54 protein-coding genes (2 of these 54 running past the window's edge) are annotated in these 57,084 nt (G+C 71.4%); 34 read left to right on the forward strand and 20 right to left on the reverse strand.

The features are described from left to right. Together IW245_RS39290 and IW245_RS39295 are read left to right on the forward strand one after the other, a co-directional pair. Positions 1–955, forward strand: the 3' portion of a protein-coding gene (locus IW245_RS39290; RefSeq protein WP_197008116.1) for a hypothetical protein. 794 nt of this gene lie to the left of the window's left edge; only the last 955 of its 1,749 coding nucleotides appear in the window; the start codon falls outside the window, past its left edge; the stop codon is at positions 953–955. Further along, a complete protein-coding gene (locus IW245_RS39295; RefSeq protein WP_197008117.1) occupies positions 952–1,125 on the forward strand; it encodes a hypothetical protein in 174 nt (57 codons plus the stop codon). Before IW245_RS39290 ends, IW245_RS39295 begins: the two co-directional genes overlap by 4 nt. A 127-nt stretch (positions 1,126–1,252) precedes the next feature. Here the strand turns inward: IW245_RS39295 and IW245_RS39300 are convergent, their stop codons facing one another. Beyond that, positions 1,253–1,864, reverse strand: coding sequence for a PadR family transcriptional regulator (locus tag IW245_RS39300; protein ID WP_197008118.1), 612 nt, complete (start codon positions 1,862–1,864; stop codon positions 1,253–1,255). Positions 1,865–1,963: 99 nt separating this feature from the next. On the opposite strand from IW245_RS39300, the gene IW245_RS39305 reads away from it, so the two are divergent. Further along, on the forward strand, positions 1,964–2,623 hold the full coding sequence (locus tag IW245_RS39305; RefSeq protein WP_267920031.1) for an NUDIX domain-containing protein: 660 nt from the start codon (positions 1,964–1,966) through the stop codon (positions 2,621–2,623). Here IW245_RS39305 and IW245_RS39310 read toward each other — a convergent pair. Further along, positions 2,608–4,140: an aldehyde dehydrogenase family protein gene (locus tag IW245_RS39310; RefSeq protein WP_197008120.1), complete on the reverse strand. Its 1,533-nt coding sequence runs from the start codon at positions 4,138–4,140 to the stop codon at positions 2,608–2,610. The genes IW245_RS39305 and IW245_RS39310 overlap by 16 nt on opposite strands. Positions 4,141–4,580: 440 nt before the next feature. Here IW245_RS39310 and IW245_RS39315 point away from each other — a divergent pair, with 440 nt between their 5' ends. Next, complete coding sequence (locus IW245_RS39315) at positions 4,581–5,138, forward strand: hypothetical protein (RefSeq protein ID WP_197008121.1); 558 nt, start codon at positions 4,581–4,583, stop codon at positions 5,136–5,138. Positions 5,139–5,217: 79 nt separating this feature from the next. Continuing rightward, complete coding sequence (locus IW245_RS39320; RefSeq protein WP_197008122.1) at positions 5,218–6,621, forward strand: FG-GAP repeat domain-containing protein; 1,404 nt, start codon at positions 5,218–5,220, stop codon at positions 6,619–6,621. A gap of 184 nt (positions 6,622–6,805) precedes the next feature. Here IW245_RS39320 and nfi read toward each other — a convergent pair whose 3' ends face one another. Genes nfi through IW245_RS39335 form a run of 3 tightly spaced genes read right to left on the reverse strand, consistent with a single transcriptional unit; the run spans position 6,806 to position 8,503 of the window. Continuing rightward, positions 6,806–7,465, reverse strand: a complete 660-nt coding sequence (gene nfi / locus IW245_RS39325) for a deoxyribonuclease V (protein WP_197008123.1) — start codon at positions 7,463–7,465, stop codon at positions 6,806–6,808. Then, positions 7,465–7,659, reverse strand: a complete 195-nt coding sequence (locus tag IW245_RS39330; RefSeq protein WP_233472959.1) for a DUF397 domain-containing protein — start codon at positions 7,657–7,659, stop codon at positions 7,465–7,467. Before IW245_RS39330 ends, nfi begins: the two co-directional genes overlap by 1 nt. Next, positions 7,619–8,503, reverse strand: a complete 885-nt coding sequence (locus tag IW245_RS39335; protein WP_197008124.1) for a helix-turn-helix domain-containing protein — start codon at positions 8,501–8,503, stop codon at positions 7,619–7,621. The genes IW245_RS39330 and IW245_RS39335 overlap by 41 nt, the downstream gene beginning before the upstream one ends. A gap of 310 nt (positions 8,504–8,813) precedes the next feature. Here IW245_RS39335 and IW245_RS39340 point away from each other — a divergent pair, with 310 nt between their 5' ends. Together IW245_RS39340 and IW245_RS39345 are read left to right on the forward strand one after the other, a co-directional pair. Further along, complete coding sequence (locus tag IW245_RS39340) at positions 8,814–9,008, forward strand: hypothetical protein (RefSeq protein ID WP_197008125.1); 195 nt, start codon at positions 8,814–8,816, stop codon at positions 9,006–9,008. Next, a complete protein-coding gene (locus IW245_RS39345) occupies positions 9,002–9,193 on the forward strand; it encodes a hypothetical protein (RefSeq protein WP_197008126.1) in 192 nt (63 codons plus the stop codon). Before IW245_RS39340 ends, IW245_RS39345 begins: the two co-directional genes overlap by 7 nt. 23 nt (positions 9,194–9,216) lie before the next feature. On the opposite strand, the gene IW245_RS39350 is transcribed toward IW245_RS39345, so the two are convergent. After that, entirely contained in the window at positions 9,217–9,939 is a 723-nt protein-coding gene (locus IW245_RS39350) for a DUF4352 domain-containing protein (protein WP_197008127.1), read from the reverse strand. Positions 9,940–10,434: 495 nt separating this feature from the next. On the opposite strand from IW245_RS39350, the gene IW245_RS39355 reads away from it, so the two are divergent. Beyond that, a complete protein-coding gene (locus tag IW245_RS39355; RefSeq protein ID WP_197008128.1) occupies positions 10,435–10,719 on the forward strand; it encodes a type II toxin-antitoxin system Phd/YefM family antitoxin in 285 nt (94 codons plus the stop codon). Then, entirely contained in the window at positions 10,716–11,009 is a 294-nt protein-coding gene (locus IW245_RS39360) for a type II toxin-antitoxin system RelE family toxin (protein WP_307788950.1), read from the forward strand. The genes IW245_RS39355 and IW245_RS39360 overlap by 4 nt, the downstream gene beginning before the upstream one ends. Before the next feature lie 56 nt (positions 11,010–11,065). Here the strand turns inward: IW245_RS39360 and IW245_RS39365 are convergent, their stop codons facing one another. The 6 genes from IW245_RS39365 to IW245_RS39390 all read right to left on the reverse strand — a co-directional run bounded on the left by IW245_RS39365 (position 11,066) and on the right by IW245_RS39390 (position 18,947). Continuing rightward, positions 11,066–11,734, reverse strand: coding sequence for a GntR family transcriptional regulator (locus IW245_RS39365; protein ID WP_233472958.1), 669 nt, complete (start codon positions 11,732–11,734; stop codon positions 11,066–11,068). A gap of 136 nt (positions 11,735–11,870) precedes the next feature. Next, on the reverse strand, positions 11,871–13,082 hold the full coding sequence (locus IW245_RS39370; protein ID WP_197008130.1) for a PA0049 family protein: 1,212 nt from the start codon (positions 13,080–13,082) through the stop codon (positions 11,871–11,873). 181 nt (positions 13,083–13,263) lie between these two features. After that, positions 13,264–16,389 (reverse strand): discoidin domain-containing protein, encoded by a 3,126-nt coding sequence (locus IW245_RS39375; protein WP_197008131.1) that lies wholly within the window; start codon positions 16,387–16,389, stop codon positions 13,264–13,266. Positions 16,390–16,544: 155 nt separating this feature from the next. Continuing rightward, on the reverse strand, positions 16,545–17,432 hold the full coding sequence (locus IW245_RS39380; RefSeq protein ID WP_233472957.1) for an alpha/beta fold hydrolase: 888 nt from the start codon (positions 17,430–17,432) through the stop codon (positions 16,545–16,547). A 68-nt stretch (positions 17,433–17,500) separates the two neighbouring features. Next, the gene (locus IW245_RS39385) at positions 17,501–18,085 is read right to left on the reverse strand and encodes a TetR/AcrR family transcriptional regulator (protein ID WP_197008133.1); all 585 of its coding nucleotides are present in this window, start codon (positions 18,083–18,085) and stop codon (positions 17,501–17,503) included. A 1-nt stretch (position 18,086) separates the two neighbouring features. Then, entirely contained in the window at positions 18,087–18,947 is an 861-nt protein-coding gene (locus IW245_RS39390) for a winged helix-turn-helix transcriptional regulator (RefSeq protein WP_197008134.1), read from the reverse strand. A 52-nt stretch (positions 18,948–18,999) separates the two neighbouring features. Here IW245_RS39390 and IW245_RS39395 point away from each other — a divergent pair, with 52 nt between their 5' ends. The 3 genes from IW245_RS39395 (at position 19,000) to IW245_RS39405 (ending at position 25,363) form a co-directional block, all read left to right on the forward strand. Further along, the gene (locus IW245_RS39395) at positions 19,000–20,238 is read left to right on the forward strand and encodes an MFS transporter (protein WP_197008135.1); all 1,239 of its coding nucleotides are present in this window, start codon (positions 19,000–19,002) and stop codon (positions 20,236–20,238) included. A gap of 135 nt (positions 20,239–20,373) precedes the next feature. Then, complete coding sequence (locus IW245_RS39400) at positions 20,374–22,530, forward strand: M4 family metallopeptidase (RefSeq protein ID WP_197008136.1); 2,157 nt, start codon at positions 20,374–20,376, stop codon at positions 22,528–22,530. Positions 22,531–22,609: 79 nt separating this feature from the next. Then, a complete protein-coding gene (locus IW245_RS39405; RefSeq protein ID WP_197008137.1) occupies positions 22,610–25,363 on the forward strand; it encodes a helix-turn-helix transcriptional regulator in 2,754 nt (917 codons plus the stop codon). A 41-nt stretch (positions 25,364–25,404) separates the two neighbouring features. Here IW245_RS39405 and IW245_RS39410 read toward each other — a convergent pair whose 3' ends face one another. The 3 genes from IW245_RS39410 to IW245_RS39420 are packed head-to-tail and all read right to left on the reverse strand — an operon-like array spanning position 25,405 to position 29,821. Then, positions 25,405–28,161 (reverse strand): acyltransferase family protein, encoded by a 2,757-nt coding sequence (locus tag IW245_RS39410; protein ID WP_231399091.1) that lies wholly within the window; start codon positions 28,159–28,161, stop codon positions 25,405–25,407. Then, positions 28,158–28,295 carry a hypothetical protein gene (locus tag IW245_RS39415; protein ID WP_197008138.1) on the reverse strand — a complete coding sequence of 46 codons (138 nt, stop codon included), beginning with the start codon at positions 28,293–28,295 and terminating at the stop codon, positions 28,158–28,160. Before IW245_RS39415 ends, IW245_RS39410 begins: the two co-directional genes overlap by 4 nt. Further along, positions 28,292–29,821, reverse strand: coding sequence for a glycosyltransferase family 2 protein (locus IW245_RS39420; protein ID WP_197008139.1), 1,530 nt, complete (start codon positions 29,819–29,821; stop codon positions 28,292–28,294). The genes IW245_RS39415 and IW245_RS39420 overlap by 4 nt, the downstream gene beginning before the upstream one ends. Before the next feature lie 227 nt (positions 29,822–30,048). On the opposite strand from IW245_RS39420, the gene IW245_RS39425 reads away from it, so the two are divergent. From IW245_RS39425 to IW245_RS39455, 7 genes are all read left to right on the forward strand, one after another. Continuing rightward, a complete protein-coding gene (locus tag IW245_RS39425) occupies positions 30,049–30,684 on the forward strand; it encodes a class I SAM-dependent methyltransferase (protein WP_197008140.1) in 636 nt (211 codons plus the stop codon). 10 nt (positions 30,685–30,694) lie between these two features. Further along, positions 30,695–31,624, forward strand: coding sequence for an NAD-dependent epimerase/dehydratase family protein (locus IW245_RS39430; RefSeq protein WP_197008141.1), 930 nt, complete (start codon positions 30,695–30,697; stop codon positions 31,622–31,624). Between the two features lie 72 nt (positions 31,625–31,696). Beyond that, entirely contained in the window at positions 31,697–32,602 is a 906-nt protein-coding gene (locus IW245_RS39435; protein ID WP_231399092.1) for an SGNH/GDSL hydrolase family protein, read from the forward strand. Positions 32,603–32,788: 186 nt separating this feature from the next. Continuing rightward, a complete protein-coding gene (thrS, locus tag IW245_RS39440) occupies positions 32,789–34,816 on the forward strand; it encodes a threonine--tRNA ligase (RefSeq protein ID WP_197008143.1) in 2,028 nt (675 codons plus the stop codon). Between the two features lie 80 nt (positions 34,817–34,896). Continuing rightward, complete coding sequence (locus IW245_RS39445) at positions 34,897–35,415, forward strand: HIT family protein (protein WP_197008144.1); 519 nt, start codon at positions 34,897–34,899, stop codon at positions 35,413–35,415. 61 nt (positions 35,416–35,476) lie between these two features. Beyond that, complete coding sequence (locus tag IW245_RS39450) at positions 35,477–36,286, forward strand: polysaccharide deacetylase family protein (RefSeq protein WP_233472956.1); 810 nt, start codon at positions 35,477–35,479, stop codon at positions 36,284–36,286. A 31-nt stretch (positions 36,287–36,317) separates the two neighbouring features. After that, positions 36,318–37,520 (forward strand): L,D-transpeptidase, encoded by a 1,203-nt coding sequence (locus tag IW245_RS39455; protein ID WP_197008145.1) that lies wholly within the window; start codon positions 36,318–36,320, stop codon positions 37,518–37,520. Between the two features lie 213 nt (positions 37,521–37,733). Here IW245_RS39455 and IW245_RS39460 read toward each other — a convergent pair whose 3' ends face one another. Beyond that, positions 37,734–39,884 carry an elongation factor G-like protein EF-G2 gene (locus IW245_RS39460; RefSeq protein WP_197008146.1) on the reverse strand — a complete coding sequence of 717 codons (2,151 nt, stop codon included), beginning with the start codon at positions 39,882–39,884 and terminating at the stop codon, positions 37,734–37,736. 173 nt (positions 39,885–40,057) lie between these two features. Here IW245_RS39460 and pgsA point away from each other — a divergent pair, with 173 nt between their 5' ends. From pgsA to pdxS, 5 genes are all read left to right on the forward strand, one after another. After that, positions 40,058–40,663, forward strand: coding sequence for a phosphatidylinositol phosphate synthase (pgsA, locus tag IW245_RS39465; RefSeq protein ID WP_197008147.1), 606 nt, complete (start codon positions 40,058–40,060; stop codon positions 40,661–40,663). Next, a complete protein-coding gene (locus IW245_RS39470) occupies positions 40,660–41,529 on the forward strand; it encodes a phosphatidylinositol mannoside acyltransferase (protein ID WP_197008148.1) in 870 nt (289 codons plus the stop codon). The genes pgsA and IW245_RS39470 overlap by 4 nt, the downstream gene beginning before the upstream one ends. After that, the gene (locus IW245_RS39475; protein ID WP_197008149.1) at positions 41,526–42,683 is read left to right on the forward strand and encodes a glycosyltransferase family 4 protein; all 1,158 of its coding nucleotides are present in this window, start codon (positions 41,526–41,528) and stop codon (positions 42,681–42,683) included. The genes IW245_RS39470 and IW245_RS39475 overlap by 4 nt, the downstream gene beginning before the upstream one ends. Positions 42,684–42,777: 94 nt before the next feature. Further along, a complete protein-coding gene (locus tag IW245_RS39480; RefSeq protein ID WP_197008150.1) occupies positions 42,778–43,242 on the forward strand; it encodes a LemA family protein in 465 nt (154 codons plus the stop codon). Between the two features lie 87 nt (positions 43,243–43,329). Beyond that, positions 43,330–44,223, forward strand: a complete 894-nt coding sequence (pdxS, locus tag IW245_RS39485; RefSeq protein ID WP_197008151.1) for a pyridoxal 5'-phosphate synthase lyase subunit PdxS — start codon at positions 43,330–43,332, stop codon at positions 44,221–44,223. Positions 44,224–44,377: 154 nt separating this feature from the next. Here pdxS and IW245_RS39490 read toward each other — a convergent pair whose 3' ends face one another. Together IW245_RS39490 and IW245_RS39495 are read right to left on the reverse strand one after the other, a co-directional pair. Then, on the reverse strand, positions 44,378–44,746 hold the full coding sequence (locus IW245_RS39490; protein ID WP_197008152.1) for a hypothetical protein: 369 nt from the start codon (positions 44,744–44,746) through the stop codon (positions 44,378–44,380). Between the two features lie 147 nt (positions 44,747–44,893). Then, positions 44,894–45,460 carry a metal-dependent hydrolase gene (locus tag IW245_RS39495; protein WP_197008153.1) on the reverse strand — a complete coding sequence of 189 codons (567 nt, stop codon included), beginning with the start codon at positions 45,458–45,460 and terminating at the stop codon, positions 44,894–44,896. Between the two features lie 256 nt (positions 45,461–45,716). Between IW245_RS39495 and pdxT the strand changes: the two genes are divergently transcribed. Further along, complete coding sequence (pdxT, locus tag IW245_RS39500; protein ID WP_233472955.1) at positions 45,717–46,328, forward strand: pyridoxal 5'-phosphate synthase glutaminase subunit PdxT; 612 nt, start codon at positions 45,717–45,719, stop codon at positions 46,326–46,328. 25 nt (positions 46,329–46,353) lie between these two features. Further along, complete coding sequence (locus IW245_RS39505) at positions 46,354–47,106, forward strand: YebC/PmpR family DNA-binding transcriptional regulator (RefSeq protein ID WP_197008154.1); 753 nt, start codon at positions 46,354–46,356, stop codon at positions 47,104–47,106. Between the two features lie 19 nt (positions 47,107–47,125). Here the strand turns inward: IW245_RS39505 and IW245_RS39510 are convergent, their stop codons facing one another. Then, positions 47,126–48,016 (reverse strand): LLM class flavin-dependent oxidoreductase, encoded by an 891-nt coding sequence (locus IW245_RS39510; protein WP_197008155.1) that lies wholly within the window; start codon positions 48,014–48,016, stop codon positions 47,126–47,128. Then, positions 48,013–48,336 carry a cupin domain-containing protein gene (locus IW245_RS39515; RefSeq protein WP_231399093.1) on the reverse strand — a complete coding sequence of 108 codons (324 nt, stop codon included), beginning with the start codon at positions 48,334–48,336 and terminating at the stop codon, positions 48,013–48,015. The genes IW245_RS39510 and IW245_RS39515 overlap by 4 nt, the downstream gene beginning before the upstream one ends. Before the next feature lie 55 nt (positions 48,337–48,391). On the opposite strand from IW245_RS39515, the gene ruvC reads away from it, so the two are divergent. From ruvC to IW245_RS39555, 8 genes are all read left to right on the forward strand, one after another. After that, positions 48,392–48,949 carry a crossover junction endodeoxyribonuclease RuvC gene (gene ruvC / locus IW245_RS39520; RefSeq protein ID WP_197008156.1) on the forward strand — a complete coding sequence of 186 codons (558 nt, stop codon included), beginning with the start codon at positions 48,392–48,394 and terminating at the stop codon, positions 48,947–48,949. Beyond that, positions 48,946–49,560, forward strand: a complete 615-nt coding sequence (gene ruvA, locus IW245_RS39525) for a Holliday junction branch migration protein RuvA (RefSeq protein WP_197008157.1) — start codon at positions 48,946–48,948, stop codon at positions 49,558–49,560. Before ruvC ends, ruvA begins: the two co-directional genes overlap by 4 nt. A gap of 31 nt (positions 49,561–49,591) precedes the next feature. After that, positions 49,592–50,671 (forward strand): Holliday junction branch migration DNA helicase RuvB, encoded by a 1,080-nt coding sequence (ruvB, locus tag IW245_RS39530; RefSeq protein WP_197008158.1) that lies wholly within the window; start codon positions 49,592–49,594, stop codon positions 50,669–50,671. 96 nt (positions 50,672–50,767) lie between these two features. After that, positions 50,768–51,112: a preprotein translocase subunit YajC gene (yajC, locus tag IW245_RS39535; protein WP_372445324.1), complete on the forward strand. Its 345-nt coding sequence runs from the start codon at positions 50,768–50,770 to the stop codon at positions 51,110–51,112. Between the two features lie 138 nt (positions 51,113–51,250). Continuing rightward, entirely contained in the window at positions 51,251–53,185 is a 1,935-nt protein-coding gene (gene secD, locus IW245_RS39540; RefSeq protein WP_372445294.1) for a protein translocase subunit SecD, read from the forward strand. A 1-nt stretch (position 53,186) separates the two neighbouring features. Further along, on the forward strand, positions 53,187–54,287 hold the full coding sequence (gene secF / locus IW245_RS39545; protein ID WP_197008159.1) for a protein translocase subunit SecF: 1,101 nt from the start codon (positions 53,187–53,189) through the stop codon (positions 54,285–54,287). A 3-nt stretch (positions 54,288–54,290) separates the two neighbouring features. Then, the gene (locus IW245_RS39550) at positions 54,291–54,839 is read left to right on the forward strand and encodes an adenine phosphoribosyltransferase (protein WP_233472953.1); all 549 of its coding nucleotides are present in this window, start codon (positions 54,291–54,293) and stop codon (positions 54,837–54,839) included. Between the two features lie 71 nt (positions 54,840–54,910). After that, positions 54,911–57,084: the 5' portion of a RelA/SpoT family protein gene (locus IW245_RS39555; protein WP_372445295.1), read on the forward strand. 280 nt of this gene lie beyond the right edge of the window; the window shows 2,174 of its 2,454 coding nt (coding positions 1–2,174); it begins with the start codon at positions 54,911–54,913; its stop codon lies off the right edge, out of view.

A 57,084-nucleotide genomic window follows, 5' to 3' on the forward strand; every position in this document is an offset into this window, starting at 1 on the left:
CGTCACCGCGTGGCGGACCGGCAAGAGGCTCGTCATCGGGCGCGGCGCGGAGGGCTCCCCGCCGGTGGGCGTGCCGCAGCTGTTGTTCGCCGGGCACGTCGACGGCAAGCCGGTCGTGGTGTTGGCGGACCGGTCGCGGCTGGCCCGGTACACGGAAAAGGGTCTTGAACTGTCGCCGATGCCGGTCCTCGGCACCGCCGGGGCGAGCGGCATCCGGCTCGCCGGCACCCGCTACCTGCTCGCCCCGTGGGTGGCGAAGGCCCAGGTGTCCACCCTGGGCGGCGCGTGGCAGGACCTGGCGGCCGTCGACGGGGTCACCGACCCGGTCCGCCCGGTGCCCGGGTCCTGCTACACGGGGCCACTGCTGCGGCTGACCACGAAGGACGTCGCGGCCCCGAGCCCGCTGACCCTGGCGGACCTCGGCCAGATCAGCCTCGCGCACATCACGGTCGGCGACCCGCACGCCGCGCGGTACCTGGACTCGCAGGGCGCGTGGGACCGCCTCGGCTGCCAGGTCACCGAATGGGCCGGCTCGGCCGTGGTGGCCGTGCACGCGTGGGAGTTCGCGGCCGGCCCGCTGCCCGGCAAGGCCGGCACCGGCACGTGGGTGTGCCTGCGCGGCGATCTCGTCGGCGGCGACAACCTGGTCCGCGCCGTCCTGCTCGGACCGGGCGGCACCGCGACCCCGGTGGCGCACGGCACCCGGATGTGCAGCGCCCGGGGCGGCCCGGTTGCGGCGACCGCGTGGTGGAAGGCCCCTGCGGGCTCGTGGTACCTGCTGGCTGCCGGCTCGCCCGGCATCGACCGGATCGACGCCGCGGCGGGCGTCCTCAAGGGCTCGGGCAAGAGCTTCGTGACCCTCGGCCCGGTGCCGAACCAGACCCCGACCATGACCGTGAAGGCACGCGACGCGGCCGGCACGGACGTCCCGGTGCTAGGCGTGATCGGAGGATGACCATGACATCGATGCGGTGGGCGGTGGCCCCGGAGGACATTCCGAAGCCCCGGCGCGGGGTGGAACTGTGGGCCGTCATCTCGCGCAAGCTCCCGGCCGGGCGGCGCAACGACCAACCGGTCCGCTACACCAGGACCCGGACCCGCAACGGGGCCCGGCACCGCTACTAGGCCGGGCCGGATCGCGGCCGGCGGGGCGGCCGCGATCCGGCGACGCGACATCGCCCGCCCGGGCGCGGGGCGGGCCCGGTGATGCGGGGTCGATCCGGCCCGGGATCGGCCCGCCGGTGCCCGGGCACTACTCGGCCAGGATGCCGTAGAGCTTGCGGCGGGCCTCGTTGAGGATCTCCAGCGCCCGCTGCCGCTGCTCCTCGGTGCCGACCTGCCCCACCTGGCCCAGGGCCTGCATGATGCCCATCGCCGCGGTGCGCAGCTCGTGCGCGTTGCTCCCGGCCTCCTCCGCGAACTGGGTCCACGGCGCGGCGTCGGCCTTGCCCGCCGCCTCGCGGCCGGCGTCGGTGAGGGTGAACCGCTTGCGGCCCTCGGACTCCTCGCCCGTGATCAGGCCCTCGTCCTCCAGGAGCTGGAGGGTGGGGTAGACCGAGCCGGGGCTGGGCCGCCACGCGCCGCCGGTGCGCTGGTCGAGCTCGGAGATCATCTCGTAGCCGTGCATGGGGCGCTCGAGGAGCAGCCCGATGATGGCGGCCCGGACGTCGCCGCGCCGCGCGCCGCGCCCCCGGGAGTGCGGCCCGCGCATCCCGCCGCCGCGTCCGCCGCCGAAGCCGCCGCGCCCGCCGAAGGGGCCGAAGGCGTACAGCCGGTCGTGGCCGGGGTGCTCGCCACGGTGGCCGTGGTCGTGCCGGTGTTCGGGGCCATGCTCGCGGCCGGCCCGCTCGAAGTGTCGTCGCATCTGTCGCTACCTCTTCGTTCGTCATCCGACAGCCCGTGTGGCTATCGCGATAGTGAAACGATATATCGGAACCGCTCGCGAGGCAACGTTATTGACGTCATGGATTTGCTTCACACGCATAGGGTTCGACGTCGTACGGTTCATAGGGGTACGACCAGGCGTCGGGAGGTCGATGTGCGGCAGATCGTGCGAAGGGCGGCCAGGGCTGTCCTGTACGACGATGAGGGTAGGTTGCTGCTCATTCGACGGACAAAGGCCAACAGGCCGGTATATTTCACCACGCCCGGGGGTGGGATCGAGCCGGGCGACTCCTCGCCGGTCGACGCGCTGCGCCGGGAACTGCGGGAGGAGCTCGGGGCCACGGCCGACCGGTACCAGCAGGTGCTGGTCAACACGTTCCCGTACGGGGAGGGCGTGGTCGTGCAGTACTTCTTCGTGTGCCGGCTCGTCGCCCTGGACATGTCGGCCCGGCACGGCCCGGAGTTCGACGACCCGTCGCGGGGCCGGTACGACCTGGCGAGGGTCACTCCGCCCGCCGGCCTGACGGGGCTGCGGCTGCGGCCCGAGGGCCTGACGGACTTTCTCACGAACAACCACGAGGCGCTGATGCTCGCGGTGGACCTGGCCCCACCGGACCTGGTCCTGGCGGAGCATCCCCCGGCCGCCGCAGGGGAGCAGCCCCCGGGCCCGGAGCAGCCGCGCGCGGAAGGCGCGGCACAGGCTCCAGGCCCGGAGGGAACGGCTCAGGTCGCCGGGTAACGCGAGTAGTCGGCGAAGTTGCCGTACAGCCGCTCGGCCGCCGGCCCCACCGTCACCGCGTGCACGAGCAGCTCGCCGCCGACGAACGCCCCCTTCCAGGACGCCCCCCGCCCGCCGAACGGCTCCGCGCGGTCCCCCCGGGACCGCGGCTTGTTGATTCCCACCTTGAACGCCTGCACGTCCATCGCGAGCTTCTCGGCCAGTTCCTCGTCGTCGCACGCGAGGCTGGCCACGAGGGACCCGTTGGACGCGTTCATGGCGGCGAGCAGCTCGTCCTTGGTGTCGACCACGATGATGGTGTCGACCGGCCCGAACGGTTCGGCGTGCGCGAGCCGGGACCGGCCGGGCGGCGCGAGCAGGGCCACGGGCGCGACGTAGGCGGAGGTGTCCTGGCCGGGCAGGAAGTGGTCGCCGAGGGTCCCGCGGTGCAGCGGCACGGCCCCGCCCCGCAGCGCCTCGTCCACCTTCCGCCGCAGCTCGTCGGCCTTCGCCGCGCTGATCAGCGGCCCGAAGTCCAGCTCCGGCAGCACGCCGTCGGCACTCGCGAGGGGATGCCCGAGCCGGATCGAGGACACCACGGGCAGGTACATCGCGAGGAACTTGTCCACGAGTTCGCGCTGCACGACGTAGCGGGGGTACGCGGTGCACCGCTGCTTGCCGTACTCGAAACCCTTGCGCAGGTGCCCGGCGAGCAGGTCCCACTGGGAGAAGTCCCAGATGCCCCACGCGTTGAGGCCCTCCTGCTCGATGAAGTGCGGCTTGTCGGAGTCCAGGAGCGCCGCAGCCACCTTGCCGCCGTTGGACCGGCCGCCGACGAAGGCGACGGCGCCGATCTCGGGCGCGCGGACCAGTACCTCGGAAAGCTCCTCACCGCCGCCCGACAGCAGCGTGACGGGCAGCCCGGCCCGGCGCATCAGGGCGTGCGCGACGGTGAGGCACACGGCCCCGCCCTGGGTGGGGGTCTTGGCGATCACGGCGTTGCCGGCGAGCAGTTGGACGAGCTCGGCGTGCACGAGCACGCTCATCGGGTAGTTCCAGGAGGCGATGTTCGACACCGGGCCGGGCAACGGCTCACGGCCGTGCACCATGGGCCCGATCTCGTCGAGATACCACCGGACGCCGTCGAGGGCCCGGTCCACGTCCGCGCAGGCCAGCCGCCACGGCTTGCCGATCTCCCAGCACAGCAGCAACGCGAGCAGGTCCCGCTCGGCCTGCAACGCCTCGACCGCGGCGGTGACCCGCGCGTGCCGCTCGGCGAGGGGGACGCGCGCCCAGGTCCGGTGCTCGGCGGCGGAGAAGGCCAGGGCCCGGCCGGCGGTCGCGGCGTCCAGGCGCGGCAGCCAGCCGATCAGGGTGCCGTCGACGGGGGTGTGCAGCGCGGCGGGCGTCCCGACATCGGACCACACACCCTCGACCAGGTTGAGCAGCCGGTCGTCGGAGAACGCCTCGGGGGTCGCGGCGACGGCACGGGCGTGCACGTCGGCCCAGGCCGCGCCGGATACAACACTCAACGCCATGACGGCTCCTTCACGGGCAGTGGGAAGAAGCGGCGGCGGCGTTGGCGTCGCTGTGGTGGGCTTCACCCTGCCGTGCGCACGGGCCGTGCGCAATAGCGTGTGACATGCGTCAAACCCAAATCAAGATCATGATTTTGTTACGGAGGTTCCTCCTCCGGCGCGCGTCGGCCCTCGGCCTCGGACGGCCCGGCCACCGGTCCAGGAGAGGTCGCTGACCCGGCTCGGAGGGGGCGACCACGGCCCCGGCAGCGGTGGTCGGGGGATCCGGCTGACCCAGGCTGGCACCTTGGTGCCAGGCACCTTGAGGCCAGCCCGCAGCTAGTGACAGCCCCACGGGGTGTCCGGCAGGCTTATCCACATCGGAAGCGCCAGCCCGAACCGGGTTGGAATACCGATAAGCCAATTAATCAGTCCATTACGCACACAGGTGGAGTCTGTCCATGTCCAGGATCGTCGCACTGTTCCGCCCCGCCGCGAGGTCCCTGGCCCCGACCGCCATGGGACGACGCACCGTGCTGGCCCTCGCCAGCCTCACGTCGGCCCTGGCGCTGGCCGCCTGCGGCTCTCCGAGCACCGATCAGGCGACGGAGCCCACCACCACGCACAGCGCTCCGACCACCGGCGCGGTACAGCCCAGCCGGTCCGCCGCACCGTCGGCGACGCGGTCCGCCGCACCCTCCGCGACCCGGGCCGCCGGAGCCGCCGCGACACCGGGTGCCGCCGCCTGTCCGGTGCGGGCGGAGGACCTGGTCTCGGCGTTGAAGACCGGTTCGGGGGACCTCTACACCCGGGCCGGCAGGCCGGCGGCGGTGGAGGCGGTCGTCTGCGTCGGCGACTTCTCCGTGGCCCGCACGGTCTCAGACGGCACCACCCAACCCTCCCGGGTGCTGTTCCACCACGTCGACGGGACGTGGCGCCCGATCAGCCTCGGTTCCGCGCACTACTGCACGGCGGAAGTACCCGCCGACATCGCAGCGCAGCTACCCGGCTGCGCCTGACCTCCCTCCCGCCTCCTTCGTCATCTCTTCCTCATCCATCTCTCATCCATCCCTCACCACACAGAAGGACACCTCTCCCATGAACACGTACGTTCGCCGTGCCCTCGCGGGCCTCGTCGCCGCCACCGCCCTGACCGGTAGCCTGCTCGCCGCCGTCACTCCGGCCCACGCCTCGTTCACCTCCAGCCTCGGCGGCTCGATCAGCCGCTCCGAGGTGATCGAACGCGCCCAGTACTGGGTCGACCACCAGCCCGGCGACTACAACCAGGGCGCGAGCTCACCCGGCCCGACCGGGGACCGCAACTACCGTCGCGACTGCTCCGGATTCGTCGACATGGCCTGGCACCTCAACTCCGACCCCAACACCCAGGGCCTGCCCGGCGTCTCCACCGAGATCGCCCGCACCGACCTACAGGCCGGCGACATCCTCGACAGCTACTACGACCACGTGATCCTGTTCAACGCCTGGGAGGCCGACCACGTCCACTACTCCTACTACGCCTTCGGCGCGACCCCGGTGCACTTCGTGCCCCGAGCCTCCATCAACGACGCCCAGATCGACGGCCACCCCAACGGCGACTACAAGGCGTACCGGTACCGGAACATCACCGGCAGCCAGACCGCAGCCTCGGCGTCGCCGATGTTCGCCGACCTGGACGGCGACGGCCGGGCCGAGATGATCGTCGCCTCCCCCAACGGGAACGTGACCGCCTACCGCAACGTCAGCACCAGCGGGCTGTGGGCGGCGGGCTTCTACACGGGCAGCGACTACATGGTCGTCGCCGGGGTCGGCAGCAACTACGACAAGCTGCGCTTCGCCGACCTGGACAAGGACGGCCGCGCTGAGATGATCATCGCTCAGGCCGACGGCTCCGTGGTCGCCTACCGCAACATCAACACGAGTGGGCTGTGGGCTGCGGGCTTCTTCACAGGCGTCGACTACATGACGGTCGCCGGCGTGGGGAGCAACTATGACAAGGTGCGGTTCGCCGACCTGGACAAGGACGGCCGCGCTGAGATGATCATCGCTCAGGCCGACGGCTCCGTGGTCGCCTACCGCAACATCAACACGACCGGCCTGTGGGCTGCGGGCTTCTTCACCGGCGTCGACTACATGAACGTCGCCGGGGTCGGCAGCAACTACGACAAGGTGCGCTTCGCCGACCTGGACAAGGACGGCCGCGCTGAGATGATCATCGCCCAGGCCGACGGTTCCCTGATCGCGTACCGCAACATCAACACCACTGGCCTGTGGGCTGCGGGCTTCTTCACCGGCGTCGACTACATGAACGTCGCCGGGGTGGGCAGCAACTACGACCGGGTGCGGTTCGCTGACCTGGACAAGGACGGCCGCGCCGAGATGATCATCGCGGCGGCCGACGGCAACGTGACCGCGTACCGCAACATCAACACCACCGGCCTGTGGGCTGCGGGCTTCTACACCGGCGCCGACTACATGGTGGTCGCCACGGGCGTGCACTAACACCCGGCAGCCAGCCGGTATCGGGTGACACGTCACGCACAGCGAACGAACGGGGCGCGGACCACACGGTCCGCGCCCCGACCGTGTACCGGCCGGAACACCCGGCAGTGCCCGGAACCCATGGCCGGCCGCGCTGAGCTGGCCGTGCTGAACCGGCCGCGCCGGGCAGCGGTTACCGGGCGGGTCACCCGGCCCGAAGGGCGAGCCGCGACAACTGGTCGGCGGCCCGGGTGGTCTCGGGCAGCCGGTACCTCGGCGTCAGAGCGAGAGTCAGCTCCGTCGCGCTGTCCAGGTCGAACCGGTGCCCCACGGACACGAACACCGGCTTGACCCCCGCCCTCGTCCGCAGCACCCGGCCGATCACCTCACCGCCGTCCGTGAGCGGCGACCAGTCGCCCCGTTGGTCCCCGGGCTCCTCGTACTCCCCGATGAACAAGGTCTTGGCCACCCCGATCGTCGGCAGCCCGGTCTCCAGCCCGACGTGGCACGCGAGCCCGAACCGCTCCGGATGCGCGAGCCCCTGCCCGTCACACACCAGCACGTCCGGGGTGACGGTCAGCTGGGCGAGCGCCTCGAGCAGCGTCGGCAACTCCCGGAACGCGAACAGCCCCGGCACGTAGGGGAACGTCGCCAGCCCGGTGGCGGTGGCCTGCTGAACGGGCAGCAGGTTGCCGGCGTCGAGCACCACGACAGCGGCGGCGACCCGGTCGGACCCGTCGGCGTAGGCGACGTCGAGTCCCGCGACCGTCCGGGGGTTGGTCGGGCCGGGGGAGACCTCGACCTGATGTCGCAGCGCGCGCTGGAGGGCGACGGCCTCCTCGGCCGTCGTGGGGAGCGCGGGCACTACAGCGCGCCGGCCTTGAGCGCGACGGTGAACGTGACCCAGTCGGTGGTGGAGAAGATGAGCACCGGCCCGCCCTGGTCCTTGCTGTCCCGCACCCCGGTCACCTGGGGAAGCAGCGCGACCTCGACGCACGCCGCGTCATTGCCGCTACGGTTACTTTTCCGCCACGGTGCCCCGTTCAGGTGTGTGGTCACGCAGATCCCTACTCGCCGCTTCGATCAGCGCGGCTGACGCCTCGGGGTCGAGGGCAGCCCGGTCGATGTCATCGTACGTCGACAGGATCTTGTTGACCTTCGGGGATTCCACGTAGAGGCAGCCGGCCAGGTTCTCGAAATATCCGAACGGGAGGAAGGGCTCGCCGAGGTGGAGGAGTGTGAAGCCGCCGCCCAGGGCGCGATGCATCTCCGTGTCACGGGGCAGGACGCGAATGGAGACACCGGGCCGGTCTCCCAGGACGAGGAGATGACGGAGCTGGTCGGCCATAGTGGCCGGACCGCCGATGGGCCTGAGCAGGATCGACTCATCCAGGATCACGGAGATCTCGGGGTGGTGCAGTTGGTCGAGGAGTTCCTGCCGTTTCGCGCGAAGTTGGATGCCCCGCTCGCGCTGTTCGGCGTCGAATGACGGATCCTCGTCGAACAACGCCTGCATGTAGCCGCGCGACTGAACGAGGCCCGGCACGTAGCCGAGGGTGAAGATCTGGATGCGCGTGGCCCGCGACTCCAGCCACACCAGGTCGAGAAACTGTCCCGGCAGCACGTCGCCGTATTCGTCCCACCAGCCGCGCTTCCAGGCATCCTTCGCCAGCTGGATCAGACCGGCCCGGTGTGCCGCGTCGTGCACGCCGTAGAGGCTGAGCAGTGCGTCGACGTCGGGCCAGTTGATCGGGACGTGCGCGTTCTCGTAGCGGCTGACCGTGCCGCCGCTCTTGTTGATGTGTTCGGCGACCGCGTCCAACGTGAACCCGGCAGCCTCCCGGAGTTCCCTCAGTTGCTTGCCGAGCATGAGACTCCGGAGCGTGCCGGTTTCATTAGCCACCAGCTTATCCTATGCGAAATGTCGTGTTAGGCAAGTCGACAGCATATGGAAATCAACATTACATGCAATCTTGCATGGATGGGTCATCGGGCGTAACGTCCCTGACGCACCGGTCACCGGATGGGGACTGACGGTCACTGTCGTGGGGTCCGGTGCGCCAGCAGGGCGCTCCCGGCCCGTCGAATTCCCGCCCTCTCCCCAGCGCGGCGGACGTCGAGTAGGCAGGCCGGGAGTGCCCCCACCCACAGTGGCCGATGGCCCTCCGCGCGCACCTCGGGCGGGCCGCGGCCGCCCACCCAGGGAGGTCACCATGCAGCACACGCCAGCGCACGCGGTCGGGATCAGGACCGACGAGGACGCCCGGGCGGTCGCGGCCGCCCACACCGAGGACGACGACGGCTACTGCGTGGCCTGCCGGGAGTCCGGCGTCCGGGTGCACGTGCCGTGCTTCGCGCGGATCGAGGCCGCCCGCCACCTCGACCGGCTGGGTGTCCTGCCGTGCTGAAGGTGCTGCCGTGCACGGCCCCGGAGTGCGCTGACCGCCGGCTATCGCTCGCGAGGTTCACCGCGCGTGAGGTGGAGAACTTCACGCCCCTCGCCAAGGCCCGGGTCAAACCGGTCCCGTGCGCCAGCTTCCCGGGCTTCTTCCACACGATGCGCCGGGTCGGGACCACGAGCACCGGGTACTGAGGCGTCAGTACCCGGAAAGTCGCTCAGCTGATCGTGACCTTGGCTCCGGTGGAGGACATCGTCTCGTGCAGGGTCAGGTACGCCAGGCCTGCGCCCTTCGGGATGTCGAACGCCAGTGTCCCGCTCGACTCCACGCCAGGGTTGACGCTGTCCAGGCCGAAGGTCACGTGGCCGGGGTTGAGGTACAGGGAGGCGCCGGAGTCCGTGCCGTACTTGGTGCCGTCCTGGCCGAACGCGCTCTGACTGAACTCCTGGAACTGGCCCTGCTTCTGTCCGACGTTCTTCACGCTCAGACTGACCAGGCAGAACTGGCCCTGCGCCTTGCGGGTGAGTACGTCGCGCCTGATCTCCGGCACCCCGCATTCCACCTTGCTCACGGTGAACTCGAACAGCCCGTCGCGGACCGGGGTGTTCAGGCCGACCACGGGCGCGGACGGCGAGGGGGCGGCGGTCTGAGGGGCCTCCCACGGGAACCATGAGCGGGTGGCTTCCGGTGTGGGGCGGGAGCTTCCCCGCGCCTCCGGATGCGTCCCGTCCCGGAGGATCTGGAAGCCGACGACGCAGCCCACGCAGATCAGCAGCAGTATCGCGCCGGCCGCGCCGAGGGCGATGAACAGCGTCTTGTTGCTCTTGGCTGGCGGCCGGGGGTAGCCCGGTGCCGGAGCGCCGCCCGCCGCGTGGTGCGCGCCCCACAGCGGAGCCCCGGCAGTCGTCTGGGACCCACCCCAGGTCGCAGACCCGTCCACGGCCGGAACCGGGCCTGTCGGCTGCGACCCGCCCCACGCCGGAACCGAGGCAGCCGTCTCGGGACCGCTCCATGCCGGAGGTCCGCTCGCCGTGAGCGGTTCGCTGAAAGCCGCAGAGCCACTCGCCGTGAGCGGTCCGCTGGGCGTCGGAGAACCGTCCGGGGTCGGGGGCCCGCCCAGGATCGGCGGCGAGTCCGGGGCGGCCCACGGACTCGCGGGGGACGGCGACGAACCCTCAGGGGCTGCCCCGTGACTCTCCGACGGGGTCGGCTCGGGACCGGGCTCACTGGGCGCTGACATGACGTCCCTTCGGTGGATCTTGGCGTGGCGCCCAGAGAGGCTACCCCTGATCAAGGCCGCCGTCAGGCCCGCTCGGGAGGGAATGTGACCCGACCGACCCACGAAAACCAGACCGCGGATCCGACCGGATGGTCTGTGCGCGGTGGACCCGAGTTCTGTACAGACTTCGCGCCACTTTTGGCGTACCCTGGGTGTATGACGATTCTGCCGTTCACTGACGTCCGCAACCGGCTGTCGGAGTTGATCGACGAAGTGGGTCGCACGCACGAGCGCGTGACGATCACCCGGCATGGCCAAGACGTCGCGGTCCTGCTGTCCCCGGCCGATCTGGAAGCGCTCGAGGAGACTCTCGAGGTGCTCTCCAGCCCGGAAGCCATGCGTCAGCTCGCGGAGTCGCGCGAAGCGATCGAGGCTGGCGACGTGCTCGACGCTGAGGAACTTGCGGCGTTGATGGCCAAGCGCGCCAAGAAGGTCGCGTGACCCACCAGGGCCAGGGCGGTTACCAGCTGCGGGTCGCTGGCCCGGCCGCGCGTGCGCTCGCGGGTCGGCTTCCGGAGAAGGTGGCGGCGGCGGTCTACGAGTTCATCACGACGACGCTACTCGACAACCCCCGCAGGGTCGGAAAGCCGTTGGCGCTCCCGCCATACCAGGGCACGTGGTCCGCACGGCGAGGTAGCTACCGGGTCCTTTACGAGATCGATGACCAGGCCCGAACCGTGACCGTGACCGTGATCGAGCACCGAGGTGACGTCTACCGGTCGCGCGGCTAGCACCACGGGGGCCGACGCTGTCGGGTCGGGCCCCGCCGTAACCGTCTGAAAGGTCTTTAAGAGGCCCAGATGGTGCGCACGTGGTTGATGTGCACCGTCATGATCTTCTCGGACGCCTCGGTGTCGCCCTTCGCGAGGGCGTCCAGGAGCGTGTGGTGCTCGCGGGCCGAGTCGACCAGGCCGCCGCGCTCGTGCAGCTCGGCGAGGCCGTAGAGCCGGGAGCGGGTGCGCAGCTCGTTGACGACGCTGACCAGGTGCTGGTTGCCGGCGAGGGCGAGCAGGCCCAGGTGGAAGCGCAGGTCGGCGTCGATGTAGGCGATCAGGTCGCCGCGCTCGGCCGCCGCGACGATCTCGTCGGCGATCGGACGCAGGGCGGTGAGGGCTGGCTGGCTGGCCTGCTCGATGACCCGGCGCATCATGGGGACCTCGATCAGGGCCCGGATCTCCAGGAACTCGTCGAGGTCGCGGTCCGACAGGGCGGTGACCCGGAAGCCCCGGTTGCGGACGACCTCGAACATGCCCTCCTTGACCAGGTCGAGGAGAGCCTCGCGGACCGGCGTGACCGAGACGCCGAACGTGCTGGCGAGGGTGGCGGCCGAGTAGACCACCGCCGGGCGCAGCTCGCCGGAGATCAGGGCGGCCCGCAGCGCGGCCGTGACCTCCTCGCGGAGGGTGCGCCGGGCTGCGGACGGCAGCCGGAGCGTGGGGAGGTCGTGTTCACTCACCACAGGAGTACTCCGTTCGCCAAGGTGACCAGACGTTACCACCTAGAACCAACGACCCCGTTGTCGTCAAGGTCCCATTCTATGTAGTACGTCATATGCTAGGTCACCGGCCGAACGGCTACCAGGCCGCCCACGATCATGAGATGGTTCGGAACACCTCCACGACCTGGCCGACGATCGCCGCCTCGGTGCGCTCGAACTCCGGTCCGGTCACCAGCGTGTCGTCGTCGGGCAGACCGGTCAAGACCGGTGTGTGCAGGTGACCGCCCGGGATGGCACTGCCCAGGGCGACCCGCAGCCGGTTGCTCCGGTAGGCGACCTCATTGGACAGGTACCCGCCACCGCCGCCCTGCACCGCGCGCGACCCCTGCGTCGGACCATTCTCCCGGTACACCGGGGACGTGCCCCCGGCCGGGATCTCCACGACGACATTGTTGACCCTGACCGGGTACGGGCCGGCCGCCGTCACCATCGCGGCCGTCGGCAGCGTGCCCGGGATGAACTCGGCCCCCGGCCCCATGCCCGGCGCGACCACCGGTGAGCTGTAGGTGCCCCCGGACAGGGCGCCCTCGTTGTCCGGGAACGGGTCGGCCGACCGGGCCCGGCCGTTGAAGCCCTCCAGGGTGAACTCGCCCGGGTAGCCCTGGCTGACGCTGGAGATCAGGGCCGCCTGCGCGATCCGGGGGCCGAAGGCGCGCTCGACGATGTCGGCGTCGAAGTCGGCGTAGCGGACCGGCAGCACCACGGCCCGCACCTCCGCCTGGCCGCCGCCGCGCAGGGTGATCCGCCGGCCGTTGAGCGCCAGGGCCGCCGCGCCCGACGGGTTCGCGGTGCGGGGGTCGTGGTCCAGGCCGAACGGGTCGAAGCCGCTGACGAAGATCTTCGGGATCCCGGTACTGGAGAAGGCGTTGTCGACGAGGCCCCTGCTGGCGTCCTCGAACGCGCTGACCGTACCGGCGGTCGCGTGGAACTGTCGGAGCTGGCGGGCCATGGTGAGCCGGGTCCAGTACAGCGGGCGGTCGTCCAGGGCGGCCAGCGGGGCAGGGTCGGTGGTGGGGCGGCGGCCCTGGGAGCGGTTCACCGCCGCCGACCAGAGCGCCGTGCCCCAGTCGGTGACCAGGGCGGTCAGCTCGGCGGGGCTTCTCGTGCCGCACAGGGCCGCCGGGAACCGGTCGCCGAAGCTGGTCAGCCCGGCCCGCCGGATGATCTCGGCGGGCTGCGGGCCCAGGCGGGACTGCTCGGTGGTCGGGGCCACGGAGGTGTCCAGGCAGGACGGGGCGGCGGCGGTGGCGGGGACCGGGGCGGCGAGGAGGGCGACGGCCGTGACGGCGCCGAGCAGGATGCGCATGGGTAATACATTACACACCACTTAGGAGGGTGGGGTGTGAGCCCGGAACGCTTGCGGGGAAGTCGTCGAGCGCCGGGGGTGGCGGTCGACAACTTCCCCGAGGGGTGTCGCGTCCCCGAAGGGGGTGGGGGCGCGACCGTGGGGCCGGGACCGCCGTGGGAGGCGGCCCCGGACCCTCGTCCTACTGGATGGCCCACTTCTGGCCGGTGGCACCGGAGCATGTCGCCAGCTCCAGCTTCGTGCTGTTCGCGGTCCCGTTGCCCACCGTGCCCAGGCAATTGCCGCCCAGCCCGGTCACGGACCCGTCGCTCTGCTGCGCCCACTGCTGCCCGGCCGCGCCGGAGCAGGTCTGGATCGCGACCACCGCCGCCGAACCGTCCAGGCAGACGCCGTTCTTGCCGGTCAGCGTGCCGTTGGCGTTGAACGACCACTGCTGGTGCAGGGCGCCGTTGCAGGAGTACAACGTCGGCTGCGAGCCCGGCGTCGTCGTGCCGTAGGGGATGTCCACGCACTTCGAGGACGCCTGGTGCACGAGGGCCCCGGAGGTCGCCGGCGCGGTCCCCGCGGTGCCGGTCGCGGACAGCTCCGCCACCGACGTCCACGGGCCCCGGTTGCCGGCCTCGGTGAGGGCCCGGAACCGGATGTACCGGCCGGTCTTCGCCGCGAAGCTCACGGTTTTCTCCGTGGCGTCGTCCGCGAAGGTGCCCGTGGCCACGGCCGTGCCCCAGCTGCTCGTGGAGTTGGACACGTAGACCTCATACTGGCCGGGCCTGCCGTTGGCGCCGCCGTCCTGGCGGGGGAGCACCTTCAGCGAGTCCACGTTGTACGTGCCGCCCAGGTCCACCTGGATCTCGTGCGGGAGCGTCCCGCCCGACCAGGCGGTGTGCCACATGGTGGCGGTGTTCCCGTCGAAGGCGTTGGTGGCCGCGTCGTTCTCGGCCGCCGTCTCCTGGCTGTCGGCGGACACCAGCGACCAGGCCGTCTTCGGGATCGGCTGCGAACCGGTCGGCGGGGTGGTGGTCGCCGGCAGCGTGGCCCCGGTCAGCGTGACCGAGAACGCGCCGGACTGCGAGCCGACCTTGGTCCACAGCACCTTGCCGTCGAAGAACCAACCCGTCGCGGCGCTGTCGTACGCCGCCTTGGAGGCCTGCTGGGTCAGGGTGGTCGAGCCCAGCTTCACCGTGGTCGGCGCGCCGCCCAGGTGGGTGCTGAACTCGTAGCCGCGTGCGGACGGCTTGCCGGTGTAGGAACCGACCGACGCGCCGACGTTGACCGTGATGTCACCGGTGCCGGTGGCCGGCGCCGTCATCGTGACGGCCTGGGTGGCCGACGAGCCGGTCTGGTAGGCGCGGGTGATGCCGTCGTCCTCGTAGAGGGTGAAGTTCGAGGTGCCGCGCGGGTAGAGGTCGTAGGTGAGGGTGTCCACCGGCTTCTCGCCGGTGTAGTTCATCTGCGGCCACATCGGCACGATGGCGCCGCCCTTGACGAACAGCGGCAGCGTGTCCAGGGGCGCGCTGTAACCGTTGAGCGTGGCCGGGCCCTGGTAGACGGTCCCGGTCCAGTAATCGGTCCAGGTGCCGGCCGGCAGGTAGATGCCGTCGCGGGTGCTGGTGTTGGTGACGACCGGGGCGACGAGGAAGGAGTCGCCGGACAGGAACTCGCCGGACGTCTGGTTGCCGCGCGCGACCGGGTCGTTGGGGTAGTCGAGGACCATGGCCCGGACGGCCGGGGTGCCGGTGGCGGTGGCGTTGGCGCTCATCGTGTACATGTACGGCATCAGCCGCATCTTCAGCTGCAGGTACTTGCGGTTGATGCTCAGCGTCGGCTCGGCCCACCGCCACGGCTGCTTGTCGTTGTAGCCGGTCGACGGGTTCGTCGGGCCCCAGCCGGACATGGTCATGAACGCCGGGGTGAACGCCTTCCACTGCAGGTCACGCGCGTAGGTCGCGGGCGAGCCCTCGAAGATGCCGTCGACGTCGCCGGACGCGTAGTTCAGCGCCGACAGGCCGGCCCCGGCGATGGCCGGCACGTGCCAGCGCATGTTCGCCCAGTTGCCCTCGGTGTCGCCGGTCCAGACGATCGCGTTGCGCTGGGTGCCGGCCCAGCCGTCCACGGTCCACACGTAGCGGCGGGCGTCGGAGTTGGACTCGATCCCGCTGACGGCCTGGTTCACGCCGTCGAACGCCGTCTTGTAGCCGCCGCCGATCCACGCCACGTCGGTCTTGACGCCGCGCGAGCCGGCCGCGATCTCACCGGGCATGCCGGTGAGGCCGGTGGACGTCCACAGGCCGGTCTTGAAGCCCTTCGCGGCCAGCCCGGAGACGGACTGCGACAGATTGGTGTAGCCGCAGCCGTAGCCGTCGTTCGGGAGGAACCAGCCCGAGGGCATGTCCTTGGCCCGCGCGTCGTTGGCGTACGCGACGACGTCCGGGGTGGTCTGGTGGCCGAGGCGGTCGTGGGCGCCCTGGTAGGACGGGTTGGAGGCGTTGAAACAGTCGGCGTTGCCCAGCTCGAAGCCCCACAGCGGGGCCAGGAACGGCTTGCCGGTGACGTCGGTGTAGGCGTTCAGGACGCCCTTGAGGTCGCCCGGGCCGTTGCCCGCGAAGTAGTACGCGTCGAACCGGTTCTCGTCGTGGGTGAACGACGAGGGGCCCGTGAACGCGTAGGAGCCGGGCTTCCAGGTGTTGCGCAGGACGCCGTACCCGTTGGTGGACATGTAGAACGGCGCCGGGGAGGCGTTGTTGTTCTCGTTCCACTGGTTGTCGACCTTGATGGGTACCGTCTTGCCGCGCAGTGCCCAGTCGCCGAGCCGCAGCCCGGTGCCGTAGTACTGCTCGTCGGTGCCCTGGCTCAGGGTCTGGGTGGTCTGGGTCCCGGTCCAGCTCAGCGCGGCCGACTCCGACCACAGCAGCGTCGTGTTGTCCGCCTTGTAGGCGGAGAACTTCAGCGGCGACTTGTTCACCCGGACGGTGACCGAGCTGGTGGTGACCTTGTAGTACGTGCCGGCGTCGGTGAAGGCCGGTGCCGTGTAGCCGAAGTCCGTCTTGATGGTGATGTCGGTGCCGGCCGGGTCGTCGTACGTCCCGGTCGGGGCGAGCTGCACCCGGAAGATGTCGGCGCGGGCGAAGACCACTCTGGCCTTCGCCGCGCCGGACGTCGTGATGTTGTAGGTGTTGCCGGACTGGCTGAACCCGGTCACGTCCCCGGCCGTGGCGGCGGCGGCGGGGGAGATCGGACACACGCTGAGCGCGGTGCCGACCAGGAGGGCTCCGAGTAGCAGGCGGAGTCTACGAGGAGGTGAAGTCATGGCGTCATTGGACGAACGCTTGAGCATTCATGTCAATACTTGACTGGAAACGAGCAACTGCGTGCATCAATGCGCGCCGGCTATGCGTGTACACGCAGATTCCGCGCACCGATCGGCCGTGTCCTGTCATATATTGCACGTTCGCCATGTCGCCGTCAGGCGGTCGCGTGGACCCGCGTCCCGGGCTCCGCGGGAGCCTCGTGCTCCACCGGCGCGGCGGTCGGTGCGGCCCCGGATCCGGCGAGCCGGGAGACGACGCCGGCCACGACCTCCGGGGCCCGCAGGATCCGCCGGTGCCCCAGGCCCTCCGTGGACCACAGATCCGCCCCCGGCCACGCCGCGACCACGGCCCCGGCGTCGGAATGGCGCACCTCCTTGTCGCCCGCGTCGTGCACGACCAGGGCCTTCGGCAGCGCCGACACGGCGGCCCTGGCCCGGGCCGGGATGTCGAAGTCGCTCATCCGGCGCTTGACCCGCCGCTCCAGCTTCGTCAGGAACCCGGTCCGCACCGCCTCGCTGATGCCGAACGCCGCGGCGAAGTCCCGGGTGTACGGGATCGGGTCCGCCGCCGCCGCGACCAGCACCAGGTGCTCGGTGCGCAACCCGTCGAGGACGGCGATCGCCGCGGCAGACCCGCCGAGGGAGTGCCCGATGACCGCGTGCGCGGGGCCGACCGCCTCCACGACCCGGGTCAGCGCGACCGACAGCTCGGGCAGCAGCCCGCGCCCCTTGCCGAACGCGCCCGGGGCGGAGTCGCCGTGGCCGGGCGCGTCGAGCGCCACCACCCGGAACCCGGCGTCCAGCAGTGGCCCGAGGAACCCGCCGAACTGTCCGCGCCAGCCGCCCCAGCCGTGCAGCAGGTACACGATCGGGCCCTCGCCCCAGGACTCGACGACGACGGCCCGCCCGTCGACCGGGACGACGAACTGTTCGCCGGGGGTGTCGAACGGCCGGACCGGGCCCTTCGGGATGGTGCACCACAGCCGTTCGGCGAGGGCGACGGCCGCGGCCGGGGCGACCGTGTCGAGGGTGCGGAAGGTCACTCGAAGAGAACGAACGATCGTGCTTTTTACGAACGAGGAAGCGGCCATGGCGGAGTACTCCTAAAAAATCAGGGTCTGGCGTTGTCGAGGAGAGTGTCGAAGGCTCGCCGGGTCCTGGCCTCCGCGCGTGGATCGCGCATCAGCCGGTGCGAGTGGTAGAAGCCGAGCATCATGCTGTTCAGGTCGTGCGCGAACTGCTCGGCGTCGGCGTCGGCGCGGAAATGGCCCTCGGAGATCCCGGCCCGGACCATCTGCGCGACCGAGTCCAGCATGTCCTGGTGGTCGTGCACGAGCTGGTCGCGGACCAGGCCGTCGCGGTCGTCGAACTCGGTCGCCGCCGACACGAACAGGCAGCCGGCCGCGAAGCTGCGGCCCAACTCCAGCCAGCGGTCGAACATCACCCGCAGCCGGGGCTCGCCGCGCGGGGCCGCCAGGGCCGGGCGGATCACCAGGTCGGTGAAGTTCTCCCTGGCGAAGGCCAGGACCTGTAGTTGCAGGGCCTCCTTGGACCGGAAGTGGCCGAACAGCCCGCTCTTGGACATGTTCGTCGCGGTCGCCAGGGAGCCGATCGTGAGCCCCTCGAGGCCGAGCCGGGCGGCGATCGTCGTCGCCTCCTCCAGCACGGCCTGCTTGGTCAGCTCGCCCTTGCTCATGTCAGCCATTCTGCGCACGGTCGTGCGGAAGTGTCAACCGCCGGACGATCTCCAGCGCGTCCTCGACGCTCCCGGTGACGTCCGGGATGGGGTAGAGCACCCCGCGCACGGTCCGGCCGGCGTCGACCACCAGGGTCAGCCGCTTGAGCCGGGCGGTGCCGGCCGCGCGGAAGGTCGGCAGCCGCAGCGCCGTGGCCAGTTCCAGGTCGCCGTCGGACAGCAGCGGGAACCGGATCCGCTCGGCGCTGGCGAACGCCGCCTGCTCGGCCGGGGTCTGGGTGCTCACCCCGTGCACGGTCGCACCGAGGGCCGCGAACTCGCCGAGCCGGTCGCGGTAGGTGCACGACTCCAGGGTGCAGCCGGCCGCGCCCGGCACGCCCGCCGCGCCCAGGCCGGTGCCGGGGTAGCAGTACAGCACCGTCCATGGTGTCGCGGCGACCGGATCAAGACCTTCCAGGACCGGGATCCGGGAACCGACGAGAGCGCGCACCCTGGCCGCCTCGGTCGAGTCCGCGCTCGCCGTCGCCGTCGCCGTGCCGTCGCCCATCAGCCACCGGTCCCCCCAGTCCTGGAGCGCGACCAGCACGGGCAGCAGCCCCCGGCCGAGATCCGTCAGCACGTACTCCGAGCGCGGCGGCCGGTCGGTGTACGGCCGGCGCTCCAGCACCCGGTGCCCGACGAGGTCGCCGAGCCGCTCGGTGAGCACCTTGCGGGACACGCCCAGCGACGCCCGCAACTCCTCGAACCGGTGCAGCCCCCGGGCCACGTCGCGCAGCACGAGCAGGCTCCACCAGTCGCCGACCACGTCGAGGGCCTGGGCGATGGCGCAGGCCGGGTCCTGCAACCGGGTTGTGCGGTCCATGCGCCCCAGTCTAGGGTCAGTTCCGAAAAGAGACTTACTCGGAGGCACTCTCATGCGCGACATCCCCCGACTGGTCTGGGTCCTGGCCGGCGGCCGGTTCGTCAACGCGATCGGCTCGTTCGTGTCGATCTACCTGTTCCTGTACCTGACCGGCCCCCGGCACCTGACCCTCGGCCACGCGGCGGCCGTCAGTGCGGCGCTCGGGGTCGGCGTGCTCGCCGGCAACTTCACCGGCGGCGGGTTCGGGGACCGGTTCGGGCACCGGCGGACCCTGGTGGTCACCTCCGCCGTCGTCGGGGTCGGCATGATCGCGGTGCCGTGGCTGCCGTCGGCCGTGCTCGCCGCGCACATGGCCCTCGTCGGCTACGCGGGGGCCACCCTCGGGGTGTCGCAGGGCGCGCTCGTGGCGCTCGCCGTGCCCGAGGGGGACCGGCGCCGGTCCGTGGCGGTCACCCGGGCGGCGTTCAACGCGGGGTGCGTGCTCGGGCCGCCGCTGGGCGCGGTGCTCGCGGCGTACTCGTACACGTGGATGTTCGTGATCGACGGGGTCGTGACCCTGCTGGTGCGGGCGGTGACCACCCGGTTGCTGCCCCGGGAGGATCCCGTCGCCCGGAGTGCGGGGGGCTCCGGGCGACGGGCCCAGGGTCCGACCGGGCGCGGTGGACCCAGGGCGAGCCTGTGGCGGAGTCTGCGCGCCGACCGGCGGCTGCTCACCTTCCTGCCCGCCATCGTCGTCGTCGACCTCGTCTACCGGCAGCTCTACTCGACCCTGCCCGTGCACCTCCGCGACACCGGCCACCCCGTCGGGCTGTACGCGGCGCTGATCGCGATCGGCTCCGGCCTGATCCTGGTGTGCGAGATCCCGGTGACCCTGGCGCTGCGCCGGCTGCCGTCGCTGGGCATCGTGGGCGCCGGGTACCTCCTGGTGGGGGCGGGGTTCGGGCTCTTCGGGGTCAGCTCGGCGGCCTGGGTGGTGATCGGCGGCATGGTGGTGCTCACCGCCGGGGAGATCCTGTACAAGACCACCGCCAACGCGCACGTCGTCGACGCCGCGGCCCCGGAACTCGTCGGCCGCTACCAGGGCCTCTACGTCGGACTCGCCACCAGCGGCACCCTGCTGTCCGCCCCGCTCGGCGCCGCCGTCTACGCCCGGGCCCCCGGTGCGCTCTGGGGACTGTGCGCGGCGCTCGCCGCCGGGGCCGCTGCGCTCGCCTGGTGGTCGGGACGGCCTCCCACCAGGGGCGAACCGCGCGATCCGGTCCCGGCGGCCACCGGTGTCGCGTCCGGCTGACGATCACCCCTTGCCGGTCCCTTGCCTACTCCCTTGTGCCGTTGTTATCGAGGTAACAGCCGTCTTAACGTCCGTTCACCGGGTCAGACATTGATCGTTTTCTCCCCTCTCACGTGACCCGGTGAAGGGATCGACATGTCCAGCAGGAAGATGACGGTCGCCATCGGCGTGGCCGTGGTCGCCGTCGCGGTGACCGGGGTGGGCCTCGCGCAGGCCGGCACCGGCGCCAGTGGCGAAGCCCTGGTGACCGCCAGGAAGCTCAGCCCTCAGGACCGGGCGGCGGCACTCCAGGTGGGGCAGAGCGAGGCCGTGGCCGCCGCGAAGGCGCTCGGCCTCGGCGCGCAGGAGAAGCTCGTCGTCAAGGACGTCGTGGTGGACTCCGACGGCTCCCGGCACGTCCGCTACGACCGCACGTACGCGGGCCTGCCCGTCGTCGGTGGCGACCTGATCGTGCACCGCGCCCCCGGCGGGGCCGTCCGCACCACCCAGAAGGCCGTCGAGGCGAAGGTCACGGTGCCCAGCACCACGCCGAAGATCAGCGGCTCCCAGGCCGCCGCGTCGGCCGCCGCCGGGTTCGCGGCCGGCAAGGCGAGCCCCGAGCTGGTCGTCTACGCCGTTGACGGCACCCCGACGCTGGCCTACCGCAGCACTGTGGAGGGTACTGACGCCGCCGGCCAATACACCAAGTCGGCCGTCGTCACCGACGCGCAGAGCGGCGCGGTGATCACCTCCTACGAGCTGATCCACGACGTCGTCGGCACCGGCAAGGGCCAGCACTCCGGCACGGTCAGCCTCGACACCACCCAAGCCGGCTCGTCGTACTCCATGACCGACCCGGTGCGCGGCAACACCAGGATCTACGACGCGCACGGCGCGTCGGAGAACTCCCCGTCGCAGGGCGCGACCCTGTTCACCGACGCCGACAACACCTGGGGCTCCGGCACGAGCAGCGACCGGGCCACCGCCGGCGTCGACGCCAACTACGGGCTGGCCAAGACGTGGGACTTCTACAAGAACACGTTCGGCCGCAGCGGGATCCGGGGCGACGGCGTGGGGGCCTCGGCCTACGTGCACGTCGGCTCGAACCTGCTCAACGCGTACTGGCAGGACGACTGCTTCTGCATGGTGTTCGGCGACGGCAACTCGCAGAACAACTACACCCCGCTCACCGCGCTCGACGTGGACGGCCACGAGCTGACCCACGGCGTGACGTCGGCGACGGCGGGGCTGCAGTACCAGGGCGAGTCCGGCGGCCTGAACGAGGCCACCTCGGACATCTTCGGCACCACGGTGGAGTTCTACGCGAACAACGCCAGCGATCCCGGTGACTACTACATCGGCGAGAAGATCGGCTGGAACGTCGGCAACGCCGGCGGTCTGCGGCGAATGGACGATCCGACCCTGGACGGCCAGAGCAAGGGTTGCTGGTACTCCGGCGTCGGCAACCTCGACGTGCACCTGTCCTCGGGCGTCGGCAACCACTTCTTCTACCTGCTGTCCGAGGGCAGCGGCGCGAAGACGATCGGCGGCCGGGCGCACAACGGAGTCACCTGCAACAGCTCCACCGTGGCCGGCATCGGCCGGGACAAGGCCATCGCCATCTACTACCGGGCGCTGACCACCTACATGGGCTCGACCACCAACTACTCGCAGGCCCGCACCGCGACCCTCAACGCCGCCAAGGACCTCTACGGCGCGTCGTCGGTCGAGTACTGGCAGACGTCGGTCGCGTGGGCGGCCGTCTCGGTCGGCACCGCCGTGCCGTCGCCGACGACCAGCCCGACCGGCAACCCGACGACCAGTCCCACCGCGTCGCCGACCGCCTCCCCGACCGTCAGCCCGACGGCCGGCCCCGGCGGCAACCTGATCGCGAACCCGGGCTTCGAGTCGGGCGTCACCGGCTGGACCCAGTCCGCGCAGGACATCACCAACAGCACGCAGCAGGCCGCGCACGGCGGCAGCTGGTACGCCTGGATGAACGGCGTGGGCTCGGCCAACACCGAGACCGTGTCCCAGAGCGTCACCATCCCGGCCACCGCCTCGGGCACCCTGACCTTCTGGCTCAAGGTGACCACGGCCGAGAGCGGCTCCACCGTGTACGACACCCTCAAGGTGCAGGCGGGGTCCACGACCCTGGCGACGTACTCCAACGCGAATGCCAGCGCCGGCTATGTACAGAAGAGCGTGAATCTGGCTGCGTACCGTGGTCAGACGATCACGTTGAAGTTCCTGGGCGCGGAGGACGCCTACCTGCAGACGACCTTCCTCGTCGACGACGTGTCGCTGACGTAGACGGCACCCGGCCGGCAGGTCTCCACCCGGGACCTGCCGGCCTTTCGCGTACCCGGGGAGGAAGCGCACACTGTCCCGCATGAGCGATCAACCGACCCTGTTGGGGCGCGAGGACGTTCTCGAACGGTGCCGGGCACAGCTGGACGCGGGTGCCGGCGTGCTGCTGTACGGACCGGCCGGCATCGGCAAGTCCGCGGTCGTGGAGGTCCTGGGCGCCGAAGCCGCCGCCCAGGGGCAGCTCGTCCTGCGCAGCACGCCCTCGGCCGTCGAGGCCGGACTCCCGCACCTGACCCTGTGCGACCTGTTCAGCGGCGTGCTCGACGTGGACCCGCCAGCCCTGCCCGGCCACCTGCGCGCGGCGCTGGAGACCGCGCTGCTGCGCGGGGCGCCCCTCGCCGGGGCCGCCACCGACCAGCTCGCCATCCGGCTCGGCGTCCTGGAACTGCTGCGCGGCCTCGCCCTGCGCGGCACCGTCCTGCTCGTCCTCGACGACGCGCACTGGATCGACCCGGCCAGCGCCGAGGTGCTCGCGTTCGCCGCCCGCAGGCTCGGCGGCCTGCCCGTCCGGATGCTCGTCACCGAACGCGTCGAGCCCGGCGCCGAACCGCTCGCGATCGAGCTGCTCCCGCCACAGGTGACGGAGATCGCGCTCGACGGCCTGCCCGAGACCCTCCTCGGCGAACTGCTGCGCAACCGCCTGGACATGCCGCTCACCGGCGACACCCTCGGCCGGGTCCGCGCGTCCAGCGGCGGCAACCCGCTCTACGCCCTCGAACTCGGCCGGGCCCTGCGCCGCCGGGGCGAGCCGGTCCGCCCGGACGAGCCGCTGCCCGTCCCCGACCGGCTCCGGCCACTGCTGTCCGCCCGGCTCGCCGAACTGCCGGTCGCGGCCATGCCCGCGCTGCTCCTCGTCGCCGCGGCGGCCCGGCCCGGGCGCGAACTGCTGCCCACCGACGACCCCGGGCTCGCCGTCGGGCTGGCCACCGGGGTGCTGGGCCTGTCCCCGGGCGGCGAACTGCGGTTCAGCCACCCGCTGCTCGGCGAGCTGGTCTACGCCGACGCGACCCCGGCACAGCGCCAGGCGGCCCACACCCGGCTCGCCGACCTCGTCCCCGACCCGGTCGAAAGGGTCCGGCACCGGGCACTGGCCACGCCGGGACCCGACCGGGCGCTCGCCGAGGCCCTGGAGGCCGCGGCGGAGGTGGCCCTGGCCCGGGGCGCGCCGGGCACGGCCGCCGAACTGTGCCGGCTCGCCGCCGAACACACCCCAGGGGTCGTCGACGAGGAGCCCGCCGGAGCACCCGCCGACGGGCCGGCGCTCGTGTCGCACCGGCTGCTCGCCGCCGCCCGGCACGCGCACGCCGCCGGCCTGCCCGACCAGGTCCGCTCGGCGTGCCTGGCCGTCATCCGGGGCCCGGACCCTGCCGACCGGGTGGGCGCCCGGCTGCTGCACGCCCGGCTCCCCGGCCAGGATCCGGCCGACGTCAAGGCCCTGCTCGACGCCGCGGCCCTCGACGCCGGGGGCGACCCGCGCCTCACCGGCTGGGTGCTGCTGGCCCGCGCCTACCAGGCCTTCCACGAGACCGGCGTCCGCGCCGGGCCGCCCGGCCTCGACCGGATCGAGGAACTGGCCCGCGACGCCGGCGACGAGGAACTGGAGGTCGAGGCCATCGCCACCCGGCTCGCCCACCAGCTGCACCGCGACCCGCAGGGCTCCCTGGCGGTCCTGGAACGCGGCTGCGCCCTGGCCGCCGGCCAGCCGCTCACCGAGGCGTCGATCTTCATGCGGCAGATCCAGGCCGTGGCGCTGGTCCGGTCCGGGGACGTGCCCGGGGCGCTCGGCGCGCACGAACGCCTCCGGGCCGACACCGAACGCGCCGGCCGCACCCTGGACCTGTGCGACCTGTTGTTCACCGCCACCGGCCTGTACGAGCGGGCCGGCCGGTGCTCGGAGGCGCACGCCACGGGCCAGTACGGGGGCCGGCTGCGCGCGGAACTCGAGTCCGACCGGCTCGGCGAGCTGCTGCAACGGGGCGCGGCCGAACTCAACGGCGGCACGGCCGAACGCGCGTTCGAGCTGCTGGACGCCGCTGCGTCGGCCTGGGCGCGCACCGACGCCGTGGAGTGGCTGGCCTACGCCCTCGGGCTGCGCGGCCGGGCCGAATGGCTCCTCGGCCGGTACGAGGCGTCCGCGCGCAGCCAGCGCCGCAGCCGTTCCCTGCTGCACCGCCAGGGTTACACCGACCCGGCGATGTTCCTGATCGACGCCGACCTCGCCGAGAGCCTGATCCTGACCGGGGCCACGGCCGAGGCCGCCGGCCTGCTCGGCGAGGCGCGCGCCGAGGCCGCCCGGCTGGGCCGCGACGTGGTGACCCTGGGCCTGACCAGGTCCCGGATCCTGCTCGCCGGGGTGACCGGCGACCCCCGGGCCGCGGCCGACGAGCTGCGGGCGCTCCTGCCCGGGGATCACCCGTACCCGTTGGAGGTGGCCCGCGCGCTGCTCACCCTCGCCGCGTTGGAGCGCAGGGCGCGGCGGCGGGCGGCGGCCAGGGCGGCGTTGCAGGAGGCTGCCGAGCGGTACACCCTGGCCGGCTGCGTGCCGTACCTGCGGCACGCCGAGGCGGAGCTGGCCCGGCTCGACGCGCCCGAGGGTCCGCTGTCCGACCTGGAGCTGCGGATTGCGGAGCTGGTCCGGGCCGGGGCCACGAACCGGGAGATCGCCGGGGTGCTGCACCTGTCGGTCAAGGCGGTGGAGGCCAACCTGACCCGGCTGTTCCGCCGGCTGGGCGTGCGCAACCGGGCCGAACTGATCAGCCGGGCCCCGGCTGGATAGTCCGGAGAGCGGGCCGCGCACCGGCGCGGCACGCCCCGGGATCAGCCGCCGTTCGAGCGCGTCGACACCGCCACCCAGTCGACGAGCATCGGCTTCCCGGAAACGGTCGCGGCGTTCGGCCCGCCCGGCATCGTGCCGCCGACCGCCACGTTCAGGATCAGGAAGAATCCGTGCTCGGTGGCCGCCCGCCACGTCGCGGCGTCCACACTGTCCGCCCGGACCGTCTGGGTCAGCGCGCCGTCGAGGTACCAGCGCACCTCGGCGGCCTCCAGCTCCACCCGGTAGGTGTGGAACCCCGTGACACAGGCCGCGCACGGCCGCTCGCCCTTGCCCAGCCCCCGGGGCTCGTCGCACGGCCCGGCGACGTAGACCCCGCAGTGCATCGTGGCGAGCACCCCTGGCCGGCCGTTGAGCTGTTCGACGACGTCCAGCTCGCCGACGCCCGGCCAGCCGGTGTACCCGTCGCGGAGCGCCCCGCCGAGCATCCAGAACGCCGGCCAGTACCCGGCCCCGGTGCCGGGGTCGACCTGGGGCAGCTGGATCGACGCCTCGACCCGCAGCGTGCCGGACCTCGGGGCGGCGAAGTCGGCGCGCCGGGACTCGATCCGCCCGGACGTCCACGTCCCGTCCCGCAGGGTCGGGGTGATCGCCAGCCGGCCGCCGGCCACGGCCACCGCGTCGGCGGTCATGGTCTCGACCTCGCCGGTGCCCCAGTTCGGGGCGGGGCAGCCGGGGTAGCAGGTGCCGAGGTCGTACAGCCAGTCGCGGGTGGACAAGGTCGTGCCGTCGAAGTCGTCCCGCCAGACCTGCTGCCAACCGGTGCCGGCGAGCAGGCCGCGCTGTTCGAGCAGCGCCTCGACCCGGGGCGCGAGCAGCGAGGTCAGGGTGGCCGTGAGGTGGCTGTCGTCGCGGTAGAGCAGCACGCCGCCGATCACAGCCGGACACGCGTCACCGGGGCAGAGCAGGTCGTCCACGTCGACGACCCGCACGCCGGTCGGGGGCCGGTCGGCGACCGGGTCGGGGCGCAGCGCCGCCGACCGGGGGAACTGGCAGGCCCGCCAGTCGTCCAGGGCCCCGGACACGCAGGTGGGCACGTCCCGGCCGGGCAGGGGAGTGGCCCGCAGATAGCCGACCGGGAGCCCGGCGAGCCCGGCGAGGGTGGCGTCCCAGCCGGCCCTCGGGTCGGCCACGTAGGCGTTCAGGGAGGCGGCCAGGACGAGCTTGGGCTGCGGCCAGGCGTTCACCCGGTTGAGCGCGTACCTGCGCCACTCGGTGCACTCGCGGTACTCCCGACCCAGTTGCGGGTTCACCACGGTCAGGGTCGCCAGCGGGCAGCCCTGTTTGGTCAGCACCTCGACGCCGAGGCCGCGCCGGGCGGCGATCTGCGACACGGCCGGGAACCACTGTGCGGCCTGCGAGTCCCCGAGCAGCACGACCCGGTCCCCGGAAGCGGGGCCGAACCGGCACGGCGGGCTGACCACGGCGGCCGGGGCCACGAGGCACTCGCCCGGCAGCGGCCCGTAGTCGACCCGCGCGGCGGCCGGCGCCGGCACCACGGGCCCGCCGGTGGCCGGGCTGGCCGACAGGGCGGCGGCCGTGAACTCGGCGAGCCCCGGCAGCCGGCCGCCGCCGTCCCCGAGCCCGCGCACGGCGGCGGTCCCGAGGACGAGTCCGGCGGCGAGGGGCAGCACGACGGCCGTCGCGCCGATCGCCAGTCCCCGGCGGGGGAACGCCGAGATGGCGGCGGAGAACCGGATCGGCCGCTCCACGAGCCACAGGGTCGCGGCGGCGGGCATCCCGGCGGCCAGCACCAGGGCGAGCTTCACCGGCCACTCCACGGGCCCGTAACGGGCCTCGGCGAGCACCAGAACGGGCCAGTGCCACAGGTACCAGGCGAAGGACAGCCGGCCGACGAGGCGCACCGGGGCCCAGGACAACAGGGTCCGGGCCGGCCCCGCCCCGGACAGCAGCACGGCGACCGCGCCGAGCGTGGGCACCAGGGCGGCGGTACCCGGAAAAGGAGTCTGGCTTGTGAACGCCACGGTCGAGAAACCGATGGCGGCCAGCCCGGCCGCCCCGAGGACCCCGCGCAGCCAGAGCGGCACCCGGGCGGCCCACGGCGCAGCCAGCGCGGCGAGCCCGCCGACCCCGAACTGCCACGCCCGCGACGGCGAGGAGAGATAGGCCAGCGGCCCCGACGTCGCGGTCCAGCGCAGCGACAGCGCGAACGACGCCGCCGTGCCGAGCACCAGCACGGCCGCCACCACGGCGACCGGCCGCCGCCGGGCCAGGAACGCCACGAGGGCCAGCACCGGCGCCCAGAGCAGGTAGAACTGCTCCTCCACGCCGAGCGACCAGTAGTGCAGCAGCGGGCTGGGGTCCCCGGCGTGCAGGTAGTCGGTCCGGATGGCGATGAACCGCCAGTTGCCGACGTGTGCCGCCGCCGCGAGCACGTCGGTGGCCACGTCGCGCTGCCGGAGCGGCGGCAGCAGCACCCGGCCCGCGACGGCCGTGGCCAGCAGCACGAGCCCGGCGGCCGGCAGGATCCGCCGGGCCCGGCGGGCGTAGAACTCCGGCAGCGACACCCGGCCGGTCCGGCGCAGCTCGGCGACGAGCAGGCCGGTGATCAGGAAGCCGGAGATCGCGAAGAAGACGTCCACGCCGATGTAGCCGCCCCCGAGATGCGGCACGGCGGCGTGGAAGCCCAGCACGGTGAGGACCGCGACGGCGCGCAGGCCCTCGATGTCGGGCCGCCAGCCCGGACCCGCCGGCCCGGTCGGGCCGCCGACAGGCCTCATCGCGTCCACGGCAGCATCGGGTCGACGAGGCCGGAGGCGACCAGCGCCAGTACGGCCAACACGAGCGTGGCGGCCAGGCCCTCGGGCCAGCCGTAGCCGGAGGTCGTGCGGCGGCCGGCGGAAACCGTGGTCATGACTTCTCCTTGAGCAGTGGTCGGAGCAGAGCGAAGATCAAGGGCACGCTGAGATACGAGGTGAGCGCGACGTAACCGCCCATCGCCCAGTGGTCGCGCGGGCCGAACCGGACGAGGTCGTAGCCGAGGCCGACCCAGGACAGCAGGGTGGTCAGGGTGAGCCAGCCGATCGCGACCCGGGCCACGGTGGTGGACAGCTTCGACCTCCCGGTCCCGGTGCCGGTCGGCACCCAGGTGGCGCTGCGCCGGCGCAGGGTGTGCACGAGGGCCGCCCCGGCGGCGAAGCTGACCAGCAGGTGCGAGCGGATCACCTCGACCCGCCAGTGCGTGGTCGACACCATCGGCAGCAGCACGAACCACATCCACACCGGCAGGATGATCGGCAGCACGTGCCAGGGCCGGATGTCGCCCGGGTAGCACAGCATCATGATGATCGGCGGCAGTGGGGCGGCGAACGCGTTCACCGCCGTCAGGACATAACTGAGAATGCCGTTCCAGTAGGACACCTTGAACCGCCACGGCGCCGACATCCGGTGGAACGCACGGTCGTGAATGAGGTGGAGATTGCCCATCGCCCACCGGTACTGCTGGTTGATGTAGGCGGGCAATGCGTCGGGCGACAATCCCTTCGCGAGTACGATCGGGACATACTGCGTGCGGTATCCGTGTTTCAGCAGTTCCAGCCCGGTGTACATGTCCTCGCTGTGTTCGAGTTTCGCGAATCCGTCGATCTCCTCGATGGCCGACCGGCGGTAGAGCGCGTTGCTCCCGCAACAGATCGCCGCATTGTCGGCGTCCCGGGACGGTTGCAGCCAGCGGAAGAACCATTCCTGCGCGGAACCCGCCGAACGCTGGATCCAGTTCATCGCCGGATCGGTGTCGAAGAACTGCGGACTCTGCACGATGCCCACCGCCGGGTCGGCCAGGTACGGCGCGAGGTGCCGGAGGAAGTCGGGCCGGGGGCAGAAGTCCGCGTCGAGGATCGCGATCAGGTCGCCGGCGCTGACGGTCAGCGCGTGGTTGAGGTTGCCGGCCTTCTTCAGCACCCCTCGGTCGGGGCGCACCACGTACTCATAGCCGTGGCGGAAAGCGAGTTCGCGCACCTCAGGGCGGTCGCCGTCGTCGAGGACCCAGACCGTGAGCGGCCCGTCCCAGTCGAGGGCGGCCACGGCGCGGTAGGCGTTGGCGAGCACGTCGAGCGGCTCGCCGCAGGTGGGCAGGAAGACGTCCACGTCAGGGACCAGCGCCGGGGTCCACGACCGGACCAGCAGCTCGTGCGAGGCGCGGGTCAGCCGGCGCTGGCGTTGACCGTCCACGAGGGACAGGGCCCAGCCGGCGACATTGACCGCGAGTACGGCGAGGAATGCCCATAACGCGGGATGCCGGAGCGCGAACAGGAATAGGGTGACGGCCGTGAATATGTAGGAGAAGAGTACCGACAGGAGCACCCATCGGCGTTGCGGGCCGAAGTACGAGTAGAGCTCGTCGTCGTCGGGTGGAGCGGGGAGGAGCGTTGTCGCGGACATGCTGAAGGAAGCCCCCTGGATACGGGCCTGAATAAGTGGGATTCGATGGATGGGCCGGCCGGACTGCCACACTGCCGGCCGGTCGACAGCATTTAGTAAACACGTCTCACAGTTAGTGTGGGAAGCGTAAAGGCGACGCTGTGATCGGGCTCACCGGATACCCATTCCATACTGGACGGTAATCTCCCGGCGCGCCATTCCCTGGTCATCCGTTGTTTAATGGCGGCATGGAAGACGCCAGCATCCGCACCCGCGCCGTGTACGACCACGTGGCCGACCGCTACGCCCAACTGCACGGCACGGTGCCGCCGGCCGTCGTGGACCTCGCCGACGACTTCGCCCGGGTCGGCGGGGCGGCGGGGGCGGTTCTCGACCTCGGGTGCGGCGCCGGGCGCGACATGGCGTTCTGGGAGGCCCGCGGCGCCCGGGTGGTCGGTCTCGACCTGTCCACCGGGATGCTCGACCACGCGGCCGGGCTGGTGGCGGGGCCGCTGGTCCAGGGCGACATGCTCCGGCTGCCGTTCGCGGACGGGGCGTTCACCGGGGTGTGGTCGATCGCGTCGATCCTGCACCTGCCGCACGCGGTCGCGCCCGCCGCCGTCGCCGAGATCGCCCGGGTGCTGAAGCCCGGCGGGGTGCTCGCGCTCAGTCTCCAGGCGGGCAGGGGCGAGTCCTGGGAGGTGGGGCCGTACCAGGAGGAGCGGTTCTTCGCCCGCTACGACCTGGCCGGCGCCCGGGCCCTGGTCTCCGGCGCGGGGCTGGCGGTCGGGGACTCCCGGAGCATCCGGCACGGGGACGGGCGCGGCTGGCTGCAGGTGCTGGCCGTGCGGCCGGTCGCGCGATCCCCGAAGCCTTCGCACTAATATCAGCCGAATGCGCATTCTCGTCACCGGTGGCGCCGGGTACGTCGGCTCGACCCTCGTCCCGATGCTGCTCGCCGACGGGCACGCCGTCCGGGTCCTCGACACCCTGCGGTTCGGCGGCCAGGGGCTGCTCGGCTGCGCGCGGTACCCGGCGTTCGAGCTGGTCAAGGGCGACGTGCGCGACTTCGCGGCCGTGGACGACGCGGCCGACGACGTGGACGTGATCGTGCACCTGGCCGCGATCGTCGGCTACCCGGCGTGCAAGAAGGAGCCGGACGTCGCCGTGGCCACCAACGTCGACGGCACCCGCAACGTGGTCCGCGCCCGCCGCCCCGGCCAGCGCCTCGTGTTCGCCTCCACCGGCAGCGTGTACGGCGCGGTGCCCGACTACCTGTGCCACGAGGACACCCCGCGCGCCCCGATCACGCTGTACGGCGAGACGAAGGCCGAGGCCGAGCAACTCGTCCTCGCCGCGGGCGACGCGGTGGCGCTGCGCTACGCCACGGCCTTCGGCGCGAGCCCCCGGATGCGGCTGGACCTGATGCCGAACACGTTCGCCTACCAGGCCGTCCACGACCGGAGCCTCATCGTGTACGAGGGCGGCTTCAAGCGCACCTTCGTCCACGTCCACGACATGGCCCGCTCGATCGTGTTCGCCCTGGACAACTGGGCGGCCATGCGCGACGACGTGTACAACGTCGGCCACGAGCGGATGAACTTCACGAAGGCCGAGGTGGCCCGCAAGATCCTGGAGCACGTGGACTACTACCTGTACTTCGCCGAGACCGGGTCCGACGAGGACAAGCGCGACTACGAGGTGTCCTACGCGAAGATCCGCTCCCGGGGTTTCGAGACCGAGATCGACCTGGACGCCGGCGTGGCGGAGCTGGTCAAGGCGGTGTCGCTGATTAACGTTGTGAACCCGTACGGCAACGTTTAACCCTTTCCATACCGGTGGGGGCCGGACCGCCTGAGATCATATTGGGCATCTTCAATATCTAGGGAGATGTCCATGCGACTCCGTCGACCCCTCGTCATCCTCCTCCTCGCCGCCGGCACCCTGCTGGCCACGGCGCTGCCCGCCCAGGCCGCCGGGCCGGGCTACGCGGCACTCGGGGACTCCTACTCCTCCGGCGTCGGCACCCGCGACTACTACGCCGACTCGGGCAACTGCCAGCGCTCGCAGTACGCCTACCCGACCCTGGACTCCGGCCGGCTCGGCGCGTCGCTCACCTTCGTCGCGTGCAGCGGGGCCCGGGTCGCCGACGTGCAGAACAACCAGCTCGGCGCGCTGAACGCCGCCACGAGCTACGTCACCGTCTCGGTCGGCGGCAACGACGCAGGGTTCGCCGACGTGATCACCCAGTGCGCGAAGCCGTGGCCGTGGACCTGCACCTCGGAGATCAACAACGCCAACGCCTTCATCCGCAACACGCTGCCGGGCCGGCTCGACGGGCTCTACGCGCAGATCAGGTCCCGCGCGCCCGGGGCCCGGGTCGTGGTCGTCGGCTACCCACGGCTGTTCCAGGGCGAGTCCTGCAACGTGCTGGCCCGGATCTCCGCCGCCGAGGCGTCCGCGCTCAACGGCACGGCCGACCTGCTCGCGACCACGACCGCCGGCCGGGCGTCGGCCGCCGGGTTCTCCTTCGTCGACTCACGGGCGGCGTTCACCGGCCACGCCGTGTGCTCCAACAGCGAATGGCTCAACGGCCTGTCCAACCCGATCAGCGAGTCCTACCACCCCAACCGGAGCGGACACGTCGGGTACGCCAACATCGTCGAGCCCGTCCTGCGCGGCGCGGCAGCCCCGGTGTTCCTCTCGCTGGAGCCCTCCCTCACGGACCCGGCCGAGGTAACGGCAACCCTGGCGGCCTCCTACCGTCAGGAGGCAGCGGAAGCCCACCGCTCCCGCGACTAGCCCCGTCTCTCGGTGATCAACTACACGTTGTTGCGACTTTTCCGGGCCGAAGAGGAGCAGGAGCGTGTAGTTGATCGAGGGCTTGGGGGCCGGCTCAGGGCGGGCGAGCACCCCGCCGGGGGCGGCAGATAGCATTTCGGGCAGGTCTCCGCACGCGGCGGGGACACCGTCGCAAAGGAGCTCACAGTGTCCGCACCGAACCCAGCCGTCAAGGCCGACGCCCCAGCGCGCGTTCTGGTCCCGGCCGGGACGACGGCGGCGGAGGCTGTCGAGGTCGCGGGGCTGCCGATGACCGGCCCCAAGGCGATCGTCGTGCTGCGTACCGATGAAGGGGTTCTCAAGGATCTGTCCTGGGTCCCCGACACCGACACCGGAGCCGAGGCCGTCGCCCTGGACAGCAAGGACGGCCTCAACGTCCTGCGGCACTCGACCGCGCACGTGCTCGCCCAGGCCGTCCAGGACGTGTTCCCCGACGCCAAGCTCGGCATCGGCCCGCCGGTCCTCAACGGCTTCTACTACGACTTCTCGGTGACCACCCCGTTCACGCCCGAGGACCTCTCCAAGCTCGACAAGCGCATGCAGGAGATCATCAAGTCGGGGCAGAAGTTCTCCCGGCGGGTCTTCGGCACCCTCGACGAGGCGAAGGCCGAGCTCAAGGACGAGCCGTTCAAGCTCGAGCTGGTCGACATCAAGGGCGACGTCGACGAGGACGTCATGGAGGTGGGCGGCGGCGAGCTGACCATCTACGACAACGTCGACGCCAAGACCGGCGAGCGCTGCTGGGGCGACCTGTGCCGCGGCCCGCACCTGCCGACCACCCGGCACATCCCGGCGTTCAAGCTGATGCGCACCGCCGCAGCCTACTGGCGCGGCAGTGAGAAGAACCCGCAGCTCCAGCGCATCTACGGCACCGCGTGGCCGACCCGCGACGCCCTCAAGGAGCACCTGCGCCTGCTGGAGGAGGCGGCCAAGCGCGACCACCGCAAGCTCGGCGCGGAGCTGGACCTGTTCAGCTTCCCCGACGAGATCGGCTCCGGGCTGGCCGTGTTCCACCCGAAGGGCGGCATCATCCGCCGCGAGATGGAGAACTACTCGCGGCTGCGGCACGAGCAGGCCGGCTACGAGTTCGTGAACACCCCGCACATCGCGAAGGGTTCGCTGTTCGAGATCTCCGGGCACCTGCAGTGGTACAAGGACGGCATGTACCCGCCCATGCAGCTCGACGGCGCGGACTACTACGCCAAGCCGATGAACTGCCCGTTCCACAACCTGATCTTCCGGTCCCGGGGCCGCTCGTACCGCGAGCTGCCGCTGCGGATGTTCGAGTTCGGCACCGTCTACCGGTTCGAGAAGTCCGGCGTGGTGCACGGCCTGACCCGGGTGCGCGGCATGACGCAGGACGACGCGCACATCTACTGCACCCGCGAGCAGATGGCCGGCGAGCTCAAGAGCCTGCTGGACTTCGTCCTCAACCTGCTCCGCGACTACGGCCTCGACGACTTCTACCTGGAGCTGTCGACCCGCGACGACTCGCCGAAGTTCGTCGGCGAGCAGGCCGACTGGGACGAGGCGACGGCGGCCCTGCAGGCCGCTGCCGACGAGTCAGGCCTGGAGCTCGTGCCGGACCCGGGTGGCGCGGCGTTCTACGGCCCGAAGATCTCCGTGCAGTGCCGCGACGCGATCGGCCGGACCTGGCAGATGTCCACGATCCAGGTGGACTTCCAGCTCCCGCAGCGCTTCGAGCTGGAGTTCAACGGCCCCGACGGCACCCGGCCGCGCCCCGTCATGATCCACCGGGCGCTGTTCGGCTCGATCGAGCGGTTCTTCGGCGTCCTCACCGAGCACTACGCTGGCGCGTTCCCGGCCTGGCTGGCCCCGGTGCAGGTCGTCGGCATCCCGGTCCGCGACGAGAACGTGGCGTACCTCGAGGAGTTCGTGGCGCTGCTCAAGAAGGAGGGCATCCGGGCCGAGGTGGACGCCTCCGACGACCGGATGCAGAAGAAGATCCGCACCGCCCAGCAGCAGAAGATCCCGTTCATGGCGATCGTGGGCGACGACGACGCGAACGGCGGGACGGTGTCCTTCCGGTACCGCGACGGCTCGCAGCGCAACGCCGTCCCGCTCGCCGAGGCGGTGGCGCACGTGGCCGAGGTGGTCCGCTCCCGGACGAACGTCGGACCGTCGGCGCCGGCCGAGGCCGCGGCACACGAGTAGACCCGGCGCGCCCACCGCCGGCGTCGACAGCGCACCACGGCGGAAGGCGCGCGGGCCGTCCGCGCAATAGGATCTGCTGCATGACGGACGATCGGCTGCAACGCCTCTGGACTCCCCACCGGCTCGCGTACGTGGCCGGTGGGGAGAACAACCCCGTCGGCGACGGCCCCGACGGCTGCCCGTTCTGCCTGTCCCAGGCCCGTCCGGACGAAGAGGTCAACATCATCGTCCGGGGCGAGCACGTGTTCGCGCTGCTCAACCTGTATCCGTACAACTCCGGGCACCTGATGGTCTGCCCGCGGCGGCACGTGGCCGACTACACGGACCTGACGCCGGAGGAGGCCGTGGAGCTCGCGGAGTTCACCCAGAAGGCGATGCGCGCGCTGCGGCTGGCCCAGAGCCCGCACGGTTTCAACATCGGGATGAACCAGGGCTCGGCGGCCGGGGCCGGGATCGCCGCCCACCTGCACCAGCACGTGGTGCCCCGGTGGAGCGGCGACGCGAACTTCATGCCGATCGTCGGCCAGACGAAGGTCATCCCGCAGCTGCTGCCCGAAACACGCAAACTTCTCGTGGAGGCATGGAACTCCCTAGGGTAAAACCCGGATGTCGCCTCCCGTTCACCCATGAAACCATTTCGGGGGTACGGGAGGGGACAACGTGGGGATCTCAAGGCGGGGCCTGCTGAGGGGCACACTGCTCGCGGCAGGCGGCGCGCTGGCCGGGGCCGGCACGGTGGCGGCGGCCGAGCGGCTGCCCCGGTGGTTCGGCCCGGACCGCCAACCGATCGGCGGGGGCTACGCGCCGGGCAGCGACCGCAACATCTGGGCCGACGACGGCCAGCAGACCGTGACGTGGCACGTGACCACCGACCAGCCGCTGGTCGCGCTGACCTTCGACGACGGGCCGGGGCCGAACTACACCCCGAAGGTCCTCGACGCCCTCGACGCGCACGAATGCCCGGCGACGTTCTTCATGGTCGGCGAGCGGGTGCAGCAGTACCACCAGCTCATCGACGGGCGGCTCGACCGGCACGAGGTCGGCAACCACACCTGGAACCACGTGGACCTCGCCGAGCAGGACTTCGACGGGGTCACCTCGCAGCTGCGCCGGACGCACGCCGCGATCGTGAAGTACACCGGGAAGACGCCCAGGCTGATGCGCCCGCCGTGGGGGCACCTCGGCGGCAGCACCCTGCTCGCGGCCAACGCGATGAACTACAACGTTGCCCTGTGGTCGCACCAGATGCGGGAGAAGTTCTACCAGAAGGACCCAGCGGGCAACGTCCGCTACATCGTCGAGGGCGTGCGGCCCGGCGCGGTGATCCTGGCCCACGACTACGGCGACCCGTTGCGCCTGGTCACGATCGACCACCTCGGCGAGATGATCGAGGGCATCCGGGCCAGAGGCCTGAAGCTGGTCACCCTGTCGGAGCTGCTCGCGGTCGGGGACCAGCCCATTCGCCACTGAATTCCATGCTTGTGGTTGTACCGTGCGTTTTATGGCCAAAGGCATGATTCTCGGTCTGGTGCTCGTGCTGGGCGGCTGCACGGCCCCGCAGGCCCACTACGTCGCCGCGCCCAGCCCCGCCCCGCCGGCAGCCCCGGTCACCGCCGCCGTCACGAGCCCGGCGCCGGGCGAGACCGGGGTGTCCACGGCGCTGGAGATCCGCACGACGGTCACCGGCACGTCGGCGGCCGTGGTGACCCTGACCGGCCCGGGCGGCCCGGTGGCCGGCGAGCCCTACCCGGACGGCGCGAGCTGGATCCCGGCCGCGCAGCTGGCGTACGCGACGTCGTACACGGCGACGGTCACCGCGACCGGGGCCGACGGTCGGCGGACGGCGGCCAGCAGCACGTTCACGACGATGGCCGCGCCCGGTCGCACCGCCGGCTCGGGGCTCTACCCGCCCGACGGGGAGACGGTCGGCGTGGGGATGCCCGTCGTCGTCGAGCTGGGCCGGGACGTGGCCGACGACCGCCGCGAGGCCGTGCAGCGCCGGCTGTCGGTGCGCTCCGACCCGCCGCAGGTCGGCGGCTGGCACTGGTTCAGCGCGCACGAGGTGCACTACCGGCCGCAGGCGCCGTGGCGGACCGGCACCCGGATCGACGTCCGGCTCGGGATCGGCGGCCTGGACATGGGCGGCTGGTACGGCGAGGCCGACCGGTCCGGCACCGTGACCGTCGGCCCCGACCAGCGCCTCGTCGTCGACAACGGGACCAAGCAGATGACCGTCACCCGCGACGGGGCCGTGCTGCGGACCATCCCGGTGAGCCTGGGCAAGCCGAGCATGCCCTCGTCCAGCGGGAACCTGGTGGTGATGGAGAAGGCCGAGTCGATGGTGTTCGACTCCAGCACGTTCGGCGTGCCGGTGAACTCCCCGGACGGCTACCGCACCACCGTGTACTGGGACCTGCGGCTCACCTGGGGCGGCGAGTTCGTGCACGCCGCCCCGTGGTCGGTGGGCGACCAGGGGGAGCGCAACGTGTCGCACGGCTGCGTGAACATGTCCACGGAGAACGCGACGTGGCTGTTCCACCTGGCCCAGCGCGGCGACATGGTGACCGTCGCCGGTACCGAGGCGCACGTGGGCACCGGCGACGGGTGGACCGACTGGGAGCTGGGCTTCGACCAGTACCAGCAGGTCGGGCCGTCGCCCCGCCCCGGGCTCGCCGACGCGGTCCAGGAAGCCCGCCAGCGCTGACGGGCCCGTCGGCGCTGGCGTGACCGCGAACGAACCGCCGCGCGCCGTGAAAGGAACGCGGCGTAACCGCCAAAAGATCTTGGTCTTGGATCTTGATCCAAGGCGAGGTGGCCCGCTGAGGGCGGCGCTGGCAAGCGACGGAGGGAGCCGCTAGGGCAGCGCCCTGCGGCTCCCTCCGTCGCGCAGTCCAGCGTCGCCCTCAGCGGGTCGGCACTACCCGTGCTCCTTGCGGACCTGCTCGGCCACGTTGGCGGGCATCGGGTCGTAGCGGGCGAAGGTCCGCTGGAACGTGCCCGTGCCCGAGGTCATGGCCCGCAGCTCGACCGCGTAACGCAGCAGCTCCGTCGCCGGCACCTCCGCGCGGACCACGGTGCGCTCGGCCGCGCCGGTCAGCTCCGGCTCGCTGCCCAGCACCCGGGCCCGCCGGGGGGACAGGTCGCTGAGCACGGCGCCCACGAACGCGTCGGGCACCACGATCCGGATCTCGTCGACGGGCTCCAACAGCGAGATCTGGGTCTTGTCCGCCGCGTCCTTCAGGGCGAGGGACCCGGCGGTCTGGAACGCGGCGTCGGAGGAGTCCACGCTGTGCGCCTTGCCGTCGACGAGCGTGACCCGCAGGTCCACGACCTCGTTGCCGGTGACCAGGCCCTTGGCGAGCTGGTGCCGGATGCCCTTCTCCACGCTCGGGATGTACGACTTGGGCACCGCCCCGCCGACCACCTTGTCCACGAACTCGAAGCCCGAACCCTGCGGCAGCGGCTCGACCTCGATGTCGCACACCGCGTACTGCCCGTGCCCGCCCGACTGCTTCACGTGCCGGCCGTGCCCCTTGGCGGGCGCGGCGAACGTCTCGCGGAACGCCACCCTCACCGGCTCGGTCTCCAGCTCCACCCCGCCGGTGCGCAGCCGGTCGAGCACCACGTCGGCGTGCGCCTCGCCCATGCACCACAGCACGAGCTGGTGGGTCTCCGCGCTGCGTTCCAGGCGCAGCGTCGGGTCGCCGGCGACCAGCCGGGCCAGGTTCTTGGCCAGGTTGTCCTCGTCGGCGCGGCTGCGGGCGACGATCGCGATCGGCAGCAGCGGCTCCGGCATCTCCCACGGCGCGACGAGCAGCGGGTTGTCCTTCGCCGAGATCGTGTCCCCGGTCTCGGCCGTCGTGGACTTGGTGATCGCGCACAGGTCGCCGGCCACGCAGTACGGCACCTCGCGCAGGGTCGAGCCCAGCGGGCTGAACAGGTGCGCGACCCGCTCGTCGGCGTCGTGGTCGGGGTGCCCGCGCTCGGCCAGGCCGTGCCCGGAGATGTGCAGCGCCGTGTCGGGGCGCAGTGTGCCGGAGAACACCCGGACCAGGGAGACCCGGCCCACGTACGGGTCGATGGTCGTCTTGACCACCTCGGCGACCAGCGGCCCGTCCGGGTCGCAGGTCAGCTCGCGCGGATCGCCGTCCAGGGTGGTGACCGGCGGCAGGTCGTGCTCCAGCGGCGACGGGAACGCGCTGGTCAGCACCTCCAGCAGCACGTCGAGGCCCAGGCCGGTGGGCGCGCAGACCGGGACCACGGGATAGAACGTGCCCCGGGCCACGGCCGTCTCCAGGTCGTCGACCAGGGTCTCGACCGGGATCTCCTCGCCGGCGAGGTACCGGTCCATCAGGGTCTCGTCCTCGCTCTCGGCGATGATGCCCTCGATCAGCTCGGCGCGGGCCTCCTCGATCGCCGCGACGTGCTGCGGGTCTGGCTCCTTCACCACCGCCGGGTGCCCGTTCGTGTAGTCGAACACCCGCTGGGTGATCAGGCTGAGCAACCCGACCACGCTGTCGTCGTCGCCGTGCATCGGCAGGTACAGCGGCAGCAGCCCGTCGCCGAAAACCCGCTGGCACAGCGCCACCATCTCGTCGAAGTCGGCGCGGTGGTGGTCCATCCGGGCCACGGCCACGGCGCGCGGCATCCCGACGGCGGCGCACTCCTCCCACAGGGCCACGGTCGCCGCGTCCATGCCGTCGACGGCGGACACGACGAAGAGGGCGGCGTCGGCGGCGCGCAGACCGGCGCGCAGCTCACCGACGAAGTCGGCGTACCCCGGGGTGTCCAGGAGGTTGATCTTCACGTCCTGGTACGTGAGTGGCGCGCAGGACAGGCTCACGGACCGCTGCTGTTTGACGGCGGACGGGTCGTTGTCGGTGACCGTGGTGCCCTCGGTCACGCTGCCGGCGCGGGCGATCGTGCCGGTCGCGGCGAGCAACGCCTCGACCAGCGTGGTCTTCCCCGCGCCGGAGTGACCGACGAGCACGACACTGCGGACCACGTCGGGCCGCTCCGCCACCGGCGCGGCGCCGGTCACCCCACGTTCCGGGCTCTTCTGGGCCATACAATCCTCCCTGCCTCACGGGTACTCAACCGCTCGGCCGGTCGCGCGCCTCGCGTTTCGCGCCCTAGATCCACGGAGTGTGACCGCTGTCACTACTCTGTGTCCGATTCCATACCCGAAGTGCCGGGTAGCGCAACCCTTGACACTAGCCGGCCCGTATCGTGTCACCCGACATGGCAAAGCTTCTCAGTGTGTTCGGCCGAGCCCGGCTCGCGCGCGTCCTCGACCCGGTGGGTTCAGCCCTCGTGCGCGCCGGCATCTCCCCGAACACGGTCACCGTCGCCGGCACGTTGGGCGTGGTCATCGGGTGCGTCGGTTTCGTCACCCGTGGTCACCTTCTCACAGGCCTGGTCATCGTGACCCTCAGTTGTCTCACCGACCTCATCGACGGGGCGATGGCCCGGGCGAGGGGGACCGCCAGCAGCTTCGGCGCGTTCCTCGACTCGACCATGGACCGGGTGGCCGACGGTGCCATCTTCGGCGCCCTGGCCTTCTGGCTGGGCACCACGGGCCACCCGTGGCCGGCCGCCGCCGCGCTGCTGGCCCTGGTCCTCGGCCAGGTCGTCTCCTACGCCAAGGCCCGCGCCGAGGGCCTGGGCATGACCTGCAACGTGGGCATCGCCGAGCGGCCCGAGCGCCTGATCCTGATCGGGATCGGCGGCCTGCTCGCCGGCCTGGGCGTGCCCTACGGCCTCGACGCGGTCCTGTGGCTGCTCGTCGCGCTGTCCGCCGTCACGGTATGGCAGCGGGTCGCGCACGTGCACAAGCAGGCGTCATGACTCTCCAGGAGTGGGGCTACACCGCCGGCTGGCGGATCGTCCGCGCCCTGCCGGGGCCGGTGGCGACCGGCGTCTTCCGGGCCGGGGCCGACCGGGCCGCCCGCCGCCGGGGCCCCGGGGTGCAGCGGCTGGAGGCCAACCTCCGCCGGGTGGCCGCCCCTGACGCCGACATCGACGCGCTGGTCCGCGCCGGCATGCGCTCCTACGCCCGGTACTGGATGGAGGCCTTCCGCCTGCCGTCGCGCAGCCGGGCCCAGATCCTCGACGGTTTCCGCCTCGAGGGCGGCGAGACGCTGATCCAGCACGGCAAGGCCGGCGAGGGCGCCGTCGTGGCATTGCCGCACGGCGGCAACTGGGACGCCGCCGGGGCCTGGGCCGCGGCCAGCGGCATCCCGCTCACCACCGTCGCCGAACGCCTCAAGCCCGAGGCTCTCTACCAGCGGTTCCTCGACTTCCGCGAGAGCCTGGGCATGAGCATCATCCCCGAGCGCGGCGGCGACCGGCCGCCGATCGACGTGCTGGTCGAACGGGTCCAGGCGGGGCACCTGGTGCCGCTGCTCGCCGACCGGGACCTGTCCCGACGCGGCGTCGAGGTCACCTTCTTCGGCGGCCGGACCCGGATGCCCGCAGGCCCGGCGCTGCTGGCCCTGCGGACCGGCGCACCCCTGTACACGGTCTCCATGTGGTACGAACCGGACGCCGCCTGCGGCCGGCTCGTCGGCCCGCTGCCGGTCCCCGCGTCGGGCACCCTGGCGGAGCGGGTCGCGGCGCTGACCCAGTCGGTGGCCGATTCCCTCGCCCTGGGCATCGCCGAGCACCCCGAGGACTGGCACATGCTCCAGAAGCTGTGGCTGGACCCGTCGTGAGGATCGGCATCGTCTGCCCGTACTCCTTCGACGTGCCCGGCGGGGTGCAGTTTCACATCCGCGACCTCGCCGAGGCGCTGATGGACCTCGGACACCAGGTCAGCGTGCTGGCCCCGGCCGAGGACGAGGACGCGCTGCCGGAGTACGCGGTGTCGGCGGGGCGGGCGGTGGCCGTCAAGTACAACGGATCGGTCGCGCGGTTGACCTTCGGGCCGATCTCCGCCGCCCGGGTCCGGCGCTGGCTGGCCCGGGGGAAGTTCGACGTCCTGCACGTGCACGAGCCGGTCACCCCGAGCCTGTCGATGCTGGCCACCCTGGCCGCCCGGGGCCCGGTGGTGGCCACGTTCCACACCGCGATGACCCGGTCGCGGACCATGGCCGCCAGCGCCCCCGTCCTGCAACTGGTCCTGGAGAAGATCACGGCCCGGATCGCCGTCAGCGCGCTGGCCCGCAAGGTGCAGGTCGAACACCTCGGCGGGGGAGCGGTCGAGATCCCCAACGGGGTGTCGATGGCGGCCTTCACCGGCGCGGAACCCCTGCCCGGCTGGCCCGGCACCGGCGGGGCCATCGGCTTCCTCGGCCGGTTCACCGAGCCCCGCAAGGGCTTCGACGTGCTGGTGGACGCGTTCGCCCGGCTGGCCCCCGACCGCCCGGGACTGCGGCTGCTGCTCGCCGGCCCGGGCGACCTGTCGGAGATCGACCTGCCCGACGTGGTCCGCGACCGGATCACCTTCCTCGGCAAGGTCTCCGAGGAGGACAAGCCCCGGATGCTCCGCAGCGTGGACGTCTACGTCGCCCCCAACACCGGCGGCGAGTCCTTCGGCATGATCCTCACCGAGGCGATGGCGGCCGGGGCCCCCGTGCTGGCCAGCGACATCGACGCCTTCCGGCGGGTTCTCGACGACGGCCGCGCCGGCGCCCTGTTTCCCGTGGCGGATCCCGCGGCCCTGGCCGCAGAACTCGCCGACCTGCTGGACGACCCGGCGCGGCGGCGGGCGCTGTCGGAGGCCGCGACCCGGGCCGTCGAGAACTACGACTGGCCGGTCGTGGCCCGCCGGATCGTGGAGGTGTACGCCACCGCGATCGCCGCCACGACCGGGGTGGTGACCGGGGACGACCCGGAGCTCGACGCACGGCTGGCCGGCCTGCCGTAACGGGGCTGCCCCAGCCGTCGTGCCGTGCCGGAGCCCGCCTGTCAGGCGAGTCGTCGCGCGGCCTCCTTGCGCCCGGGGGATAGGATCCGGCCTCATGTGGTGGGTGGTGGTCGTCGTCCTCGCCGTGGTGCTGGTGGCGTCCTACGTGACCTGGCTCGCCGCGCGCGTCGAGCGCCTGCACGACCGCGCGGCCGCCGCCGCCGCGGCCCTCGACGCCCACCTCGTCCGGCGCGCGGTCGCCGCGACGAGCCTCGCCAACGGCGGCCTGCCGGAGCTGCGCGACGCCGCCCGCACCGCCCTGGCCGCCGGCCCGGAGGACCGGTCCGGCGCGGAGAACGACCTGACCCGCCAGCTGCGGGCGCTGGAGTGGGACCCCGACGCCATGGCTGACGTTGTCACCACGAGTCGCCGGGTGGCCCTGGCCCGCCAGGTGCACGACGATCTGGTCCGCGACGCCCTCGCGGCCCGACGTCGGAACATCGTGCGGATGCTCCGTCTGGCCCGTAAATACCCCAAGCCCACCTATTTCGATATCGAAGAGCCGACGCTGGGCACGTGAGGCCCCTCACACCGCCGGGCGGGTTCCCGGGTGGTGGGACGTACCATGAGGTGACGATCCCTATTCCCCTCAGCAAGGAGCACGAACGTGACTGAGACCGCCGTCACCGGTACCGCCCGCGTCAAGCGCGGCATGGCCGAGATGCTCAAGGGCGGCGTGATCATGGATGTGGTCAACGCTGAGCAGGCCAAGATCGCCGAGGATGCCGGCGCCGTCGCCGTCATGGCGCTCGAGCGCGTTCCCGCCGACATCCGCGCCCAGGGTGGCGTCTCCCGGATGAGCGACCCCGACATGATCGACGGCATCATCAACGCCGTGTCGATCCCGGTGATGGCCAAGGCCCGCATCGGTCACTTCGTCGAGGCCCAGATCCTCCAGTCGCTCGGCGTCGACTACATCGACGAGTCCGAGGTCCTCACCCCGGCCGACTACGCCAACCACATCGACAAGTGGGCCTTCACGGTCCCGTTCGTCTGCGGCGCGACGAACCTGGGCGAGGCGCTCCGCCGGATCACCGAGGGCGCGGCCATGATCCGCTCCAAGGGCGAGGCCGGCACGGGCGACGTCTCCAACGCCACCACCCACATGCGCAAGATCCGTGGCGAGCTGCGCCGCCTGAGCACCCTGGCCGAGGACGAGCTGTACGTGGCGGCCAAGGAGCTCCAGGCGCCGTACGAGCTGGTCAAGGAGGTCGCCGAGTCCGGCAAGCTCCCGGTGGTGCTGTTCACCGCCGGCGGCATCGCCACCCCGGCCGACGCGGCGATGATGATGCAGCTCGGCGCCGAGGGCGTGTTCGTCGGCTCCGGCATCTTCAAGTCGGGCAACCCGGCCGAGCGTGCCGCCGCCATCGTCAAGGCCACCACGTTCTTCGACGACCCGGACGTCCTCGCGAAGGTCTCCCGCGGCCTCGGCGAGGCCATGGTCGGCATCAATGTCGACGAGATCCCGCAGCCCCACCGCCTGGCCGAGCGCGGCTGGTAGCCACTCACCCGAAGAAGCCCTCCCAGCCGGGGGGGCTTCTTCGCGTTCACGATCAAACCCCTGTTTCCCGGTACGCCGTGCGCCCGACACGACCCCGGCGGATGTCAGGGCACTCCCTCGGCGACGATCGCTCGTCCAGGGGCCGCCCGCGGCGTCACCAGATGACGACGCCGCCACCCTCGACGCCCCGTGCACGCTCGATCGCCGCGACGATGTTGCCTATCCGGTCGGCCACGTACTCCTCGCCGTAGCCGGTCGTCGGGGCGACCGCCGCGATGTCGCCCCGGATCGCCGCGCACTCCACCGCCAGCCCGTCGAGCTCCTCTGGGCCGACCCACGGATCGGCCCGGGCGAGGGTGGGCAGGAGCCGAAGGTCGAGGCCGAGCTCGGCGACCCCCGGCGACCACCGGAGCGTGTGCCTGGTCATCTCGGATCCGGCGGAGTCACTGACGCCTGGCACCCCGTCGAGGACGGTCGAGCTTCCGTCGGACAGTCGGACGAACACATCGACGCAGAGGCTCATGCGTTCACCCCATCACTCCGCGACGTCGCGGCCACGCGATTTCCGGCTCGGCGAGCCGGGTGCGCGCGCTGGGCGTCGCTCGCACCGTCGGTGGGGCGCCCCGTGACCACCGCCGTAGCCGGAGACAGTGATCACCGCATGCTGTGACTACCCCAGCGCCAGCAGATCCGCCACGAGCGCCAGCACGAGGAGTACCCCCATCGACGCCGCCGCGACGAGTGCCCGGCGAGGTTCGCCGCCCCGCCCGCGCACCGACCGGTAGTAGACGACCGTGCCGGCCACGATCAGCGTCCCCTCGACGACGGCGCTGAGCCAGCCGATCCGCCACAGCCCGAACCCGAGCGTCGGCATGCCGCCGACGTTCCCGGGCAGGATCGGCAGGTCGGCCCGGTGCACGACCAGGTCAAGGATCCAGTGGCTGAACACGAGGCCGCCGAACAGCAGCCCGCCGCGCCGCCCCCACCGCCACCCGGCCAGGGCCCCGCCGACCGCCGCGATGGCCAGCGCCCCGACTAGGGAGTGGGTGTAGTCGGCGTGGATGACCGCTCCGCCGTAGCCGGGGTGCACCTCGTCGAAGTACTCGATCTTGCCGGACAGGTACAGGATGACGAAGAAGACGTCGAGCAGCTGGGTGGCGAGCATCAGCGCCCACAGCGGGGTGGTGCGGTCTGCGGTCTTGCTCGCGGCGGCGACCGCGAAGTGTCCGGCGAACATCAGCGGCTGCCTTTCGGGGTACGGGTCGCCCAGCGGTCGAGCCAGCCGCCGAGCAGGATGAACAGCAGGGTGAAGACTATGAAGCTCATGCCTCGCCTCTCTCACTAACGCACTTAGCTAAGGAATTTAGCTACGGCCATTAGCTACGTCAACCCCACGGTCGCGCACCATGATCAATTACGGAACATAGATCTAGTTGATCACCGTGAACAGGGGGGATCGAGCCGGCCACGCGCCGGGACACTAAGCTCGCACCGTGAGTGAAGACTTGATCATTGGTGTGTTCGCCCTCCAGGGGGACGTCCGTGAGCACTTGGCCGCCCTGGCCGAGTGCGACGTGGTGGCCCGGCCCGTCCGCCGCCCCGAGGAGCTGGCCTCGGTGCACGCCCTCGTGATCCCCGGGGGTGAGTCCACGACCATGAGCAAACTGGTCGAGATCTTCGGGATGCTGGAGCCGATCCGGGAGCGGATTCGCGGCGGCATGCCCGTGTACGGCTCCTGCGCCGGCATGATCATGCTGGCTGACCACGTACTCGACGGCCGCAGCGACCAGGTCTTCTTCGGCGGGATCGACATGGTCGTCCGGCGCAACGCGTTCGGCCGCCAGGTCGACTCCTTCGAGGCGAATGTCGACCTCGCGGGGGTTGAGGGCGACCCGTTCCACGCCGTGTTCATCCGCGCGCCGAGGGTCGAATCGGTCGGCGAGGGCGTCGAGGTGCTCTCGCGGATCAGCGGCGGGGACGCTGACGGTACGATCGTGGCGGTGCGGCAGGGCCCCCTGCTGGCGACGGCGTTCCACCCGGAGTTGACGGGGGACCTGCGCGTACACGCTCTCTTCGTCGAGATGGTGCGCGCCGCCGCGCGTTAGTCGAGACGACGGAGGAAAGCGACAGATGAGCGGCCACTCAAAATGGGCGACGACGAAGCACAAGAAGGCCGTCGTCGATGCCAAGCGTGGAAAGATGTTCGCCAAGCTCATCAAGAACATCGAGGTCGCCGCGCGCACCGGCGGCGGTGACCCCACGGGCAACCCGACCCTGTTCGACGCCATCCAGAAGGCGAAGAAGAGCTCGGTCCCCAACAACAACATCGACGGCGCGGTCAAGCGCGGCTCGGGCGCCGAGGTCGGCGGGGCCGACTGGCAGACGATCATGTACGAGGGCTACGGCCCCAACGGCGTCGCGGTCCTGATCGAGTGCCTCACCGACAACCGCAACCGCGCGGCCGCCGAGGTGCGCACCGCGCTGTCCCGCAACGGCGGCAGCCTCGCGGACCCGGGCAGCGTCGCGTACATGTTCAACCGCAAGGGCATCGTGATCATCGGCAAGCAGGGTCGCTCCGAGGACGACATCCTGGAGATCGTGCTCGACGCGGGCGCGGAGGAGGTCAACGACCTCGGCGACGAGTTCGAGGTGGTCTCCGAGCCGACCGATCTGGTCGCCGTGCGCACCGCGCTCCAGGGCGCCGGCGTGGACTACGAGTCGGCCGAGTCGAGTTTCGTGCCGACCATGAACGTCCCCCTCGAGGAGGAGGGCGCGCGCAAGATCTTCAAGCTGATCGACGCCCTCGAGGACAGCGACGACGTGCAGAACGTGTACGCCAACTTCGACGTGTCCGACGAGGTCATGGAGAAGCTGGACGCCTGAGTGCCCGACGCGCCCCGGGTCACCGGGGCGCGTTGAACTCGGCGGCCACCGCCTCGAGCACGCGCATGTCGGCCCGGAAGTGTCCGTCGGCCCGCGGCCAGTGCAGGACAAAAGCACCAAAACCCATTTCCGTGTACCGGCCCACACAGTCCCGGAACGCCGCCACCGAGGCGAGCGGCCGGCTGTCCCCGGTGCCGAGCAGCATCAGCCGGTCCACGTGCCGTCCCGTGGCCGCGCACGCCGCGTCCAGCGCCTCGACCTGGGCCTTCGGGTCCCCGACGTCCTGGGTGACCCAGGTCTGCGCGTAGCGGGCCGCCAGCCGGATCCCGCGCGGACCGGTGCCGGCGATGGTCAGCGGGATCCGGGGCAGCGCGCCGCCGGTCCAGGCGTTCTCCGCCGACCACGTGGGGCCGTGGTGCGTGGTCTCCTCGGCGCTCAGCAGGGTGTCCACCAGCGTGACCCACTCGGCGAACCGGTCGGCCTTCTCCTTCGGCGGCCACGGGCCCTCGCCGGTCACCCGCACGTCGCTGGAGTTCCCGCCGGCCCCGACCCCGAGGCTGAACCGGCCGCCGGAGATGTCGTCGATCGCCAGCGCCGCCTTCGCCGTCGTCACCGGGTGCCGGAAGCCTGGGGCCGTGACCAGGGTGCCGAGCCCGATCCTGGACGTCACGGCGGCCGCGGCGGCCAGGGTGGCGTACGCGTCGAACCACGGCCGCAGGTCCCGCCAGGCCACGTGGTCGAACAGCCACGCCCGGCCGAAGCCCAACTCCTCGGCACGCAGCCAGTCGGCCTTCGCTTCCCTCCACGGGGCGGTGGGCCACATCATCACGTCGACCCGGGGCGCCGCGTCCGCGCGGGCGGGCGGGGCGTCCGCCAGGGGCGGCGTCGGCTCGCGCGGGTCAGAGGTCATGCCGCCGATCCGCTGTAGGGCGGGGCGAACACCACCAGGAGGGCCAGATCCTCGGTCACGTCGGTGAACCGGTGCTCCTCGCCCGCCGGTACGAACACCACGGAACCGGGGCCCAGGTCAGCCTCGCCGTTGGAGGTCACGATCCGCGCCCGGCCGGCCGTCACCACGTAGATCTCGTCCTCGCGGTGCGGCGACTGGTCGTCGTGCCCGCCGGCCCGGATCGAGTACGTCCCGACGGTCATGTCCGTCGTGCGCAGTGTCTCCACATAGTGGTTCGGCGCGTCGCCCGGCGTGCTGAAGGCGTGTTCGATGAGGCGCATGTCAGTACCCTACGGTAGGTTTTGCCGAACAGGTGTTCGTCGGAGAGGGCTGAGCGTGCGGGTTCTAGGAGTCGACCCGGGGCTGACCCGGTGCGGCGTCGGCGTCGTCGAGGGGCTGCCCGGCCGCCCCTGCCGGCTCCTGCACGTCGAGGTCATCCGCACCGATCCCGACGCGGACCTGGCGACGCGGCTGCTCGCCGTCTCCGACGGGATCACGGCGGCCCTGACGGCGTGGCGGCCGGAGCAGGTCGCCGTCGAGCGCGTCTTCAGCCAGAACAACGTGGGCACCGTGATCGGCACGGCCCAGGCCAGCGGGGTGGCCCTGCTGACGGCGGCGCGCGCGGGGCTGCCCGTGGTGACGTACACGCCGAGTGAGGTCAAGGCCGCCGTCACCGGCTCCGGAACGGCCGACAAGGCCCAGGTCACGGCGATGGTGACCAAGCTCCTCCAGTTGAAGGTCGCCCCGAGGCCGGCGGACGCCGCCGACGCCCTCGCGCTGGCCATCTGCCACGTCTGGAAGGGTGGCACCCAGGCCCGGATCGCAGCGGCGATCCAGGCCGCCAAGACCGCGCAGACGGCCGCGAGGCAGGCGCAGACAGGAGTCCGACGGTGATAGCGAGCGTGCGCGGTCAGGTGACGGCCATCGGGCCGGACACGGTCGTGGTCGAGGTCGGCGGGGTGGGCCTCGCGCTGCACTGTTCGCCGGGCACCCTCGCGGACCTGCGGGTGGGCGCGCAGACCCGGCTGGCGGCGAGCCTTGTGGTCCGCGAGGACTCCCTGACGTTGTACGGGTTCGCCGACGACGACGCCAAGAGCCTTTTCGAGCTGCTGCAGACCGCGAGCGGGGTCGGGCCGCGGGTGGCGCAGTCCATTCTCGCGGTGCACAGCCCCGACGCGGTGCGGGTCGCGATCGCCACGGCCGACACCGCGGCGCTGACCCGTGTGCCGGGGATCGGCAAGAAGGGTGCCGAGCGCCTGGTCCTGGAGCTGCGGGACAAGATCGGGGCGGTGGCGGTCCTCGACGACGGCGGGGTGACCACGGTCGGCGGGGCGCACGTCTGGCAGGAGCAGGTCCGCCAGGCCCTGACCGGGCTGGGCTGGACGGCCCGGGACGCGGACTCGGCGGTGTCCGCGGTGCACGAGTCGCTGGACAAGAGCGCGGACCCGCCGCCGGTGCCGGCGCTGCTCAAGCAGGCGATCCGGATGCTCGGGCGGACCCGGTGAACACCCCGGTGGTTTCGTCCGGGGGCCCCCGATGACCGACGAGTTCTTCGACGACGGGTCGATGCTGGTGTCGCCGGACGCGACGGACGCGGATCTGGCCGCCGAGACCAGCGTCCGGCCGAAGCGGCTGGAGGAGTTCATCGCCCAGCACCGGGTGCGCGAGCAGCTCCAGGTCCTGTTGCAGGGCGCGGTCCGCCGGGGTTCGCCGCCCGACCACATCCTGCTGTCCGGGCCGCCGGGGCTGGGCAAGACGACCCTGGCGATGATCGTGGCCGCCGAGCTGGGCACCGGTCTGCGGATGACGTCCGGGCCGGCCATCGAGCGTTCCGGCGACCTGGCGGCGATCCTCACCGGGCTCGGGCCGGGCGACGTGCTGTTCATCGACGAGATCCACCGGATCGCGAAGCCCGCCGAGGAGTTGTTGTACTCGGCGATGGAGGACTTCCGGGTCGACGTGATCGTCGGCAAGGGCCCGGGCGCGACGGCGATCCCGCTGGACGTGGAGCCGTTCACCCTGGTCGGGGCGACCACCCGGGCCGGCCTGCTGACCGGTCCGATGCGCGACCGGTTCGGCTTCGTCGCGCACCTGGACTTCTACGAGCCCGACGCGCTGCGCCACATCCTGCACCGTTCGGCCCGGATCCTCGGCGTGGACGTCTCCGACGACGGGGCCGTCGAGATCGCCGGCCGGTCGCGGGGCACGCCCCGGATCGCCAACCGGCTGCTGCGCCGGGTCCGCGACTACGCCGAGGTGCGGGGCGACGGTCGGGTCACGCTGGACGCCGCGCAGGCCGCGTTGAAGGTGTACGACGTCGACGAGCTCGGGCTCGACCGGCTGGACCGCGCGGTGCTCCGCGCCCTGGTCACCTCGTTCGGCGGCGGTCCGGTGGGCCTGTCCACGCTCGCGGTCGCGGTGGGGGAGCAGCCGGACACGGTCGAGGAGGTCTGCGAACCGTTCCTGGTCAGGGCCGGTCTGCTGGCCCGGACGCCCCGGGGCCGGATGGCCACGCCGGCCGCGTGGCGGCACCTGGGCCTGCAGCCGCCGGACAGTGCGTTCGGGGCGGCGCAGAGCAGGATCGACCTTCCGGATATCTTTGGGACTGATCCGTGACCGGACCGTGACCCACACCACCCCAGGTGTGTTCCGCGGCACCGACTAGACTCCCCGCGATCCAACTCATCGCGCGTGACCGGAAGGCTCTACACAGTGCTTCTCTCAGAAGGCGCCTCGGGCGGCAGCAGCCTCTTCCCGCTCCTGATGTTCGGCGCGCTGATCGTCGGGATGTATTTCCTGCTGATCCGCCCGCAGCAGAAGCGGCGCCGGGAGATGGCGGAGCAGCAGCGCAACATCGGGATCGGCGACGAGATCGTCACGATCGGCGGCCTGTACGGCACCGTGGTCGCGATGGATGACGAGACCATGACTCTGCGTATCGCAGAGGGGGTCAACGCGAGGTACGCGCGGCAGGCCTTCGGTCGCGTCGTCACTCCGCAGGACGGTTCCAACGAGTCGATCGCTGACGAATCCGGCGAGGGCGACTCCGCTAAGTAACGTTTTCCCGTGGATTCCGGGATGAGGACTTCCCGAGCGGACGCGGATACTGAATAGTCATGTCCGGCCAGTATTGGCCGGACATGCGGCCTGGGCCGGCCTGCGCCGGCGACGACATTGCAGGGAGACGGGACAGCCGTGGCAGCACCACAAGGACAGCTGCGGGTGAAGTGGTACTTCATCTCGCTCTTGAGCATCACAGCGGTGCTCTTCGCGTTGGTATTCGGAACCGGCTCCGGTTCGTTCACCGACCGGCTCAAGCCGCGGCTCGGCCTCGACCTGCAGGGTGGCACGAGCATCACGCTGCAGACGAAGACGTCCGACAACAAGCCCCCGGCGAAGGACAAGCTGGACGAGGCGCGCAACATCATCGAGCAGCGGGTCAACGCGACGGGTGTCGCCGAGCCCGAGGTCGTCGTCGAGGGTGACCGCAACATCGTCGTCAACATCGCCGGTGCGCAGACCGGTGACGGCTTCCGCGCTCTGGTCGCCCCGGCGGAGCTCCGGTTCCGCCAGGTCGTGACGTCGACACCGGACATCGACGAGGCCGCCGTGAACGCGACCCCGTCGCCGTCGCCCAGCGCGTCGGGTTCCCCGGCGCCGAGCGCGAGCCCGTCGGCGTCGGCCAGCCCGAACGCCGCGGTGTCCCCGACCCCGGAGGCGACCGCCAAGCCGAGCGCGACCCCGTCGGCGTCGGCCAGCGCCGCCCCGTCGGCCACCCCGGCCCCGTCCGGCAGCGCGGCCCCGAGCCCGAGCCCGACCGTGAACCCGGACGTGGCCAAGCGCAAGGAGGAGGCGCTCGCCTCCGCCAAGGCCGCCGTCGGCGACGCCAACTGGCAGCTCGCCCAGCAGCTGATCGACAACCCGAGCCAGTTCCAGGGCCACGAAAAGGACGTCTACAACCAGCTCAAGCCCTTCGGCAAGCTGACCGGCGCCCAAGTCGACGCGCTGCCGCTGAAGATGCAGTTCGGCGTCTACAACATCTCCTGCAAGCAGCTCGGGGAGCGCCCGCCGGGTGCCGTCGCCGACCCGACCCAGAACGTCGTGGCCTGCGGCAAGGACACCAACACCGACCCGAAGACGAAGAAGAAGACCACCAGCTGGACGAAGTACGTGCTGGACGTCGCCTCGGTGCTGGGCACCGACGTGGCCGACGCCACCGGGTCGTACGACACCGGGTGGAAGGTCAACATGAAGTTCAAGAGCGCCGGTCAGGACAAGTGGACCGAGCTCACGAAGAAGGCCTACAACGGCGGCCAGAACGCCACCCAGCAGAACGGCACCGACCGGGTCGCGATCGTCCTGGACAACGCGGTCGTCTCGGCCCCGGCCATCCAGGGCGTCATCAACGGCGACGCGCAGATCACCGGTTCGTTCAGCCGGGAGGACGTCACCAACCTGGCGGCCCAGCTCCGGTTCGGCTCGCTGCCCCTGACGTTCGAGCAGAGCCAGGCGCAGACGATCTCCCCGACCCTCGGTAGCGCCCAGCTCAAGGCGGGTCTGCTCGCGGCCGGCATCGGCATGCTGCTGGTGATCATCTACTCGTTCTTCTACTACCGGCTGCTCGGCACGGTCATCTTCCTGAGCCTGATCATGTCGGCGATCCTGGTGTTCGGCGCGCTGGTCCTCCTCGGCCGGCAGATCGGCTTCACCCTGACGCTGGCCGGCATCGCCGGATTCATCGTCTCGCTAGGCGTCGCCGCCGACTCGTTCGTCATCTACTTCGAACGACTCAAGGACGAGATCCGCGACGGACGCAGTCCACGGAGCGCGGTGCCGCGCGCCTGGGCCCGCGCCCGGCGGACGATCATCTCGGCCAACGCGATCTCGATCCTCGCGGCCGTGGTGCTCTACATCTTCGCGATCGGCACGGTCCAGGGCTTCGCGTTCGCGCTGGGTCTGGCCACGGTGCTCGACCTCGTGGTCGTGTTCCTCTTCCGGCACCCGATCATGGCGGCGTTCGCCAGCACCAAGGCGTTCCTCTCGCCCCGGGTCAGTGGCCTCGGCCGGGTGCTGAACAAGCCCACCGAGCAGGGCGACACCATCATCAGCACCAACCCGAAGGAGGCGTGACGTGGCTGGTCTCGGTCTCGCAACCCGGCTGTACCGCGGTGACGCCGGCCTCAACATCATCGGCAAGAAGAAGGTCTGGTTCTCCGTCGCGCTGACGGTCCTGCTGATCACGGTGCTCAGCTTCGTGTTCCGGGGTCCGCAGCTGGGCATCGACTTCACCGGTGGCAACAAGTTCCAGGTGCCGGCCAGCGTCGGTGACGCCAAGCAGGTCGAGTCGGCCATCGCCAAGGCGGTGACGGACGTCGACCCGAAGGGCAAGACCCTGGCGGCCGTGAAGATCGGCGGCGGCGAGGCGAGCTACGAGGTCAAGACCACGTCGCTCAACCCGGACCAGTCGTTCAAGGTCAAGACGGCGCTGGCGCAGAAGTTCGGCATCGACGTCACCAAGATCAGCGACACCCAGGTCAGTGGCGCGTGGGGTAGCCAGGTCACGTCGAAGGCCCTGACGGGTCTGGCGGTCTTCCTGGCGATCGTGATCGGGTACCTGGTGATCCGGTTCGAGTGGCGGATGGCGATCGGCGCGGTCGCCTCGCTGATCCTCGACCTGACGCTGACGGCCGGCGTCTATCTGCTGGTCGGCTTCGAGATCACGCCGTCCACGGTGATCGGCTTCCTGACGATCCTCGGCTTCGCGCTGTACGACGTGGTGGTCGTGTTCGACAAGGTCCAGGAGAACACCGGCGGCATCCTGGCCCGCAACACGATGACGTACCCGGAGGCGGCGAACCTGGCCGTCAACCAGACCCTGATGCGTTCGATCAACACCGGTCTGGTCGCGCTGCTGCCCGTCGGTGGTCTGCTGTTCATCGGCGCGGGTCTGCTCGGCGCCGGCACCCTGAAGGACCTCGGCCTCGTGCTGTTCATCGGCATGGGCGCGGCGGTCTACTCCTCGATCTTCTTCGCCACGCCGGTGCTGGTGTGGCTGAAGGAGAAGGAGGGCCGGGTCGCCGCGCACACCCAGCGGGTGTTCGCCCGCCGGGCCAGCCTGGTGGAGAAGGGCGAGGACGGCGTGCCGACCCCGCGCGTGCCGGTGTTCGTCGACGGCGGCACGCTCGCCCCGAAGCCGGGCCAGCGCCCGGTCAGCCGGCCCCGGAAGCGGTAGCTGGTGGTTTTCGCTGGGGACAGCGGTCCCGAGGCCGCCCGGCTGGTCGCCAGCCGGGTGGCCGACGTTCCGGACTTCCCGAAGCCGGGCATCCTGTTCAAGGACCTGAGCCCGCTGTTCGGGGACGGCGCGGTGTTCCGTGCCGTGATCGACGAGATCGTCGGGTTCCACGGCGCGGACAGCTTCGACGTGGTGGCCGGCATGGAGGCCCGTGGCTTCCTGCTGGCCGCCGCGATCGGCTACGCGACGGGCAAGGGCGTCGTGCCGGTCCGCAAGGCCGGCAAGCTGCCCCGCGAGGTGCTGTCGGCGTCGTATGACCTGGAGTACGGCCAGGCGACCCTCGAGGTGCACGCCGACGCGTTCGCGCCCGGTGCCCGGGTGCTCGTCGTGGACGACGTCCTGGCCACGGGCGGCACGGCCGAGGCGACGTTGGGCCTGGTCGAGCGGGCCGGCGGCGTGGTGAGCGGGTTCAGCGTCCTGCTGGAGCTGGGCTTCCTGGCCGGCCGCGAGCGCCTGGCGCCGCGCCCGGTGCATGCCCTCCTGGCGGTTTGACGTAGCTTGGGGTACGACGCGGGGGAGTGAGGGGCGCTCAAGGGCTACGATGAGACGTCCTGAGAGATCTCATGGCGAGGAGCAGGCGGTTGTCGAGCGACGTCACATCCCCAGCGGAGGGTTCAGTGGCGGGTTCCGGCGCGCCGGTTCCGCCGGGCCCCAAGGACACCTCCACCGTTAACGGTCAGAAGTCCGCGCTGAACGCCGTCGTGCCGGCGGATGACCAGGTCCCGGGCGAGGAGTCCAGCGGCGTCCGCCCCGGGCTGGGCAACGTGCCGACCGGCCGGCGGGTCCGGGCCCGGCTGGCCCGGTTCAACGCGCCGTGGCAGAGCACCCAGGTCCGCGAGGTCCTCGAGCCGCTGGTCGCCACGCACCGCGCCAGTCACGCCAAGGCCGACGTCCGCCTCCTCCAGCAGGCGTACGACGTGGCGGCGAGCTACCACACCGGGCAGTACCGCAAGTCCGGCGACCCGTACATCACCCACCCGCTGGCCGTGGCGACGATCCTCGCCGACCTCGGGATGGACACCACCACCCTGGTGGCGGCGCTGCTGCACGACACGATCGAGGACACCCCGTACTCCCTGGAGGAGATGCGCCGCGACTTCGGCGGCGAGGTGGCGCTGCTGGTCGACGGCGTGACGAAGCTCGACAAGGTCAAGCTGGGCGACGCGGCCAAGGCGGAGACGATCCGCAAGATGGTCGTCGCGATGGCCAAGGACCCCCGGGTGCTGGTGATCAAGCTGGCCGACCGGCTGCACAACATGCGTACCCTGACGTTCCTGCCGCAGGCCAAGCAGGAGCAGAAGGCGCGCGAGACGCTGGAGATCCTGGCCCCGCTGGCCCACCGGCTGGGCATGAACACGATCAAGTGGGAGCTGGAGGATCTGTCCTTCGGCACGCTGTACCCGAAGCGGTTCGACGAGATCCGCCGGCTGGTGCAGGACCACTCCGGCCAGCGTGACGCCCTGCTGGCCCAGGTCACCGACCGGGTCAACACCGACCTGCACACCTCGAAGATCAAGGCGAGCGTCACCGGCCGCCCCAAGCACCTGTACTCGATCTACCAGAAGATGATCGTCCGGGGCCGCGACTTCAACGACATCTACGACCTGGTCGGGGTGCGGATCCTGGTGGACACCGTGCGCGACTGCTACGCCGCGCTCGGCGTGGTCCACGCGAACTGGCAGCCCGTCCCGGGCCGGTTCAAGGACTACATCGCGATGCCCAAGTTCAACATGTACCAGTCGCTGCACACGACCGTGATCGGCCCGAACGGCAAGCCGGTCGAGATGCAGATCCGCACGTACGCGATGCACCGCACGGCGGAGTACGGCATCGCGGCGCACTGGAAGTACAAGGAGACCAAGGGCGCCACGATCGTCGGTCCGCCCGCGCACATCGACGAGATGGCGTGGCTGCGCCAGCTGCTGGACTGGCAGCGCGAGGCCGCCGACCCGAGCGAGTTCCTCGACGCGCTGCGCTATGACCTGTCCAGTCAGGAGGTGTACGTCTTCACCCCGAAGGGCGACGTCATCGCCCTGCCGAAGGGGTCCACGCCGGTCGACTTCGCCTACGCCGTGCATACCCAGGTCGGGCACAAGTGCATCGGCGCGCGGGTCAACGGCAAGCTCGTACCCCTCGAATCGTCGTTGAACAACGGCGACGTGATCGAGATCTTCACGTCGAAGTCGGAGACCGCCGGCCCGACCCAGGACTGGCTCGGCTTCGTCAAGAGCCCCCGGGCGCGCACCAAGATCCGGCAGTACTTCAACAAGGAGCGCCGCGAGGAGGCGATCGAGGACGGCAAGGAGCAGATCACGAAGGCCATGCGCAAGCAGGGCCTGCCGCTGCAACGGATGCTCACCCTCGACTCGCTGACCACGATCGCCCGCGACCTGCACCTGCAGGACGTGTCCTCGCTGTACGCGGCGGTCGGCGAGCACCAGGTGTCCGCCCAGTCCGTCGTCCAGAAGCTCGTCGCCGGCTACGGGGGCGAGGAGGGCCTGGTCGAGGACGTCGCCGAGACCGCCCTGCCGACCAGGGTGTCCTCGCGGTCCCGGGGCCAGTACGACCCGGGTGTCGTCGTGCACGGTGTCTCCGATGTCTGGATCAAGCTCGCCCGGTGCTGCACCCCGGTGCCCGGCGACCAGATCATGGGCTTCGTGACCCGCTCCGGCGGGGTCAGCGTGCACCGCCAGGACTGCGTGAACTCCGACGACCTGCGCAGCCAGCCCGAACGGCT

This window comes from Longispora fulva (genome assembly GCF_015751905.1).
Lineage (GTDB): Bacteria > Actinomycetota > Actinomycetes > Mycobacteriales > Micromonosporaceae > Longispora > Longispora fulva.

Coding starts and splice junctions, on each gene's coding strand:
- IW245_RS39295 (WP_197008117.1), top strand. CDS start 952: ATGACCATGACATCGATGCGGTGGGCGGTGGCCCCGGAGGACATTCCG.
- IW245_RS39300 (WP_197008118.1), bottom strand. CDS start 1,864: ATGCGACGACACTTCGAGCGGGCCGGCCGCGAGCATGGCCCCGAACAC.
- IW245_RS39305 (WP_267920031.1), top strand. CDS start 1,964: ATGGATTTGCTTCACACGCATAGGGTTCGACGTCGTACGGTTCATAGG.
- IW245_RS39310 (WP_197008120.1), bottom strand. CDS start 4,140: ATGGCGTTGAGTGTTGTATCCGGCGCGGCCTGGGCCGACGTGCACGCC.
- IW245_RS39315 (WP_197008121.1), top strand. CDS start 4,581: ATGTCCAGGATCGTCGCACTGTTCCGCCCCGCCGCGAGGTCCCTGGCC.
- IW245_RS39320 (WP_197008122.1), top strand. CDS start 5,218: ATGAACACGTACGTTCGCCGTGCCCTCGCGGGCCTCGTCGCCGCCACC.
- IW245_RS39340 (WP_197008125.1), top strand. CDS start 8,814: ATGCAGCACACGCCAGCGCACGCGGTCGGGATCAGGACCGACGAGGAC.
- IW245_RS39355 (WP_197008128.1), top strand. CDS start 10,435: ATGACGATTCTGCCGTTCACTGACGTCCGCAACCGGCTGTCGGAGTTG.
- IW245_RS39370 (WP_197008130.1), bottom strand. CDS start 13,082: ATGCGCATCCTGCTCGGCGCCGTCACGGCCGTCGCCCTCCTCGCCGCC.
- IW245_RS39375 (WP_197008131.1), bottom strand. CDS start 16,389: ATGACTTCACCTCCTCGTAGACTCCGCCTGCTACTCGGAGCCCTCCTG.
- IW245_RS39385 (WP_197008133.1), bottom strand. CDS start 18,085: ATGAGCAAGGGCGAGCTGACCAAGCAGGCCGTGCTGGAGGAGGCGACG.
- IW245_RS39390 (WP_197008134.1), bottom strand. CDS start 18,947: ATGGACCGCACAACCCGGTTGCAGGACCCGGCCTGCGCCATCGCCCAG.
- IW245_RS39395 (WP_197008135.1), top strand. CDS start 19,000: ATGCGCGACATCCCCCGACTGGTCTGGGTCCTGGCCGGCGGCCGGTTC.
- IW245_RS39400 (WP_197008136.1), top strand. CDS start 20,374: ATGTCCAGCAGGAAGATGACGGTCGCCATCGGCGTGGCCGTGGTCGCC.
- IW245_RS39405 (WP_197008137.1), top strand. CDS start 22,610: ATGAGCGATCAACCGACCCTGTTGGGGCGCGAGGACGTTCTCGAACGG.
- IW245_RS39410 (WP_231399091.1), bottom strand. CDS start 28,161: ATGAGGCCTGTCGGCGGCCCGACCGGGCCGGCGGGTCCGGGCTGGCGG.
- IW245_RS39415 (WP_197008138.1), bottom strand. CDS start 28,295: ATGACCACGGTTTCCGCCGGCCGCCGCACGACCTCCGGCTACGGCTGG.
- IW245_RS39420 (WP_197008139.1), bottom strand. CDS start 29,821: ATGTCCGCGACAACGCTCCTCCCCGCTCCACCCGACGACGACGAGCTC.
- IW245_RS39425 (WP_197008140.1), top strand. CDS start 30,049: ATGGAAGACGCCAGCATCCGCACCCGCGCCGTGTACGACCACGTGGCC.
- IW245_RS39430 (WP_197008141.1), top strand. CDS start 30,695: ATGCGCATTCTCGTCACCGGTGGCGCCGGGTACGTCGGCTCGACCCTC.
- IW245_RS39435 (WP_231399092.1), top strand. CDS start 31,697: ATGCGACTCCGTCGACCCCTCGTCATCCTCCTCCTCGCCGCCGGCACC.
- IW245_RS39445 (WP_197008144.1), top strand. CDS start 34,897: ATGACGGACGATCGGCTGCAACGCCTCTGGACTCCCCACCGGCTCGCG.
- IW245_RS39455 (WP_197008145.1), top strand. CDS start 36,318: ATGGCCAAAGGCATGATTCTCGGTCTGGTGCTCGTGCTGGGCGGCTGC.
- IW245_RS39460 (WP_197008146.1), bottom strand. CDS start 39,884: ATGGCCCAGAAGAGCCCGGAACGTGGGGTGACCGGCGCCGCGCCGGTG.
- pgsA (WP_197008147.1), top strand. CDS start 40,058: ATGGCAAAGCTTCTCAGTGTGTTCGGCCGAGCCCGGCTCGCGCGCGTC.
- IW245_RS39470 (WP_197008148.1), top strand. CDS start 40,660: ATGACTCTCCAGGAGTGGGGCTACACCGCCGGCTGGCGGATCGTCCGC.
- IW245_RS39480 (WP_197008150.1), top strand. CDS start 42,778: ATGTGGTGGGTGGTGGTCGTCGTCCTCGCCGTGGTGCTGGTGGCGTCC.
- IW245_RS39490 (WP_197008152.1), bottom strand. CDS start 44,746: ATGAGCCTCTGCGTCGATGTGTTCGTCCGACTGTCCGACGGAAGCTCG.
- IW245_RS39495 (WP_197008153.1), bottom strand. CDS start 45,460: ATGTTCGCCGGACACTTCGCGGTCGCCGCCGCGAGCAAGACCGCAGAC.
- IW245_RS39505 (WP_197008154.1), top strand. CDS start 46,354: ATGAGCGGCCACTCAAAATGGGCGACGACGAAGCACAAGAAGGCCGTC.
- IW245_RS39510 (WP_197008155.1), bottom strand. CDS start 48,016: ATGACCTCTGACCCGCGCGAGCCGACGCCGCCCCTGGCGGACGCCCCG.
- IW245_RS39515 (WP_231399093.1), bottom strand. CDS start 48,336: ATGCGCCTCATCGAACACGCCTTCAGCACGCCGGGCGACGCGCCGAAC.
- ruvB (WP_197008158.1), top strand. CDS start 49,592: ATGACCGACGAGTTCTTCGACGACGGGTCGATGCTGGTGTCGCCGGAC.